Raw genomic sequence first — 54,520 nt, forward strand, 5'->3', positions numbered from 1 at the left:
CGATGGAGCGCCTGTTCCGCAGTCTGAAGTCGGATCGGGTCCCGTCAACGGATTACCTGATGGCGCGGGAGGCCCAACGGGACATCAGTCATTACCTGATGCACCGCTACAACTGGATCAGGCCGCATCAATTCAACGACGGGTTACCACCTGCGGTGGCCGAAGAAAAACTCAACCCACTGTCCGGGATGGGTTGACCACTACATCGTTGGATAGGTGCCGAGCGCCAACCCTTTCTCAGTCCCTCTCACTAGGTATTTGAGTCGCCACAGTTTCGAACCGTGGGGATTCACCTCCAGGAAGAGGCTGGCGCCGGCACTTACCTTGTAGGGACGGTCTTTGGGCTGCAGGGCTGAGAAGCCCGAGTCGTCGAGGGTTGCGCTCATTCTGGGGGAATCGTCCTTGACCGAATTCAGATCCCCCCATATATGCCCCCAAATCGATGGGCTTACAAGGGTTTGGTTGGGAATCGCAGGCAACAAAAAACCGGCCAGAGGGCCGGTTCTTCGTGGGTTTCGGGATTTCTTGGGAAGTCCTAGAAACAATGTGGTGGTGCCTCGGGAGAGACTCGAACTCTCACTCTGTCGCCAGAAACGGATTTTGAATCCGCCGCGTCTACCGATTCCGCCACCGAGGCAATGGCGGCGCAGTATAGGGAGGCGCCTACCGTTGGTCAATCGGGTTCGTGGCGGGGAAAACACATTTCCGGTAAGCTACGCGGCCTTTCGAGAGTCTCCCCATGCGTGTCGCCGATTTTCATTTCGACTTGCCCGAGGCCCTGATCGCCCGTCATCCCCTGCCTGAACGCCGCGCAAGCCGCCTGTTGGCGCTGGATGGCCCGACGGGAACCCTCGCCCACAGACAATTCGCCGATCTCCTGGACTACCTGCGTCCGGGCGACCTGATGGTGTTCAACAATACCCGGGTGATCCCGGCGCGCCTGTTCGGCCAGAAGGAGTCCGGTGGCAAGCTGGAAGTCCTGGTCGAGCGCGTGCTCGACCAGCACCGGGTGCTTGCCCACATACGCGCCAGCAAGGCGCCCAAGCCCGGTACGCGGATCCTCGTCGAAGGCGGTGGCAGCGCGGAGATGCTGCAACGCCACGACGCTCTGTTCGAACTCGCTTTCGCCGAGCCTGTGCTGCCTTTGCTGGAGCGGGTCGGGCACATGCCGTTGCCTCCCTATATCGACCGACCGGACGATGCGGCCGACCGCGAGCGCTACCAGACCGTCTACGCCCAGCGCGCCGGTGCGGTGGCGGCCCCGACCGCCGGCCTGCACTTCGATGAGGCGCTGCTCGAGGCGATCCGCGCGAAGGGGGTGGATACCGCCTTCGTTACCCTGCATGTCGGCGCCGGTACCTTCCAGCCGGTGCGTGTCGAGCGCATCGAGGACCATGTGATGCACCGCGAATGGCTGGAGGTCGGCCAGGACGTGGTGGACGCGGTTTCCGCCTGCCGGGCTCGCGGGGGCCGGGTAGTCGCCGTCGGCACCACCAGCGTGCGCTCGCTGGAAAGCGCGGCACGCGACGGTGAGCTGAAGCCCTTCAGCGGCGACACCGACATCTTCATCTACCCGGGCCGGCCGTTCCATGTGGTCGATGCCCTGGTCACCAACTTCCACCTGCCCGAATCCACCCTGCTGATGCTGGTCTCGGCCTTCGCCGGCTACCCGGAGACCATGGCCGCCTACGCCGCGGCGGTGGCGCAGGGCTATCGCTTCTTCAGTTACGGTGATGCCATGTTCATCACCCGCAATCCCGCGCCCCGCGGACCCGAGGACTGATCCATGAGCTTCATGAACTTCGAGCTGCTGGCGACCGACGGCAAGGCCCGTCGCGGCCGCCTGACCTTCCCCCGCGGCGTGGTCGAGACCCCGGCCTTCATGCCGGTGGGCACCTACGGCACGGTGAAGGGCATGTTGCCGCGCGACATCGAGGACATCGGCGCGCAGATCATCCTCGGCAACACCTTCCATCTCTGGTTGCGCCCGGGCACCGAGGTGATCCAGCGCCACGGCGACCTGCACGACTTCATGCAGTGGAAAGGCCCGATCCTCACCGATTCCGGCGGTTTCCAGGTGTTCAGCCTGGGAGCCATGCGCAAGATCAAGGAGGAGGGCGTGACCTTCGCCTCGCCGGTGGACGGCGCCAAGGTCTTCATGGGGCCGGAGGAGTCCATGGCGGTGCAACGCGCCCTGGGCTCGGACATCGTGATGATCTTCGACGAATGCACGCCGTACCCGGCCGACCATGACGTCGCCAAGCGCTCCATGGAGCTGTCGCTGCGCTGGGCCAAGCGCTCGAAGATCGCCCATGGCGATAGCCCGTCGGCGCTGTTCGGCATCGTCCAGGGCGGTATGCACGAGGACCTGCGCCTGCGCTCGCTGGATGGCTTGCAGGAGATCGGCTTCGACGGCCTGGCCATCGGTGGTTTGTCGGTGGGCGAGCCGAAGGAAGAGATGATCCGCGTGCTCGATTTCCTGCCGCCGCAGATGCCGGCCGACAAGCCGCGCTACCTGATGGGCGTGGGCAAGCCGGAAGACCTGGTGGAAGGCGTGCGCCGCGGCGTGGACATGTTCGACTGTGTGATGCCGACGCGCAATGCGCGCAACGGCCACCTGTTCGTCGACAGCGGGGTGATCAAGATCCGCAACTCGGTACACAAGCACGACGACTCCACGCTCGACCCGACCTGCGACTGTTACACCTGCAAACATTTTTCCCGCGCCTATCTGCACCACTTGGACAAGTGCGGGGAAATGCTCGGTAGCATGCTCAATACCATCCACAACTTGCGGCATTATCAGCGGGTTATGGCTGGTTTGCGCGAGGCAATCCAACAGGGTACATTGGCCGCCTTTGTCGATGCCTTCTATGCCAAGCGCGGCCTTCCCACGCCGCCGCTGGATGCCTGACTTTCCTTTATCCAACTCTATTGCTTTGTGACAGGAGTGCTACATGAGCTTTCTAATTCCCGCTGCCTACGCCGACGCAGCCGCTCCGGCAGCCGCTGGCCCGGCCGGCACCGGTTTCGAGTGGGTCTTCCTGGTCGGTTTCCTGGTCATCTTCTACCTGATGATCTGGCGTCCCCAGGCCAAGCGCGCCAAGGAACACAAGAACCTGCTGGGCAACCTGCAAAAAGGTGACGAAGTCGTCACTTCCGGCGGTATCGCCGGCAAGGTGACCAAGGTCGCCGACGATTTCGTCGTCGTCGAGGTTTCCGACAACGTCGAGCTGAAGTTCCAGAAGGCCGCGATTGCCGCGACCCTGCCGAAAGGCACCCTGAAAGCGATCTGATTTTCACCTAAACACATGACGGGGCGCGCAAGGCGCCCCGCGTCATAACGGGCGGTGTCATGCTCAACAAGTATCCTCTGTGGAAATATCTGCTGATCCTGGCGGTCCTCGCCGTCGGGTTCATCTATTCCGCACCCAACCTCTACCCGGACGACCCGGCGGTGCAGATCAGCGGCGCCAGCACGGCGCTGCAGGTCACCCAGGCCGACGTCGACCGCGCTGCCAAGGCGCTGACCGACGCCGGTATCGCGGTGAAGGCCAACAGCCTGTCGAAGAAGGGCGGCCTGATCCGCCTGGTCAAGCAGGACGACCAGCTTCCCGCCAAGGAAGTGGTGCGCCGGACCCTGGGCGACGACTACGTGGTGGCGCTGAACCTGGCCCAGACCACTCCCGAGTGGCTGCGCAAGCTGGGCGGCAGCCCAATGAAGCTCGGCCTGGACCTGTCCGGCGGCGTGCACTTCCTGCTGGAAGTGGACATGGACAAGGCGGTCGATGCCCGCCTGAAGGTCTATGAAAGCGAAGTGAAGAGCCTGCTGCGCAAGGAGCGCGTGCGCTACCGCAGCCTGCCGATCCAGGATCGCGCGATCCAGCTCGGCTTCACCGACAGCGAATCCCTGGACAAGGCGCGCAGCCTGATCGCCAAGGACTTCCGCGATTTCGAGGTCGTGCCCGAAGAGCGCAACGGCCTGCAGGTCCTGCGTGTCGCCCTGACCCAGGCCAAACTGGCGGAAATCCGCGAGTACTCCATCAAGCAGAACCTCACCACCGTCCGCAACCGGGTCAACGAGCTGGGCGTATCCGAGCCGCTGGTGCAGCGCCAGGGCGCCAATCGCATCGTGGTCGAGCTGCCGGGCGTGCAGGACACCGCGGAAGCCAAGCGAATCCTCGGCAAGACCGCTAACCTCGAATTCCGCCTGGCCGCCGAGCCGGACGCCCTGAAGTCCGCCACCGAGACCTTCGAGTTCCGCGAGCCGCGCCGTCCGCCGGTGCCGCTGGAGCGCGGGGTGATCATCACCGGCGACCAGGTCACCGACGCCAGCGCCAGTTTCGACGAGAACGGCCGCCCGCAAGTGAACATCCGCCTGGATGGCCACGGCGGCGAGCTGATGAACCGCGCCACCCGCAACAACGTCGGCCGCAGCATGGCGGTGGTGTTCATCGAGCAGAAGCCGGTGACCCGCTACACCAAGCAGATGGTCGATGGCGTCGAGAAGGAGGTCGCGGTTCCGGCGTTCAAGGAAGAGAAGCAGATCATCAGTCTGGCGACCATCCAGTCGCCGCTGGGCAACCAGTTCCGCATCACCGGCCTCGATGGCCCGGGCGAGTCCTCCGAACTGGCCCTGCTGCTGCGTGCCGGCGGCCTGGCTGCACCGATGTACTTCGCCGAAGAACGCACCATCGGCCCGAGCCTGGGGGCGGACAACATCGCCAAGGGTGTCGATGCGTCGCTCTGGGGCATGCTCTTCGTATCGCTGTTCATCATCGTCATCTACCGTTTCTTCGGCGTGATCGCCACCGTTGCGCTGGCCTTCAACATGGTCATGCTGGTGGCGCTGATGTCGGTCCTCGGCGCGACCCTGACCCTGCCGGGCATCGCCGGTATCGTGCTGACCATGGGTATGGCGGTGGACGCCAACGTGCTGATCTTCTCGCGGATACGCGAGGAGCTGGCCAACGGCATGTCGGTCCAGCGGGCGATCCACGAAGGCTTCAACCGTGCCTTCACCGCGATTCTCGACGCCAACCTGACCTCGCTGCTGGTCGGCGGCATCCTCTACGCCATGGGCACCGGCCCGGTGAAAGGATTTGCCGTGACCATGTCGCTCGGCATCATCACCTCGATGTTCACGGCCATCATGGTCACCCGCGCAATGGTCAACCTGATCTTCGGCGGGCGTGACTTCAAGAAGCTGTGGATCTAAGGGGACTGAGATGAATATCAAGATCGGTACCATCAACTTCATGGGCATCCGCAACATCGCGTTTGCCGTTACCCTGATCCTGACCGTCATCGCCCTGGGCAGCTGGTTCACCAAGGGCATCAACTTCGGCCTCGACTTCACCGGCGGTACGCTGATCGAGCTGACCTACGAACAACCGGCCGATCTCGGCAAGGTGCGCGGTCAACTGGTCGGCGCCGGCTACGAGGACGCCGTGGTGCAGAGCTTCGGCGACGCCCGCGACGTGCTGGTGCGGATGCCCAGCGAGGACCCGGAACTGGGCAAGAAGGTCGCTACCGCCTTGCAGCAGGCCGATACCGGCAACCCGGCGAACCTGAAGCGGGTCGAGTACGTCGGCCCGCAGGTGGGTGAAGAGCTGCGCGACCAGGGCGGCCTCGGCATGCTCCTGGCGCTGGGCGGCATCCTGCTGTACGTCGGCTTCCGCTTCCAGTGGAAGTTCGCCCTCGGCGCGATCCTCTCGCTGGTGCACGATGCGATCATCGTGATGGGCGTGCTGTCGTTCTTCCAGGTGACCTTCGACCTGACCGTCCTCGCCGCTGTGCTGGCGGTGGTCGGTTACTCGCTGAACGACACCATCGTGATCTTCGACCGGGTGCGCGAGAACTTCCGCGTGCTGCGCAAGGCCAGTCTGATCGAGAACCTGAACATCTCCACCAGCCAGACCCTGTTGCGCACCATCGCCACCTCGGTCTCCACGCTGCTGGCCATCGCCGCGCTGCTGTTCTTCGGCGGCGACAACCTGTTCGGTTTCTCCATCGCCCTGTTCGTCGGTGTAATGGCGGGTACCTACTCGTCGATCTACATCGCCAACGTGGTCTTGATCTGGCTGAACCTGACCAGCGAGGACCTGATCCCGCCGCAGGCCAAGGACACCGTCGACGATCGCCCCTGAGGCGCTCTGGTTCGGCACTCCGGCGCCTGCCGGTCACTCGAGGACTCCCGCTTTTGGCGGGAGTTTTCGTATCTGCGCCAACGAAACGTTTGTCGGGAGCCTGGAACTTGGTGGTTTTTGCCCAGTCCTAGGCAAGGCAAAGGGCGAACATAGCCCGCATTGGATGAAAGCCAGGAGGTACATGTGAACAAGTCGATGCTCGTCGGGGCCGTTCTGGGTGCCGTAGGCGTGACCGCAGGTGGCGCGGTAGCCACCTATAGCCTGGTGGATCGCGGTCCCGACTACGCCGAGGTCGTCGCTGTCCAGCCGGTCAAGGAAACCATCAAGACGCCGCGCCAGGTCTGCAAGGACGTGGCCGTGACCCGCCAGCGTCCGGTCAAGGACCAGCACCAGATCGCCGGTACCGCCATCGGTGCGGTGGTCGGCGGCTTGCTGGGCAACCAGATCGGCGGCGGTACCGGCAAGAAGATCGCCACCGTGGCCGGCGCCGTCGGCGGCGGCTACGCCGGCAACAAGGTGCAGGAAGGCATGCAGGAGCGTGACACCTACACCACAACCGAAACCCGCTGCAGCACCGTGCACGACAGCAGCGAGAAGGTCGTCGGCTATGACGTGAAGTACATGCTCGACGGCAAGGCCGGGCAGATCCGCATGGAGCGCGATCCGGGCAGCCAGATCCCGGTCGACAAGAATGGCCGGCTGATCCTCAGCCAGGGCGAAACGCTGCGCTGAGCCTGACTGTCGCAATGATGCACAAGGGCGCCCGCGGGCGCCCTTGTGCATTTTCATGGAGATGAAAAACCCGGCGCCAGGCCGGGTTCTTCGTCAGCGGCGGATCAGCGCTTCAGCGACGGCGGCAGGTGCGGCTGGATGGTGGTCAGCAGTGCCTTGAAGCATTTGGTGTTGCCGGCGACGATGTGACCCTTCTCGAGGAATTCGTGGCTGCCGGTGAAGTCGCTCACCAGGCCGCCGGCTTCCTGTACCAGCAGGGCGCCTGCCGCCATGTCCCATTCGGACAGGCCGAATTCCCAGAAGGCGTCGTAGCGTCCGGCGGCGACGTAGGCCAGGTCCAGACTGGCGGCGCCGGCGCGGCGGATGCCGGCGGTCTGGCCGACCAGGCTGCGGAACATGTTCAGGTAGTTGTCGAGATTGTCGATCTGGTTGTCGCGGAACGGGAACCCGGTGCCGAGCAGGGCGCCTTCCAGGCTCTTGCGGCCGCTGACGCGCAGGCGGCGACCGTTGAGGGCGGCGCCGCGACCGCGGCTGGCGGTGAATTCTTCCTGGCGTACCGGGTCGAGGACCACGGCGTGCTCCAGGCGGCCCTTGTACTTGCAGGCGATGCTCACGGCGAAGTGCGGTACGCCATGGATGAAGTTGGTGGTGCCGTCCAGCGGATCGATCACCCAGAGGTAATCGGCGCCCTCGCCGCTGCCTTCGATGAAGCCGCCTTCCTCGCCCATGATCGCGTGAGTCGGATAGGCCTTGCGCAGCGCGGCGACGATGGTCTGCTCGGCGGCGCGATCGACTTCGGTCACGTAGTCCTTGGCATCCTTCTCGTTGACCGAGATGACATCCAGGCGTTCGATGGAGCGGAAAATCAGTTCACCGGCGCTGCGAGCGGCGCGCAGGGCGATATTCAGCATAGGCTGCATGGAGAGGTCACCTGGGTCGTTAAAGAAAGCCGGCCATTCTAGCAGAAACCGATGGCGTTTGAAGGGCGACCTGTCGGCCGCATGGTATAAAGCTGACCTCTGCTGTAGGATTTCACACCCTTCAGTAACTTGGCGTTGGAGAGCATCGGCGTTGCTCGACCGTATTCGTGTGGTGTTGGTCAACACCAGTCATCCCGGCAACATCGGCGGGGCGGCCCGTGCCATGAAGAACATGGGCCTGTCGCAACTGGTGCTGGTGCAGCCGGAAAGCTTTCCCCACGGCGACGCGGTGGCGCGGGCTTCCGGCGCCACCGACATCCTCGACGCCGCAAGGGTGGTGGACACCCTGGAAGAGGCCCTGAGCGGCTGCAGCGTGGTGCTCGGCACCAGCGCCCGCGACCGGCGGATTCCCTGGCCGCTGCTGGATCCGCGCGAGTGCGCGACGACCTGCCTGGAGCACCTGGAGGCGAATGGCGAGGTGGCCCTGGTATTCGGGCGCGAATATGCGGGTTTGACCAACGAAGAATTGCAGCGCTGCCAGTTCCATGTGCATATCCCCTCCGATCCCGAGTTCGGCTCGCTGAACCTGGCGGCCGCGGTCCAGGTGCTCACCTACGAGGTGCGCATGGCGTGGCTGGCGGTCCAGGGCAAGCCGACCAAGATGGAAAAGTTCGAGTCCACCTCGATGCTCAACACCGAGCTGGTGACGGCCGACGAGCTGGAACTCTATTACGCGCATCTGGAGAGGACGCTGATCGATATCGGCTTCCTCGATCCGGAGAAGCCGCGCCACCTGATGTCGCGGTTGCGGCGCCTGTATGGGCGCAGCGCGATCAGCAAGCTGGAAATGAATATCCTGCGCGGGATCCTGACCGAAACCCAGAAGGTGGCCCGAGGCCTGTCCTACAAGCGGAGTGACGACTGATGTTCGAACGTGTGCGTGAAGATATCCAAAGCGTATTCCACCGTGATCCGGCGGCTCGCAACGCACTCGAGGTCCTCACCTGTTATCCGGGCCTGCACGCCGTCTGGCTGCATCGGCTGGCCCACGGCTTGTGGACGTCCGGCTGGAAGTGGCTGGCGCGCCTGGTGTCCAATTTCGGCCGCTGGATGACCGGCATCGAGATCCACCCGGGGGCCAGGATCGGCCGGCGCTTCTTCATCGACCACGGCATGGGCATCGTCATCGGCGAAACCGCCGAGATCGGCGACGACGTCACCCTCTACCAGGGCGTCACCCTGGGCGGTACCACCTGGAACAAGGGCAAGCGCCACCCCACCCTCGGCAACAACGTGGTGGTCGGTGCCGGTGCCAAGGTGCTCGGCCCGTTCACCGTCGGCGAGGGCGCCAAGGTCGGCTCCAATGCCGTGGTGACCAAGGAAGTCCCGCCGGGTGCCACCGTGGTCGGCATTCCCGGGCGGATCATCATGCGCGAGGATACCGAGCAGCAGGCCAAGCGCCAGGCGATGGCGGAGAAACTCGGCTTCGATGCCTACGGAGTCAGCCAGGACATGCCGGACCCGGTGGCGCGTGCCATTGGTCAGTTGCTCGATCACCTGCAGGCCGTCGACGGCCGGCTCGAGGGCATGTGCCAGGCGCTCACCGCCCTGGGGAGCGACTACTGCGCGAAGGATCTGCCGGTATTGCGCGAGGAGGATTTCGCCGGGGTCAAGGACGAGGATGGCAATCCGGCCGCGTAATGCGCGGCCGGCGGCTTTCTGCTAGCATGTAGCGCCCTGAATTTGCCTAATCCTGAGTAATTTGATCGGTCTTATAGTTGACCTAATTACTCGGATAAGAGCATAATCCGCGTCAACCCCGAATGATCCCGATGGGAAAAGCCCATGCGTCTGACCACCAAAGGCCGCTACGCCGTAACCGCCATGCTCGACCTGGCGCTGCATGCTCAGCAAGGTCCGGTCTCGCTGGCCGATATCTCCGAACGCCAAGGCATTTCCCTGTCCTATCTCGAACAGCTGTTCGCCAAGTTGCGCCGTGGCAACCTGGTGACCAGCGTGCGCGGCCCGGGCGGCGGCTACCAGCTGTCCCGCCATATGTCGGGCATCCATGTGGCGCAGGTGATCGACGCGGTCAACGAATCCGTCGACGCGACCCGCTGCCAGGGGCAGGGCGATTGCCACTCCGGCGATACCTGTCTGACCCACCACCTGTGGTGCGACCTCAGTTTGCAGATCCATGAGTTCCTCAGCGGCATCAGCCTGGCCGATCTGGTCAGCCGCCAGGAGGTCCAGGAGGTCGCGCTGCGCCAGGACGAACGCCGTTGCTCAGGCAAGACGCCTCGTCTCGACAAGATTGAAGCGTCCGCCATCGACTGAGCAGGGCGCCAGCCTGTAGGAGTTACCTGATGAAATTGCCGATCTACCTCGATTACTCCGCGACCACTCCCGTCGATCCCCGCGTCGCCCAGAAAATGAGCGAATGCCTGCTGATGGACGGCAACTTCGGCAACCCGGCTTCGCGTTCCCACGTGTTCGGCTGGAAAGCCGAGGAGGCCGTGGAGAACGCCCGTCGCCAGGTGGCCGAACTGGTCAACGCCGATCCCCGCGAGATCGTCTGGACCTCCGGCGCCACCGAGTCCGACAACCTGGCGATCAAGGGCGTCGCGCACTTCTACTCGGGCAAGGGCAAGCACATCATCACCTCGAAGATCGAGCACAAGGCGGTCCTCGACACCTGCCGCCAGCTGGAGCGCGAAGGTTTCGAAGTGACCTACCTGGAGCCGGGCGAAGATGGCCTGATCACTCCGGCACTGGTCGAGGCGGCGCTGCGTGACGACACCATCCTGGTCTCGGTCATGCACGTGAACAACGAGATCGGCACCGTCAACGACATCGCCGCCATCGGCGAGCTGACCCGCTCCCGCGGCGTGTTGTTCCACGTCGACGCCGCACAGTCGACCGGCAAGGTCGAGATCGACCTGGACAAGCTCAAGGTCGACCTGATGTCCTTCTCCGCGCACAAGACCTACGGCCCGAAAGGCATTGGCGCGCTCTACGTCCGGCGCAAGCCGCGCGTCCGCATCGAGGGTCAGATGCACGGCGGCGGCCATGAGCGCGGCATGCGTTCCGGCACCCTGGCCACCCACCAGATCGTCGGCATGGGCGAGGCGTTCCGCATCGCCAAGGAAGAAATGGCCCAGGAGAACGCCCGCGTGCTGGCGCTCCGTGACCGCTTCTTCGCGCAGATCGACGGCCTGGAAGAGCTCTACATCAACGGCAGCATGACCTCCCGCGTCCCGCACAACCTCAACGTCAGCTTCAACTACGTCGAGGGCGAGTCGCTGATCATGGCGCTCAAGGACCTCGCGGTCTCCTCCGGTTCGGCCTGTACCTCGGCGTCCCTGGAACCGTCCTACGTATTGCGCGCCCTGGGCCGCAACGACGAACTGGCGCATAGCTCCATCCGCTTCACCTTCGGTCGCTTCACCACCGAGGAAGAGATCGACTATGCCGCGAAGAAGGTGGTCGAGGCCGTTTCCAAGCTGCGCGAACTGTCGCCGCTGTGGGATATGTACAAAGAGGGCGTCGACCTGTCCCAGGTCGAATGGCAGGCGCACTGAGCGCCTCGTGCCCCGGAAAAACGTGAGGATTAGCCATGGCATATAGCGAAAAGGTCATCGACCACTACGAAAACCCGCGCAACGTCGGCAAGCTCGACGCTGCCGATCCCAACGTCGGCACCGGCATGGTCGGCGCGCCGGCCTGCGGCGACGTGATGCGCCTGCAGATCAAGGTCAACGAGCAGGGCGTGATCGAAGACGCCAAGTTCAAGACCTACGGTTGCGGTTCCGCGATCGCCTCCAGCTCCCTCGCCACCGAGTGGATGAAGGGCAAGACCCTGGACGAGGCGGAAACCATCAAGAACACCACCATCGCCGAAGAGCTGGCCCTGCCGCCGGTGAAGATCCACTGCTCCGTTCTCGCCGAAGACGCCATCAAGGCCGCCGTTCGCGACTACAAGCAGAAGAAGGGTTTGCTCTAAGCCGCTCGTGACGAGTAAGGAGTTGCAATGGCCATCAGCATGACCGAAGCCGCCGCCAAACACGTGCAGCGCTCCCTCGAGGGGCGCGGCAAGGGCGAGGGTATCCGTCTTGGCGTGCGCACCACTGGCTGTTCCGGGCTTGCCTATGTCCTCGAATTCGTCGATGAACTGGCGGCCGAGGACCTGGTCTTCGAGAGCCATGGCGTGAAGGTCATCATCGACCCGAAAAGCCTGGTCTATCTCGATGGCACCGAGCTGGACTTCACTCGCGAAGGGCTCAACGAAGGCTTCAAGTTCAACAATCCCAACGTTCGTGGCGAATGCGGCTGCGGCGAAAGCTTCAACGTCTGAGGCCGGCGTGGGTAAACCCTGTCATTTCGCCCAGTTCGACCTGCAACCGGCTTTCCTGGTCGATCTCGACGAGCTCGGCCAGCGCTATCGCGAGTTGGTGCGCAGCGTCCATCCCGACCGTTTCGCCGACGCTCCCGAGCGCGAGCAGCGTCTCGCCCTGGAACGCGCGGCGCAACTGAACGAGGCCTACCAGACCCTGAAGAGCGCTCCGCGCCGGGCCCTGTACCTGTTGACCCTGAGTGGTCACGAGTTGCCCTTGGAGGCTACGGTGCAGGATCCGGAGTTTCTCCTGCAGCAGATGCAGCTGCGCGAGGAACTGGAGGAGTTGCAGGACAGCGCCGACCTGGCCGGCGTGGCGACCTTCAAGCGTCGGCTCAAGGCCGCTCAGGCCGAGCTGGAGCGCGAGTTCGCCGCGTGCTGGGACGATGCGCAGCGCCGCGAAGAGGCCGAACGCCTGGTCCGTCGCATGCAGTTCCTCGACAAGCTCGCGCAGGAAGTGCGCCAGCTGGAAGAGCGACTCGACGATTAATCCCTGCGGCCCCCGGGTCGCACCCCATAGTTAAGACAGAGCATGGCCCTACTGCAGATCGCCGAGCCCGGTCAGAGTCCCAAGCCCCATGAGCGTCGCCTGGCGGTTGGGATCGACCTGGGTACCACCAATTCGCTGGTCGCCGCGGTGCGTAGCGGCGTCGCCGAGCCCTTGCCGGATGCGCAGGGGCGCCTGATCCTGCCTTCCGCGGTGCGTTATCACGCCGAGCGGGCGGAAGTGGGTGAGAGCGCCCGCGCGGCCGCCGCGAAGGATCCCTTCAATACCATCATTTCGGTCAAGCGTCTGATGGGGCGCGGCCTGGAGGACGTCAAGCAACTGGGCGAGCAATTGCCCTACCGCTTCCGCCAGGGCGAGTCGCACATGCCCTTCATCGAGACCGTACAGGGGCTGAAGAGTCCTGTGGAAGTCTCGGCGGACATCCTGCGTGAGCTGCGCCAGCGCGCCGAAACCACCCTCGGTGGCGAGCTGGTGGGTGCGGTGATCACCGTGCCGGCTTATTTCGACGACGCCCAGCGCCAGGCTACCAAGGATGCCGCGCGCCTGGCAGGGCTGAACGTCCTGCGCCTGCTCAACGAGCCGACCGCCGCCGCCGTGGCCTACGGCCTGGACAAGGGCGCGGAAGGCTTGGTGGCCATCTATGACCTGGGTGGTGGAACCTTCGACATTTCCATCCTGCGCCTGACCCGCGGTGTCTTCGAAGTCCTGGCCACCGGCGGCGATACGGCCCTGGGCGGCGACGACTTCGACCATGCCATCGCTGGCTGGGTGATCGAGCAGGCTGGCCTTTCTGCCGATCTGGACCCGGGCAGCCAGCGGCAGTTGCTGCAAATCGCCTGTGCGGCCAAGGAGCGTCTTACCGATGAGGCGTCGGTCCGGGTCGCCTATGGCGACTGGAGCGGCGAGCTGAGCCGGGCGACGCTCGACGAGTTGATCGAGCCGTTCGTCGCTCGCAGCCTGAAGTCCTGCCGCCGAGCGGTGCGCGACTCCGGTGTCGATCTGGAAGAAATCCGCTCTGTGGTGATGGTCGGTGGCTCGACCCGCGTGCCCCGTGTGCGCACGGCGGTTGGCGAGTTGTTCGGCTGCGAGCCGCTGACCGATATCGATCCGGACCAGGTGGTCGCCATCGGCGCGGCCATCCAGGCCGATGCCCTGGCCGGCAACAAGCGCGGCGAGGAATTGCTGCTGCTGGACGTCATTCCGCTGTCGCTCGGCCTGGAAACCATGGGCGGGCTGATGGAGAAGGTGATTCCGCGCAATACCACCATCCCGGTGGCGCGCGCCCAGGAGTTCACCACCTACAAGGACGGCCAGACGGCCATGATGATCCACGTGCTGCAGGGCGAGCGCGAGCTGGTGAAGGATTGTCGTTCGCTGGCGCGCTTCGAGCTGCGCGGCATTCCGCCGATGGTGGCGGGCGCGGCGAAAATCCGGGTGACCTTCCAGGTCGACGCCGACGGCTTGCTCGGCGTGTCCGCACGCGAACTGAGTTCCGGCGTCGAGGCCAGCATCCAGGTCAAGCCGTCCTATGGGCTGACCGACGGCGAGATCGCGCGGATGCTCAAGGACTCCTTCGACTACGCCGGCGACGACAAGGCTGCCCGCGCCCTGCGCGAACAGCAGGTCGAGGCGCAGCGGCTGCTGGAGGCCGTGCAGTCGGCGCTGGACGTCGACGGCGAGCGGCTCCTGGACGAAGAGGAGCGCCTGGCCATCGCGGCGCAGATGGACACCTTGCGTGAACTGGCCGGTGGTAGCGACACCGCGGCCATCGAGAACCAGATCAAGCGCCTGTCCCAGGTGACCGACGCTTTCGCCGCACGGCGGATGGACGCGACCGTCAAGGCCGCGCTCTCCGGCCGCCGGCTCAACGAAATCGAGGAATAAGCGAAGATGCCGCAGATCGTGATTCTGCCCCATGCCGACCACTGCCCCGAGGGGGCGGTATTCGAGGCGAAGCCCGGCGAAACCATACTGGATGCCGCGTTGCGCAATGGCATCGAGATCGAGCATGCCTGTGAGAAATCCTGCGCCTGCACGACCTGCCACGTAATCGTCCGCGAAGGCCTCGACTCCATGGAGCCGTCCGACGAACTCGAAGACGACATGCTGGACAAGGCCTGGGGTCTGGAGCCCGATTCGCGGCTATCCTGCCAGGCAGTGGTGGCCGACGAAGACCTGGTGGTCGAGATTCCCAAGTACACCATCAACCAGGTGTCGGAAGGCCACTGAGCCCGGCGGTAGAGAGGAGCGTGCAATGAGCCTGAAATGGACCGATGTGCTGGAAATCGCCATCCAGCTCGACGAAAGCAAGCCGGAGGTCGATCCGCGATACGTCAACTTCGTCGATCTGCGGCGCTGGGTGGTGGAACTTCCAGAGTTCTCCGACGATCCTCAGCGTAGCGGGGAGAAAGTCCTGGAGGCCATCCAGGCCGCCTGGATCGAGGAACGGGACTAGCCATAGGCCCGCCCTACGCATTTGCCGGGAACCCGCGTATAATTCGCGGGTTTTATTTTAGGTAAGGCCTGAAATCGCCCGCGGGCGCATTCCAGGCTAGGCGCGCCGGGCCCGATGCCAGGCGCAGCCACGCTGATTCCGGCCCTTTCGGGCCGTTTTCGTCAGCGTCCTGAACGAATCACGGCGTCCCGCCCCGCTGGCGGGGCCGCCCATGCTAGACAACCTTGTTTCGGAGTTTTACCAATGGCACTGCAACGCACCCTGTCCATCATCAAGCCGGACGCCGTTTCCAAGAACGTGATCGGCGAAATCCTGACCCGCTTCGAGAAAGCCGGCCTGCGCGTCGTCGCCGCTAAAATGGTTCAGCTGTCCGAGCGTGAAGCCGGCGGCTTCTATGCCGAGCACAAAGAGCGTCCGTTCTTCAAGGACCTGGTTTCCTTCATGACTTCCGGTCCGGTTGTAGTCCAGGTCCTGGAAGGCGAGGACGCCATCGCCAAGAACCGCGAGCTGATGGGCGCCACCGATCCGAAGAAAGCCGACGCCGGTACCATCCGCGCCGACTTCGCCGTCTCCATCGACGAGAACGCCGTCCACGGTTCCGATTCCGAAGCTTCCGCCGCTCGCGAGATCGCCTACTTCTTCGCGGCTACCGAAGTCTGCGAGCGCATTCGCTGATCGAGCGTGGGTGAGGGTGAAGCCATGACAACGACCACCGCCGGCAAGGTGAACCTGCTGGGCCTGACCCAGCCGCAGCTGGAACAGTTCTTCGAGTCCATCGGCGAGAAGCGTTTCCGGGCCGGCCAGGTCATGAAGTGGATTCACCACTTTGGCGTCGACGATTTCGACGCCATGACCAACGTCGGCAAGGCCTTGCGCGAAAAGCTCAAGGCCTCAGCCGAGATACGCGGTCCCGAGATCGTCAGCCAGGACATCTCCGCCGACGGCACCCGCAAGTGGGTGGTCCGGGTGGCGTCCGGCAGTTGCGTCGAGACCGTGTACATCCCCCAGGGCGGACGCGGCACCCTGTGCGTGTCCTCCCAGGCGGGCTGCGCCCTGGATTGCAGTTTCTGCTCCACCGGCAAGCAGGGTTTCAACAGCGACCTCACCGCCGCCGAGGTGATCGGCCAGGTGTGGATCGCCAACAAGTCGTTCGGTACCGTTCCGGCCAAGATCGACCGCGCCATCACCAATGTCGTGATGATGGGCATGGGCGAGCCGCTGCTGAACTTCGACAACGTGGTCGCCGCCATGAACATCATGATGGACGACCTCGGCTACGGTATTTCCAAGCGCAAGGTGACCCTGTCCACCTCCGGCGTGGTGCCGATGATCGACAAGCTCGGCGAGGTGATCGACGTGTCCCTGGCCCTGTCGCTGCACGCACCGAACGACGAGTTGCGCAACAAGCTGGTGCCGATCAACAAGAAGTATCCGCTGGGCATGCTGCTGGATGCCTGCCGCCGGTATATTTCCCGGCTCGGCGAGAAGCGCGTGCTGACCGTCGAGTACACCCTGCTCAAGGATGTCAACGATCAGCCCGAGCATGCTGAGCAGATGATCGCATTGCTGAAAGACACGCCTTGCAAGATCAACCTGATTCCGTTTAATCCATTCCCGCACTCCGGCTACGAGCGCCCGAGCAACAATGCCATCCGGCGTTTCCAGGACATGTTGCACAAGGGCGGCTTCAACGTGACCGTGCGTACCACCCGCGGCGACGACATCGACGCAGCCTGTGGCCAGCTGGTCGGCCAGGTCATGGATCGTACCCGCCGGAGCGAACGTTATATTGCCGTGCGCCAACTGGCCGAGTCCGAGTCGGCGGCGAATCGAAATTGAGTGAGAGGAGGGTTCCGATGACTGTACGCGCCGCGCTGGTGTTCCTGTTGGCAGTTGGGCTGACAGGCTGCGTGACGAGCGGAGATCAGAATCCCCTGAAAACCGACAAGGGCCGTGACGAGGCGCGCGATGCCTATATCCAACTCGGCCTCGGCTATCTCCAGCGGGGGAACACCGAGCAGGCCAAGGTGCCGCTGCGCAAGGCCCTCGAGATCGACCCTTCCAGCGCCGACGCGCATGCCGCGCTGGCGGTGGTGTTCCAGACCGAGATGGAGCCCAAGCTGGCCGACGAGGAGTACCGCAAGGCGCTCGCCAGCGATAGCCGCAATGCCCGGGTACTGAACAACTACGGCGGTTTCCTCTACGAGCAGAAGCGCTACGAGGAGGCCTACCAGCGTCTCCTGGAGGCCAGCCAGGACACCCTCTATCCCGAGCGCTCGCGGGTCTTCGAGAACCTCGGCCTAGTTTCGCTGCAAATGAAGAAACCGGCCCAGGCCAAGGAGTACTTCGAGAAATCCCTGCGTCTGAACCGTAACCAGCCCAGCGTCGCGCTGGAGATGGCCGACCTGCTCTACAAGGAGCGCGAGTACGTGCCGGCTCGCCAGTACTATGATCTCTTTGCCCAGGGCGGCGGGCAGAACGCCCGCAGCCTGTTGCTGGGCATTCGTCTCGCGAAGGTCTTCGAGGACCGCGACACGGCCGCCAGCTATGGCCTGCAGTTGAAACGCCTGTACCCAGGCTCTCCCGAATATCAGGAATTCCAGGCGGAAAAATGATGAAAGCGCCGCAGCCCGAAGTCGTAGCCACCGCTTCCCGTCAGAACCCCGGGGAAACCCTGCGCCAGGCGCGCGAGCAGAAGGGTTTGTCGTTGTCGCAGGTGGCCGGGCAACTGAACCTGACCGAGAATTCGCTGCGTCAGCTGGAAAACGGCGCGTTCGACAAGCTGCCGGGGCACACCTTCTCGCGCGGCTACATCCGCGCCTACGCCAAGCTCATGGGCCTCGACCAGGCCGAGCTGGTCAACAGCTTCGACCATTTCACCGGCACCAATGCCAGCGGCAGCACCGTACAGAGCCTGGGACGGGTCGCCGAGCCGGTGCGCCTGTCGCGCAACGTGCTGCGTATCGTCAGTCTGTTACTGCTCGCCCTGCTGATCGGCTTCGGCTACTTCTGGTGGCAGGAGCATTCCGCGCGCACGCCGGAAACCGCCGGTCTGAGCCTCGAGCATGTCGAAGTGGAAAGCGCCGACGGCACCACCGAGATCCATACCCTGGACGAGCCTGAAGACCAGGCGGTGATCGAAGCGCAGAAGGAAGGCGAGCAAGCGCCCGCCGAGGTTTCTCCGGAAGTCGCCGCCCAGGCCGAGGGTTCGCCGCCGGTGGCGAGCGAGGGCGCGCAGGTTCCCGCCGCTCCGGCACAGGGCACCCCCGCCGCGCCCCAGCAGCCCGTTACCGCCGCGCCTGCCGGCACGGCTCCCGCTCCCGGTACTGCTCCAGCCGTTCCGGCGACGGCCAGTCCGGCTGCCCCGCCAGCGCCGAGCGAACCTGCCGCCGCGCCCGTGGTGGCCGGCGAGGGCCAGGGGGTGGTCAAGGTACAGTTCGTCGCCGATTGCTGGACCCAGGTCACCGACGCCAACGGCAAGGTCCTGGTCAGCGCGCTGAAGCGCAAGGGCGACAGCCTGGAACTGGCCGGCAAGGCCCCGCTGGAGCTGCGCCTCGGTTTCGCTCGCGGCGCCCAGGTCAGCTACAACGGCCAGCCGGTGGACGTGACCCCCTTCGTCCGCGGCGAAACGGCCCGTCTGAAGGTAGGACAATGAGCATTCATAGCGCTTCTCCGATCATTCGCCGCAAGTCTCGGAAAATCTGGGTCGGCAACGTCCCGGTGGGCGGCGATGCGCCGATCGCCGTGCAGAGCATGACCAACACCGAGACCTGCGACGTCGCTGCCACCGTCGCGCAGATCCGCCGCCTGGAAGATGCCGGCGCGGACATCGTGCGGGTTTCCGTCCCCGACATGGACGCCGCCGAGGCGTTCGGCAAGATCAAGCAGCAGGTCAACGTGCCGCTGGTCGCCGACATCCACTTCGACTATCGCATCGCCCTGCGCGTCGCCGAGCTGGGAGTGGACTGCCTGCGCATCAATCCGGGCAACATCGGTCGCGAGGACCGGGTCAAGGCCGTGGTCGACGCCGCGCGCGAGCGCAACATCCCGATCCGTATCGGCGTCAATGCCGGTTCGCTGGAAAAGGACCTGCAGAAGAAATACGGCGAACCGACCCCGGAAGCCCTGCTCGAATCGGCCATGCGCCACGTCGATCATCTCGACAAGCTGGACTTCCAGAACTTCAAGGTCAGCGTCAAGGCCTCCGACGTCTTCATGGCCGTCGCCGCCTATCGCCTGCTGGCCAGGCAGATCGAGCAGCCCCTGCACCTGGGCATCACCGAGGCCGGCGGCCTGCGCTCCGGCACGGTGAAGTCGGCGGTGGGGCTGGGCATGCTCCTGGCCGAGGGAATCGGCGACACCATCCGGATTTCCCTGGCTGCCGATCCGGTCGAGGAGATCAAGGTCGGTTTCGACATCCTCAAGTCCCTGCACCTGCGCTCCCGTGGCATCAACTTCATCGCCTGCCCGAGCTGTTCGCGGCAGAACTTCGACGTGGTGAAGACCATGAACGAGCTGGAAGGGCGCCTGGAGGACCTGCTGGTACCGATGGACGTGGCCGTGATCGGTTGCGTCGTCAACGGTCCGGGCGAAGCCAAGGAGGCCCATGTCGGCCTCACCGGCGGCACTCCGAACCTGGTGTATATCGACGGCAAGCCGTCGCAGAAACTGACCAACGACAACCTGGTGGACGAGCTGGAACGGCTGATCCGCCAGAAGGCGGCCGAGAAGGCCGAAGCCGATGCGAGCCTGATCGCCCGCGGCTGACCCGTTTAAGGACCCTACGTGAGCAAGTCCCTGCAAGCCATTCGTGGCATGAACGACATCCTGCCGGAGCAGACTCCGGCCTGGCGCTATCTGGAACGCACCTTCGCCGGCCTGCTGGACGGCTACGGCTACAGCGAGATCCGCCTGCCCATCCTCGAGTTCACCGAACTCTTCGCCCGCGGCATCGGCGAAGGCACCGACGTGGTCGACAAGGAGATGTACACCTTCCTCGACCGCAACGGCGAATCCCTGACCATGCGTCCGGAAGGTACCGCCGGTTGCGTGCGCGCCGTGCTGGAGCACGGCCTGAGCGGCGGTGGTCAGGTGCAGAAGCTCTGGTACACCGGGCCGATGTTCCGTTACGAGAAACCGCAGAAAGGTCGCTACCGGCAGTTCCACCAGATCGGCGTGGAAGTCTTCAACCTGCCCGGTCCGGACATCGACGCCGAGTTGATCATCCTCACCTGGCGCCTGTGGCAGAAGCTCGGCATGGCCGACGCGGTGACCCTGCAGCTCAACACCCTCGGTTCCAGCGAGGCCCGCGCACGCTATCGCGAGGCCCTGGTGGCCTATCTGCAGGAGCGCTTCGAGCAACTCGACGAAGACAGCCAGCGGCGCATGACCACCAATCCGCTGCGAATCCTCGACAGCAAGGTGGAGAGCACCCAGGCGTTGCTGGTCGGCGCGCCGACCCTGCACGACTATCTCGACGAAGAATCGATCGCCCACTTCGAGGGTCTCAAGGCCCGCCTGGATGCTGTCGGACTGCGCTACGAAATCAACCAGAAGCTGGTGCGCGGCCTGGACTATTACTGCCGCACGGCTTTCGAGTGGGTCACCGACAAGCTTGGCGCCCAGGGCACCGTTTGCGGCGGTGGCCGCTACGACGGGCTGGTCAGCCAGTTCGGCGGCAAGCCGACTCCGGGCGTCGGTTTCGCCATGGGCGTGGAACGCCTGGTGCTGCTGCTGGAAACCTTGGGGGTGATCCCCGCCGAACTGAACCGTCCGGCCGACCTCTACGTCTGCGCCTTCGGCGAACCGGCCGAGCTGGCCGCCCTGACGCTGGCCGAACAGTTGCGCAGCGCCATTCCCGGCATACGCCTGCTGGTCAACGCCGGCGCCGGCAGCTTCAAGAGTCAGTTCAAGAAGGCCGACAAGAGCGGCGCGCGCTTTGCCCTGATCCTCGGGGAGGACGAGGTGGCCAATCGCGTGGTAGGTTTCAAGCCCCTGCGTGACGAGGGCGAGCAACAAAGCATTGCCTGGGATGCTCTGCCCGAGCACCTGGCAGCCTGTCTGGCACAGGCTTGAGAACATAAAGAATAGGAGTGATTGGGGTGACATCGCGTACCGAAGACGAAGACCTGGCGCAGATCAAGGACTGGTGGCAGCGCAACGGCAAGCCCCTGGTCACCGGCGGCATCCTCGCGCTGGCAGTGGTATTCGGCTGGCAGGCCTGGCAGAAGTACCAGACCAACCAGGCGCAGGGCGCCTCGATCGTCTACCAGCAACTGATCGAAACCGCGCTGAATCCGGCCGGCCAGCCGGATCCGGCGAAGGTGGCGGAGCTGGCCGGCAAGCTGAAGAGCGAGTTCGGCGGCACCCATTATGCCCAGTACGGCAGCCTGTTCGTGGCCAAGGTCGCGGTCGACAGCGGCAAGCTGGATGACGCCGTTGCCGAGCTGAAGGCGGTCATGGACAAGCCGGCCGACGCCACCCTCGGCGAACTGGCGCGGCAGCGCCTGGCCCGGGTCCTGGCGGCCCAGGGCAAGGTCGAGGAAGGCCTGAAGCTGCTCGATGGCGACGCCGACAAGGCCTACGTCTCTACCCGCGAGGAGCTCAAGGGCGACCTGCTGGTGCAGCTCAAGCGCACCGACGAGGCACGCGCGGCCTACGAGAAAGCCAAGCAGTCGCTGCCCGAAGACGGTGCCGGCGATGCCCTGCAGATCAAGCTCGACGACCTGTCCAAGGGAGAGGCCTGAGATGGTGCAATGGAAACACGCGGCGCTGCTCGCCCTGGCCCTGGCGGTCGTGGGTTGCAGCAGCAACAGCAAGAAGGAACTCCCACCCGCCGAACTGACCGACTTCAAAGAGGAAGTCGTGTTGAGCAAGCAGTGGAGCCGCTCGGTCGGTGATGGCCAGGGCGACCTGTACAACCTGCTCGAACCGGCCGTCGATGGTTCCACCATCTACGCCGCGTCCGCCGAAGGGCGGGTGATGGCGATCCAGCGCGAGACCGGCGACGTGCTCTGGAAGAAGGACCTGGAACGTCCGGTTTCCGGCGGTGTCGGCGTCGGCTACGGCCTGGTGCTGGTGGGTACCCTGCGCGGTGACGTGATCGCCCTCGACGAAGCCACCGGCAAGAAGAAGTGGACCAAGCGAGTCAACAGCGAAGTGCTGTCGGCGCCGGCCACCAACGGCGACGTGGTGGTGGTGCAGACCCAGGACGACAAGCTGATCGGCCTCGATGCGGCCAGCGGCGACCAGCGCTGGATCTACGAAAGCACCGTGCCGGTGCTGACCCTGCGCGGCACCGGCGCGCCGCTGATCGCCGGCAACATGGCCCTGGCTGGCCTGGCCAGCGGCAAGGTGGTGGCGGTCGACGTACAGCGCGGCCTGCCGATCTGGGAGCAGCGGGTAGCGATTCCCCAGGGGCGTTCCGAACTGGATCGCGTGGTGGACATCGACGGCGGCCTCCTGCTGTCCGGCGACACCCTCTACGTGGTCAGCTACCAGGGCCGTGCCGCGGCGCTGGACGTGAACAGCGGCCGCCTGCTCTGGCAGCGCGAAGCGTCGAGCTACGTCGGCGTCGCCGAAGGCTTCGGCAATATCTACGTCAGCCAGGCCAGCGGTTCGGTGGAAGGCCTGGATTCGCGCGGCGCCTCTTCGCTGTGGAACAACGACGCCCTGGCGCGTCGCCAACTGTCGGCTCCGGCGGTGTTCTCCAGCAACGTGGTGGTCGGCGACCTGGAAGGCTACGTGCACCTGCTGAGCCAGGTGGACGGTCGCTTCGTCGGTCGCGAGCGGGTCGACAGCGATGGCGTGCGGGTTCGTCCGCTGGTGGTCGGGAGCTGGATGTACGTGTTCGGCAACGGTGGCAAGCTCGTCGCCTACACCATCCGCTAGACTGGGTTTCAAGTGTCCGGCCGCTGCCGTCCGACGTCAGCGGCCTTTGTGTTTTCTGAATTCTCGTGGAGAGCCGCATGGTTCCCGTTATTGCCCTGGTGGGTCGCCCGAACGTCGGCAAGTCCACTCTGTTCAACCGCCTGACCAAGTCGCGCGACGCCATCGTGGCGGAGTACGCAGGCCTGACCCGCGATCGCCAGTACGGCGAGGCGCGCTGGCAGGGCCGCACCTATATCGTCATCGATACCGGAGGCATCTCCGGCGATGAGGAAGGCATCGATGCGAAAATGGCCGAGCAATCGTTGCAGGCCATCGAGGAGGCGGATGCCGTCCTGTTCCTGGTCGATTCGCGCGCCGGCATGACCGCCGCCGACCAGATGATCGCCGAGCACCTGCGCAAGCGGAACAAGCGCAGCTTCCTGATCGCCAACAAGGTCGACACCATCGATCCCGATCTCGCTCGTGCCGAGTTCAGCCCGCTGGGCCTGGGCGATGCGCTGCCGATCGCCGCCGCCCACGGTCGCGGCATCAACCATATGCTGCAGGAAGCCCTGGGGATCTTCCCCAAGGACAACGCGGAGGAAGAAGGCGAGGGCGAGCCGGCGAGCGAAGAGGTCGCCGAAGGCGAGGAACCGACCCGGATTCCTGGTCCCAGCGAGAAGGACGGGATCAAGATCGCCATCATCGGCCGGCCCAACGTGGGCAAGTCGACCCTGGTCAACCGCATGCTCGGCGAAGAGCGGGTGATCGTCTACGACCAGGCCGGCACCACCCGCGACAGCATCTACATCCCGTTCGAGCGCAACGAGGAGAAGTACACCCTGATCGACACCGCTGGCGTGCGGCGTCGCGGCAAGATCTTCGAGGCGGTGGAAAAGTTCTCGGTGGTGAAGACCCTCCAGGCGATCCAGGACGCCAACGTGGTGATCTTCGTCATGGACGCCCGCGAAGGGGTGGTCGAGCACGACCTCAACCTGCTCGGCTTCGTCCTCGAGACCGGCCGTGCCCTGGTCATCGCCCTGAACAAGTGGGATGGCATGGAGGCGGCCGAGCGTGACTACGTGAAGACCGAACTGGAGCGGCGCCTGCTGTTCGTCGACTTCGCCGACATCCATTTCATTTCGGCCCTGCATGGCACCGGCGTCGGCCATCTCTACAAGTCGGTCCAGGAATCCTTCCGTTCGGCGGTGACCCGCTGGCCGACCAGCCGCCTGACCAGCATCCTCGAGGACGCCGTGCAGGTGCACCAGCCGCCGATGGTCAACGGTCGCCGGATCAAGCTGCGCTACGCCCACCTGGGCGGCGCCAACCCGCCGCTGATCGTGATCCACGGCAACCAGGTGGACGCGGTGCCGAAGGCCTACACCCGCTACCTGGAGAAGACCTACCGGCGGGTATTGAAGTTGGTCGGTACGCCGATCCGCATCGAGTACAAGGGCGGCGAGAACCCCTACGAGGGCAAGAAGAACTCGCTGACCGCGCGCCAGGTCAACAAGAAGCGCCGGCTGATGTCGCACCACAAGAAAGCCGAGAAAAAGAAGAAGGACAAGCGCCGCTGAGGGTGGCGTTTCCTTCGTCGAAAGGCCCGGCAGGTATCCCTGTCGGGCCTTTTTCATTGGCCGCGGCTGTAGCCCGCGGGACGAACCAGGCCGCCGGCGTTGACCGCCGATGCCCTGTCGTGGCGACGAATGATCGCGAGGCGGTTGTTCGTCCTGCGCCATCGCCTGGCCCATATTCCCCTCTGACCTGAAGCGGCCACGGTTTTTTCTAAGGCGTGCCCCTGCAGCGTCGCTCCCGGATCGGCTATCCTGCCCTGCCACCCGTCTGGCCGGGCTGTCGTCCGGCGAGTCTCTGCAGGAAGTCCCGATGATTCAGAGCAAGCTGCCGAATGTCGGCACCACCATCTTCACCCGCATGTCGCAACTGGCCGCCGAGTGTGGCGCGATCAACCTCTCCCAGGGCTTTCCCGATTTCGACGGTCCGCCGGAGCTGCGCGAGGCGGTAGGCCGGCATATCGCCGCCGGGCACAACCAGTACGCGCCGATGACCGGCTTGCCGGCCCTGCGCGAGCAGGTGGCGAAGAAGATCGAGCAGTTCTATGGACGCCGGGTGAGCGCCGACAGCGAGGTGACCATCACGCCGGGGGCGACCGAGGCGATCTTCAGCGCGATCCAGGCGCTGGTCCATCCGGGCGACGAAGTGGTGGTACTCGACCCGTCCTACGACAGCTACGAACCCTCCGTGCAACTCGCCGGCGGGCGTTGCGTGCATGTGCCGCTGGCGCTGCCGGACTTCTCCATCGACTGGCAGCGCATGGCCGAGGCCATCGGGCCGCGTACCCGGCTGGTCATCATCAATACCCCGCACAACCCTAGCGGCGCGCTGATCAGCCGCGAGGAGCTGGACCGCCTGGCCGCGCTGATTCGCGACCGGGATATCTACCTGATCAGCGACGAGGTCTACGAGCACCTGGTGTTCGACGGTGTCGCCCATACCAGCGTGCTGTCCCACGACGAGTTGTATCCGCGCTCCTTCGTGGTCAGCTCGTTCGGCAAGACCTACCACGTCACCGGCTGGAAGACCGGCTACGTGGTCGCGCCGCCGGCGCTCAGCGCGGAGCTGCGCAAGGTCCACCAGTACGTCAACTTCTGTGGCGTCACGCCGCTGCAATGGGCATTGGCGGACTACATGGCCGGCCATCCCGAACATTTGCGGCAATTGCCCGGTTTCTACCAGGCCAAGCGCGACCTGTTCTGCGACCTGCTGCTGGACTCTCGCTTCCGTTTCACCCGTGCGCCGGGCACCTACTTCCAGTGCGTGGACTATTCGGCCGTCCGTCCGGACCTGGACGACGTGGCCATGGCCGAGTGGCTGACCCGCGAACACGGAGTGGCGGCGATCCCGGTTTCGGTGTTTTATGAAAAGGCGCCGGACGCCATGCGGCTGGTCCGGTTCTGTTACGCCAAACGCGAGGAGACGCTGCGTCAGGCAGCGGAAAAGCTATGCGCGATCTGACGGTTCTGCCGGACCTGGACATCGCCCTGGTCCAATCCTCCCTGGCCTGGCACGACGCCCAGGCCAACCGCGAGCATTTCGCCGCCCTGCTGGAGAGCGCCGCCGGCGCCGACCTGGTGGTCCTCCCGGAGATGTTCACCACGGGTTTCAGCATGGCTTCGGCCGAGCAGGCCGAGCCCGAGCTGGGGCCGACCCATGCCTGGCTGCTGGAGCAGGCCCGGCGCCTTGGTGCGGTGGTCACCGGCAGCCTGATCGTCCAGCTCGCCGACGGCAGCCATCGCAACCGCCTGCTCTGGGCGCGCCCGGACGGCGAGATGCTGCACTACGACAAGCGCCATCTGTTCCGCATGGCCGGCGAACACGAGCACTACAGTCCCGGCGAACGCCAGGAACTGTTCGAACTCAAGGGCTGGCGGGTGCGCCCGTTGATCTGCTACGACCTGCGTTTCCCGGTGTGGAGCCGCGACCCGCACGACACCGACCTGTTGCTCTACACCGCCAACTGGCCCGCGCCTCGTCGACAGCACTGGAACCGCCTGCTGCCGGCGCGGGCGATCGAGAACCTTTGCTACGTGGTGGCGGTGAACCGTATCGGCGAAGACGGCAACGCCTTGCGCTACGCTGGGGATAGCCAGGTCCTGGACTTCCAGGGCGACAGCCTGTTCAACGCGGCGGACGCCGACGGCGTGTTCTGCGTCCGGCTGGACGCGGCGGCACTGGCGGCCTATCGCCAGCGTTTCCCGGCCTACATGGACGCGGATCGCTTCGAAATCCATCCTTGAGTGCCGGAACGTCCGCTTCCGGTCGATGTCCGAGGCCATGACCCGGCGCTGCGCATGATGGCGCAGTGCCGGGAATGGAGTTACCCGTATCCCGCGGCGGCGCGCCGTGGGCATCAGATCAGGAGGAAGACCAATGGGACTGCTCGATTCGATTCTCGGTTCGGCGCTGGGTGGCTCTGAAGGACAGGGAGGTGCTCGCGATCCGAAAGTGGCCCTGTTGATCGGGCTGGTGACCATGCTGATGTCGCGCCAGGGCGGTGCGGCACAGGGCGGTGGCGATGGCGGTGGTCTGCTCGGTTCGCTGGGCAGCATCCTTGGTGGTGCCGGCGGCGGGGCCGCGAGCGGCGGGCTGGGTGGCGTCCTCGGCGATCTGCTCGGTGGCGCCGCGGGCGGTGCCGGGCAGGCGGCGCCGGGCGTGGAGGCCGGCTCCCTGGGCGGACTCGGCGGGTTGTTCCAGATGCTCCAGAACGCAGGCCTGGGCGATGCCCTGAATTCCTGGATCGGCGGTGGGCCGAACCAGTCGGTGTCGGCGGCGGACATTTCCCGGGTCTTCGGCGACGGTCAATTGCAGCAACTGGCGGACTCCGCCGGAGTCAGCCAGGGCGAGGCGGCCGAACACCTGAGCAGCCTGCTGCCGGAACTGGTCAACAAGCTGACGCCGGACGGCCAGGCGCCGCAGGGCGACCTGGACATCGGTTCGCTGCTGGCGCGCTTCAGCTAAGGCTTTCCCGTCGATGCGGAGCGGATAGCCGCGATACGGTTATCCGCTCCACTCAACGGGGCGAGGCCGCCCTCGACGGCAGGTCGGTCAATAGGCGCTGGCGCTGTCCAGGCGGTGGATCGCCTGTTCGTCGAGCTTCAGGTGGGTGGCGGCGATCAGGTCGTCGAGCTGTTCCAGGCTGGTGGCGCTGGCGATCGGCGCGGTCACCGTCGGGCGAGCGATGAGCCAGGCCAGGGCGACCTGGGTCGGGTTGGCGTTGTACTGCTCGGCCACTTCGTCGAGCGCCGCGAGGATGGCCACGCCGCGCTCGTTGAGATAACCCTTCACCTTCTCTCCCCGGGCTCGCCCGGCGGTGTCGGCCTGGTTGCGGTACTTGCCGCTGAGGAAGCCGCTGGCCAGCGAGTAGTAGCTGATCACCCCGATACCGAGTTCTTCCACCGTCGGCTCCAGGTTGGTCTCGTAGTCGGCGCGATCGTACAGGTTGTATTCGGGTTGCAGGCTCTGGTAGCTCGGCAGGTTAAGCCGGGCGCTGACCTGGCGCGCTTCGAGGAGGCGCCGGGCGTCGTAGTTGGAGGCGCCGATGACCCGTACCTTGCCTTTCTTGATCAGTTCGCCATAGGTGGAAAGGGTTTCCTCCAGGTCGGTGTGGGGATCGTCGGTGTGCGACTGGTAGAGGTCCAGGTAGTCGGTCTGCAGGCGTCGTAGCGAGCGCTCCAGGGCCTGCTCGATATAGGCGGCGGATAGGCCTTTGTGGCCATTGCCCATGTCCATCCCGACCTTGCTGGCGATCACCATGCGGTCGCGTTTGCCGGTGCGTTTCAGCCACTTGCCGATGAGGGTTTCCGACTCGCCGCCCTGGTGCCCGGGAACCCAGCGCGAATAGACGTCGGCGGTGTCGATGCAGTTCAGGCCGGCGTCGAGCAGGGCGTCCAGCAGCCTGAAGGAGGTGCTTTCGTCGGCAGTCCAGCCGAAGACGTTGCCGCCAAATACCAGTGCCGGTATCTCCAGGCCGGAGTTGCCGAGTTTGCGTGTGGTCATGCGTCATCCCTCCTGAGTGCGGTCCTGTGTGGGCGCTTTCGTTCGCACGTCTTGCTGTGACTCCCGGCGGGCGCGGAATGTTCAGCCGGCGCGCAGCGTCCTATAGACTCTGCCGGTTGCCGGGATTTTCCAATGCCGGCCCTGGTAAAGCTTCAGTAAATATCCGCAGGGAGCACACGCATGAACAGCGACACCGAGAATCCGTTCCGCCCACCGGAGGCCCGCCTGGACGAGCCTGACGCCACCCATGGCGAGCCGCTGTACAGGCTTTCCGCGATCGGTCTGGGTACCTTCATCGGCACGCCCCTGGCCGGTGCCTTCCTCGCGGCGGTGAATCTCCGTCGCCTGGGACGGGCGCAGGAAGTCGGGAAAACCTGGCTGGTCGGCCTCTGCCTGTTCGTCCTGCTGCCAGTTCTGGGCGCGATACTGCCGGAGAACATCCCCTCGATCGGCTTCACGGTGGCGCAGATATTCGGCATGGTCTACTACGCCAAATCAGCCTTCGGTCCGGCCCTGGACAGCCACAAGGCAGCGGGCGGAGCGTTCATTTCCAACTGGCGGGCGGCGGGGATCGGCCTGCTGTTCATGTTGGTGGTCCTGTCGGTAGCGATCCCGGTGGTGATGCTGGTGGTGTGAGGGGCAGCCCGCGCTTTGCCTTATCATGAGTTCTTTATCCGCGATGGCTGGCCATGACTACACAACGCTACCTGCTCGATGAACTGGAAACCGCCGACATGCTCGAGATCGACGGTCTGCACGCCTGGCGCTTCGAACTCAACGAGAACCTGCTGGACCAGGCGGACCTGGCGGCGGAAGCCGACCAGCCGTTCGCCAGCGAAGACTGGGTGCTGGCGGTGGAAAGCCTGGATGGACGCACCCGTCGCGAGTGGCGTTTTTCCTACAACGCGGTGATGGAAGCCGAGCCCCAGGCCGATGGTGAGTCCTGGCGCCTGACCACAGGGGAGGGGGCGTACCAGCTCCGTTGCCTGGGAGCGGTCAGCGCCAGCGGCGACGATGAGTGAAGCGACTCAGCTGAAAGATGCCCATGAAAAAAGGGAGCCGCCTGGCTCCCTTTTTTCCTTCCGTGCCGGTCAGGCCGCCTTGGCCTCGGCCTGGGTCACCGCGCGGTTCAGCGCGCTGAACAGGGCGCGGAAGCTGGCGGTGGTGATGTTCTCGTCGATGCCGATGCCGTGCAGCGGGCGCTGGCCCTCCAGGCGGATCTCGATATAGGCCGCGGCCTTGGCATTGGCGCCGGCGCCGATGGCGTGCTCATGGTAGTCCATGATTTCCGCCTTGACCGGCAGGGCGGCCACCAAGGCTTCCAGCGGTCCCTTGCCGATCCCGCGCCAGTGCTGCTTCTCGCCGTCGAAGGAGACTTCCAGGTCGACGGCGCTGGTGCCGTTCTCTTCCTGCAGGCGATGGCTGGCGAGGACGTAGGGCGAGGTCGCCTTGAGGTATTCGTTTTCCAGCAGCGAGTAGATCTGTTGTGCGGTCATTTCCAGGCCGAGACGGTCGGTCTCGCCTTGCACTACCTGGCTGAACTCGATCTGCATGCGCCGCGGCAGGCTGATGCCGTACTCCTGTTCGAGCAGGAAGGTGATGCCGCCCTTGCCGGACTGGCTGTTGACCCGGATCACCGCTTCGTAGTCGCGGCCGATGTCGGCTGGATCGATCGGCAGGTATGGCACTTCCCAGATCGCGTCTTCCTTCTGCTGGGCGAAGCCCTTGCGAATGGCATCCTGGTGCGAGCCGGAGAAAGCGGTATGGACCAGGTCGCCGACATATGGATGGCGCGGGTGGACCGGCAACTGGTTGCACTCTTCGACCACCTTGCGCACCGCGTCGATGTCGGAGAAGTCCAGTTGCGGATGCAGGCCCTGGGTGTACATGTTCAAGGCCAGGGTCACCAGGTCGACGTTGCCGGTGCGCTCGCCGTTGCCGAACAGGCAACCTTCGACGCGGTCGGCGCCGGCCATCAGGCCCAGCTCGGTGGCGGCCACGCCGGTGCCACGGTCGTTGTGGGTGTGCAGGCTGATGATCACGCTGTCACGCTTGTCGACGTGGCGGCCGAACCATTCGATCTGGTCGGCGTAGACGTTCGGCGTGGCGCACTCCACGGTGGCCGGCAGGTTGAGGATGATCTTGTTGTCCGGGGTCGGTTGCCAGACGTCGATCACCGCGTTGCAGACCTCCACCGAGAACTCCAGCTCGGTAGAGCTGAAGATTTCCGGCGAGTACTGGAACGACCACTGGGTATCCGGTTGCTCCGCGGCCAGCTTCTTGATCAGTTTCGCGGCGTTGGTGGCGATGTCCACGACGCCCTGCTTGTCCTGATTGAAGACGATGCGGCGGAACGACGGGGCGGTAGCGTTGTAGACGTGGACGATGGCCTTCTTCGCCCCGCGCAGGGATTCGAAGGTGCGAGTGATCAGGTCTTCGCGGGCCTGGGTCAGCACCTGGATGGTGACGTCGTCCGGGATGTGGTTGCCTTCGATCAACTCGCGGACGAAGTTGAAGTCGGTATCGGAAGCCGACGGGAAGGCCACTTCGATCTGCTTCAGGCCGACCTGCACCAGGGTCTTGAAGAACCGCATCTTCTTCGCCGCGTCCATCGGTTCGATCAGCGACTGGTTGCCGTCGCGCAGGTCGGAACTGCACCAGATCGGCACCTCGGTGATGGTCTTCGACGGCCAGGTGCGGTCGGGCAGATTGATGGCCGGGAATGGGCGGTATTTCTGCGAAGGGTCTTTCAACATGCTCATGGGGCTAATCCTTTGGAGTCGGTTCCTGGGCCGGCGGGGCCAGGCGAACGCAGTGACGAGATGAAGAGAAGCGTCGCTCAGCCACGCAGTCGCGGGCTGACCAGGCACAGGCAGGCGTGTTGGCGGAGCAGGATGAGGGTGTGTGGTGTTTTCATGCGTACCACACTAGTGAGACTGCATTTGAATGGCAAGCATTAAAGGAAAATTAGTAGAATTTCCCATTTGTGCGGCTTTTGTGGGTTTTTATTCTTTCTCGGCGATGAAAGCTTGTCCTCGATTGCGCCGCCGGCACGCTCTCCGCAATGGAAAATTCTGCGGCCCCATGCCGCAGAAGAGCCAGCCGCCCTTGTGCGATCATTTCGTTCCCCGTGCCTGGGGCGTATAACGACAGGCGCATTCTTCTTTTCGGCATGACCCGGCGCGAGCGGCCATCCGGCCCGCTACGCGGTGGTCTTCATTCAAGACGGCGGGAGTCGCAGGTGGCGACCACTCTGAAACGACAAGGCATCGGTGCATGGCTGGCTCTGTTCGCCATGCTGATGATCTTCGTCGGGCCGTTGATCTCCCAGTCGATGCCGATGGACCACCCGATGCCGATGGGCGTGGGGATGGGCCACGAAGGCATGTCCCACGAGAACATGGACCATGGCGACATGGCCCATGCCGGCTGTTCCGATGCCCAGCGCTCCGTCGTCCATGCCGGCATGCCGGGGATGGGCGGCGAGGAAGGCAATCGCCTGGCCAGCGACGTGCTCTGGGAGAAGTGCGGTTATTGCAGCCTGTTGTTCCACAGCCCGCCGCTCACCGAAGACGCCTGCCTGGCGCTGTTCTCCGTTCCCTTCGCGACGGCGCCCGCCGTCGCTTTCCTGAACGAGGCGTTCGTCGCCTCGCCGGTGTTTCCCGGCGCCCGTACCCGTGCGCCGCCGTTCCTGATCGCCTGACCTCTTTCAATCCGATAGCCGCCGCTTCCTGGGGGCACCGGCGCGTCTTCGCCGCGCCGGTGACGCGAGCCTGGCCGCGTGCCTGCTCGCCGTGGGGGCGGGGCGGAAGTCACATAGATCATGGAAAAACGTATGTCTACTCAACAACGAGCGGCCGGCAACGCCTGCCCGACCGCCGCTTTCAGCTTCGACCCTGCCCGTCTCGCACAACGCCGCCGCTGGGCGGGAGCCTTCGCCGCACTGTGCGGCCTGGCCCTGTCTCCGTCGGCGCTTCTGGCCGAGGAGCACTCCCAGCACCAGGAACACGCCGTGGAGCTGGCGCCGAGCGTGGTCACCGGAGTCGCCCAGAGTTCGCCGCTGACCATCGTCACCAATCCCAAGGAGCCGCGCCAACCGGTGCCGGCCAGCGATGGGGCCGACTACCTGAAGACCATTCCCGGCTTCGCGGTGATCCGCAACGGCGGCAGCAACGGCGACCCGGTGTTGCGCGGGATGTTCGGTTCGCGCCTGAACATCCTCACCAACGGCGGCATGATGCTCGGTGCCTGTCCGAACCGGATGGACGCGCCGACCTCCTACATCTCGCCGGAAACCTACGACAAGCTCACCGTGATCAAGGGCCCGCAGACGGTGCTCTGGGGGCCGGGCGCGTCGGCCGGGACGATCCTCTTCGAGCGTGAGCCGGAGCGCTTCGGCGAACTCGGCTCGCGGGTCAACGCCAGCCTGCTGGCCGGCTCCAATGGCCGCTTCGACAAGGTGCTGGACGCCGCCGCCGGCAACCGGCTCGGCTACCTGCGCTTCACCGGCAACCACGCGCAGTCCGACGATTACGAGGACGGCGCCGGGAATACCGTGCCGTCGCGCTGGAAGAAGTGGAACGGCGACGTCGCGGTCGGCTGGACCCCCGACGAGGACACCCTGATCGAACTCACCGCCGGCAAGGGCGACGGCGAGGCACGCTACGCCGGGCGCGGCATGGACGGCTCGCAGTTCAAGCGCGAGAGCCTGGGCCTGCGCTTCGTCAAATCGAACGTCAGCGATGTGCTGGAGAAGGTCGAGGCGCAGGTCTACTACAACTACGCCGACCACATCATGGACAACTTCCGCCTGCGCACTCCCGACCCGTCCAGCATGATGCCCATGCCGATGGCGTCCCAGGTGGACCGACGCACCCTCGGCGGTCGCCTGGCGGCCACCTGGCGCTGGGACGACTTCAAGCTGGTCACCGGGGTCGACGCCATGCGCAACGAGCACCGCGCGCGCGGCTCCAAGTACGACATGATGACCGACTACTACACCGACGCCGACCAGTTCCCCTGGAGCAAGGACGCGGTGTTCCACAACTACGGGGCCTTCGGCGAACTGACCTGGTTCGCCGCCGAGCGCGACCGGCTGATCGGCGGGTTGCGCCTGGACCGCGCCTCGGTCAAGGACTACCGGCAGACCCTGAAGTCCGGGCACATGGGCCACGCCATGGCCAACCCGACGGCCAACGACACCCGCGCCGATACCCTGCCCAGCGGCTTCGTGCGCTACGAGCACGACCTCGCCGACTCGCCGACCACCCTCTACGCCGGCCTTGGCCATGCCGAGCGCTTCCCCGACTACTGGGAGCTGTTCTCGCCCAAGCGCGGGCCGAACGGGTCGGTCAACGCCTTCGACAAGATCAAGCCGGAAAAGACCACCCAGCTCGACTTCGGCCTCCAGTACAACGGCGACAAGCTGCAGGCCTGGGCCTCCGGCTACGTCGGGGTGGTCCAGGACTTCATCCTGTTCAGCTATCGCGAGGGCATGATGGGCTCCTCGACCCAGGCGACCAACGTCGACGCGCGGATCATGGGCGGCGAGCTGGGCGCTTCCTACCAGCTCACCGGCAACTGGAAGACCGACGCCAGCCTGGCCTATGCCTGGGGCAAGAACAGCTCGGACGACCGCGCGCTGCCGCAGATCCCGCCGCTGGAAGCGCGCTTCGGCCTGACCTACGAGGAAGGCGACTGGAGTGCCGGCAGCCTGTGGCGGGTGGTCGCGCCGCAGAATCGTATCGCCAGGGACCAGGGCAACGTGGTCGGCAAGGACTTCGACAAGAGCGCCGGCTTCGGCGTCTTCTCGCTCAACGGCGCCTACCGGGTGACTCGCAACGTCAAGCTGAGCGCCGGTGTCGATAACCTGTTCGACAAGGATTACACCGAGCACCTGAACAAGGCCGGCGACGCCGGCTTCGGTTTCTCCGCCAACGAAACGGTTCCAGAGCCGGGCCGGACCTTCTGGACCAAGGTCGACTTCAGCTTCTGAACCTTCAACGAGGCCCCGTCCAGCGGGGCCCGCCTTGCCTACGTGCGCTCCGATGAGGTGATCCATGCAATCGAACGAAAAGAACGGCCGTGACTTCTATGCGCTGGCCTGGCGCTGGCATTTCTACGCCGGCCTGTTCGTCGCGCCCTTCATGATCCTGCTGGCGCTGACCGGAATCGTCTACCTGTTCAAGCCGCAACTGGATGCGCTGCTCTATCCGCAACTGCTGCGGGTCGAGGCCGGTGCGCAGATGCGCAGCGCCGACCAGTTGCTCGCCGGGGTGCGCCAGGCGCACCCGCAGGCCGCCGTCAGCCAGTACCTGCCGCCGAGCGAGGCGGGGCGCAGCGCGCAATTCGTGATTGGCGAAGAGGGCAGGCAATGGAACCTCTTCGTCGATCCCTACAGCGGACGCGAACTCGGCCGCCAGGATGCGCAACTGAATCTCCAGGCGGTGGCCCGGGCACTGCATGGCGAGCTGATGGTCGGGACCGTCGGCGACCGGCTGATCGAGCTGGCCGCCGGCTGGGGCATCGTCCTGGTGGTCTCCGGTCTCTATCTGTGGTGGCCGCGCGGGCGGGCGGCGAGCGCGCTGTTCTGGCCGCGCCTGCACCTGCGCGGACGACCGCTGTGGCGCGATTTACATGTGGTCGCCGGGTTCTGGGGCAGCCTGCTGTTGCTGTTCATGCTGCTCAGCGGGATGACCTGGACCGGCTACTGGGGCAAGCAGTTCGCCGATGTCTGGAACCGCTTCCCGGCGGCGATGTGGAACGATGTGCCGACCTCCGACATGCAGGCCGGTAGCCTCAACAGCGCGTCGCGCCAGCAGGTGCCCTGGCCGCTGGAGAACACTCCGCTGCCGCGCTCGCAGCCGCCGGCGGCCGACGCCCATGCCGAGCATCGCGGGCATTCCGCCCAGGCCGGGCACGCGATGCCGATGGACATGCCGATGCCGGCGGGCATCCCTCTGCAAAGGGTGGTGGATATCGCCCGCGAGCGCGGCGTGGCGGCGGGCTACGGGATCGCCCTGCCGAGCGGGATGGAGGGGGTCTACACGATTTCCGTGTTCCCCGACGATCCGCGCCACGACGCCACCCTGCACATCGACCAGTACAGCGGCAAGGTTCTCGCCGACGTGCGTTGGCAGGACTACAACGCGGTGGCGAGGAGCGTGCAGATGGGCGTCGTGCTGCACGAAGGCAAGCTCTTCGGCCTGGGCAACCAGTTGCTGATGCTCGCGGTCTGCCTGGCGATCCTGCTCAGCTCGGCGAGCGGCCTGTGGATCTGGTGGAAGCGCAAGCCGGCCGGACGCCTTGGCGTGCCGCCGCTGCGCCACGAGCTGCCGCGCTGGAAGACCGGCATCGCCATCATGCTGGCGCTGAGCGTGGCCTTCCCGTTGGTGGGGGCCTCGCTCCTGCTGGTCTGGGCGCTGGACTGGCTGGTGCTGTCGCGGCTGCCGGCGGTTCGCCGGGTCCTGGCTTGAGACCTGCTGCCCGGTGCTCAGTCGAGGTCGAGCTGGCGGGTCTTCCAGAGTGCCGCCAGCAACAGCACGCAGAGCAGCGCCTCGGCGCCGAGCCAGAGGAAGGTGGTTAGCGCCGGCGAGGCGTCGATCAGCACACCGTAGAGACGCGCCGCGCCGCCGCTGGCGATCACCGCCAGGGCGGCGAGCAGGCCGAGCACCAGGTAGCGGGGGCGCAGGGCGGCATAGCCGAGCAGCAGGCCGATGCCGAAGCTGGTGCCGCCGTAGCTGGCGCGCAGGTCGGTGAGGGCGGCGGGGGTGAGCGGTTCGCCGCTGGTGAGCAGGGAGGCGAGCGGGCCGGGGAAGAAGACGAAGCCCAGGCCGAGGACCACGAACAGTGCCGAGCACAGCCAGAGCAGGCGAAGCGGGTGAGTCATGCGGTGTCTCCCTTGGTCATGAAAGGGGCGCATCGACGCGCCCCCTGTTCCTTCTGACCTCAGCCGGCGCCGCGTTGCTCACTTCTCAGGGCTGGAAGGCACCGATGAAGATCGCCGGGTCGACTCGCGCGTCGTTCAGGCTGACGTTCCAGTGCATGTGCGGTCCGGTGGCCCTGCCGGTGGCGCCGACCTTGCCGAGTACGCCGCCGCGCGGCACCTGCTGGCCGAGCTTCACGTCGATCTTCGACAGGTGGCAGAACATGCTGATGAAGCCCTGGCCATGGTCGACGAACACCGTCTTGCCATTGAAGAAGTAGTCGCCGATGAGGATCACCTTGCCGGCCGCCGGCGCCTTGATCGGCGTACCGGCCGGTACCGCGAAGTCTAGACCGGAATGCGGGTTGCGCTCTTCGCCGTTGAAGAAGCGGCGCAGGCCGAAGGGGCTGGAGAGCGGACCGTCGACCGGCTTGTCGAGCATCAGGTTGCTGGGCAGGCCGGGACTGAAGCGGCGGTAGGCGGCGGTCTGCTCGGCGAGTTCGCGCTCGATGCGCTTGAGGTCTTCCGGCAGCGGATTGACCTGGCGCTTGTTCTTCAGGGTGATGCGCTGCTCGCGGTAGTGCTTGCTGCCGACGCTGAAGCGTTCCTCGTGGTTGCCGGTCGCCGCTCGCACTTCCAGCTTCTGCGGGCCGGGCTTGGTGCTCAGCGGGATGCCGACCACGGCGATCCAGCGGCGGCCTTCCTCGCGCACCACCAGCACCGGCTTGCCCTGGTAGAAGGCCCGCGGCGGCGGGCCTTCCTCGCCGAGGTCGACCACCGCCACCCCGCCGGGCACCGGCTTGTTCAGCAGGCGCATGATGAAGCTGTCGGCCTGGGCGGGCAGGGCGCAGAAAGCGGCGAGCAACAGCGTGGAAACGAAGGCTAGGGTGCGGGGCATCGGCTTCTCGACTCGTCGGGCGTCAAAGCCGTCTATGCTGGCGGAAGAGCGCGGCGGGGGAAAGCCCGCAAGGGTTGCAAACGTTTTCACCTGCGGCACTCTGTCGCGCCCGGCGTTTTTACTTTTGCCCCGCGCTCAGGCATAAAGGGCCCATTCTCCGGAGAACCGACGATGCCCCTGTCACGGCGCCCCGTGGCCTGGCTGGCCAGCCTGGCCGTGCTGATGAACCTGTTCGTGGTGCCGCTTTCGCAGGCGCTGACGACGCAGGAGCGCGCCTCGTTGCTGCTCGGCGGCTTCTGCAGCACCTCGTCCGATTCGCTGCTGCGCCTGAAGCTGAGCGCCGCGCTCAAGGACATCGATCTTCCCGACGACCACGAAAGCCTGGCCCCGCACCTCTGCTGCTGCGCCGGCGCCGCCGGCACGCCCGGACTGGTCGCCTCCTGGCCGGCATTGCCGCTGGCGCCGCTGGCCAGCCCGGCCCGTAACGCTTTCTCCGCCACCGACCTGCCTCCCCTGCGTTATTGGCGCCTCGCCAATCCGCGCGCCTCTCCTGTCGCCTGACTCCTCCCCCGCGCCTTCGACAACCTGGACCTTCGGGTCGGGGCAGGTCGCGGCGCAATACCCTAGCTTCCCCCATGGAATCGCCGGTCCGACGGAAAAAGACCGGTCATACGCTACTGGAGAGTCACCATGCGCACATCCTTCTTCGCTGCCGCGGCCCTGCTGGCCGTTTCCGCTTTCGCCCAGGCCCACGAGTACAGCGCCGGCCAACTGCACATCGAGCATCCCTGGGCGCTGGCCCTGCCGCCGACCTCGCCGAACGGCGCGGCCTACTTCGTGGTGCAGAACCACGGCAAGGAAAACGACACCCTGCTTGGCGCTGACACGCCGCGCGCGGCTTCCGCCGAGGTGCACGAGCATGTGCACAAGAACGGCATGATGAGCATGCAGAAAGTCGACAGCGTCGACGTCGCACCAGGCAAGGACCTGCGCTTCGCTCCCGGCGGCTACCACCTGATGCTGATGGGCCTGAAGCAGCCACTGGTGGCCGGCGAGCGCTTCCCGCTGACGCTGCATTTCCGCAAGGCCGGCGACGTGCCGGTGGAAATCGTCGTCGAGTCCAAGGCGCCGGCCGAACAGGGCGGGCACGAGCAGCACGGCCACTGAGCGCCGTGTCGAGCAGGGGCGCCCGGCGCCCCGCCTTTGCGTGCGAGGTTCAGAGCATGAACAGCAACAGATATCCCTTGCCGGCGCAGACCGGCCTGGTGGTGGCTCCCAGCCTGCCGCCGAAGAACTCCACCCTGCGTCCGGACCAGCTCAACAAGCGCCTGAGCAGCGCCTGGCACCATCTCTACGACCTTTGCCCGGAACTGCTGAAGATCGATCCGCCGGATGGCCTGACCATCCTCCGCGGTTTCCTGCAATGGGCGGCCGAGCAGAAGGCCGCCTGGAACTGGGCGATGCACCTGCGCCTGTACTGCTGGCTGTTGCAGTCGCCGTTCGGCGCCAAGGTGACCGACGAGCATCTGGAGGTGCTGATGGACGCCTCCGCCGCGCGTTGGACGGTGGACGACACCAGCGCCAACCGCGGCATCCTCCTGGCCAGCCAGGGCGGTGCGCACATCACCCAGGACTGGAAGGCGCCGCAGGCCGGCGCCGGCACGCGCGTGCCGCTGGAGCGCCTGGACCTGCCGGCGCCGAACTGGACATTCGCCTATTGCGCGGTGCCTGACCCGCGGCTGCGCGAGTTTCCGGGCTGGAAGCCGTTACCGGCGCGCGGCTCGCTGGTCGGTTGAGCGCTCGCCGCCCCGCGTACGGGGCGGCGCCGTTTCAGCGGTTGGCCAGGGCCCGCTGGTTGGAGTCGTAGATGTTGTCGCGTTCCGGAACGTGCCGGCCGGCGAGGCTTTCCAGCCATTCCTCGGTGCTGAGCACGGCGGCGAAGGAGGACTGCAGGACGATGCCGAAGATCCGGTGGATCTCTTCCGCGCTGGCCTGGCCGGCGCGGTTGCGGTAGGGCACCGAGCCGCTGGCGTCGTGCAGGTATTCCACTTGCCAGCCTTCGTGGATCGCCTGGCGGATGGTCGAGTCGTCGCAGTGCTGGGTCATGTAGCCGACCACGGCGAGGGTGTCGATGTCGCGTTCGCGCAGCCAGTCGGCCAGCCCGGTGCCGACGAAGGAACTGGCCAGTTGCTTTTCCACCTTGTGCTGGTAGGGCCGCGAGGCGACCACCTCGTGCAGCTCGGCCTGCCGGCTGCCGCGCGCGAACAACGGCGAGTCCGCCGGTGCCAGGTGCTGCACCACGACGATCGGGATGCCCGCCGCGTAGGCGGCATCCATGGCGGCGCCGATACGTTCCAGCGACGATTGGATGGCGGGAAATTCGATACGCAGGTTGCCGCTGACGTATTCGTTCTGTACGTCGATGACCAGCAAGGCGCGTTTGGGTTGACGTGTGGACATGGCGTTTCCTCCTGAGTGGGTGAGGCGGATTCTGGTCCCGGTGCGGCGTAGCGAGTGAGTGGCCTGAGAGACAACTTTCGCTAGAATCGGGCCAACCCGCTCATACCCACCGAGGTGCGCATGTCCCGCCAGTCCGTGGCCGTGGTGGCCTTCGACCGCATCAGTCCGTTCCACCTGTCGGTGCCCTGCCTGGTGTTCGGCCAGGAGTGCTACGACCCTTGCGCGCAGGCCTTCGACCTGCGTGTCTGCGCCGCCGAGCCGGGCCGGCTGCGAACCACGGTGGGGTTCACCATCGAGGCCGAGGCCGGGCTGGAAGCGCTGGCCGAGGCGCAGACCGTGATCGTGCCGAGTTGGCGCGATCCACACGAGCGTCCGCCACAAGCGCTGCTGGATGCGTTGATCGCGGCCCGTGCACGCGGTGCGCAACTGGTGGGCTTGTGCCTGGGGGCCTTCGTGCTGGCCGAGGCCGGGTTGCTCGACGGTCGCCGCGCCACCACCCACTGGATGTGGGCGGAGGATTTCGCTGGGCGCTTCCCTGCGGTGCGGGTGGAGCCCGACGTGCTGTACATCGAGGACGACGGCCTGCTGACCTCGGCAGGCACCGTCGCCGGCATCGACTGCTGTCTGCACCTGGTCCGCCAGCGGCTCGGTGCGCAGACTACCAATCACCTGGCCCGGCGCCTGGTGGTGGCGCCGCATCGGCAGGGCGGCCAGGCCCAGTTCATCGAGCAGCCGCTGCCGGACAGCGCCCAGGACGGCCGTCTCGGCGAGCTGCTGGTGTGGCTGCGGCAGAACCTCGACCAGGCGCACAGCCTGGACAGCCTGGCACAGCGGGTGCTGATGAGCCGGCGGACCTTCACCCGGCATTTCCGCCAGCTCACCGGCACCACCGTCAGCCAGTGGCTGCAGGCCGAACGCCTGGCCCTGGCCCAGCGCCTGCTGGAAACCACCGAGCATTCGGTGCAGGCGATCGCCGGGCTGGCCGGCTTCGGTTCGGCGGTGTCGTTGCGCCAGCAGTTCTCCGCCGCGTTCGGCCTGCCGCCGCTGGGCTACCGGCGCGCCTTCGCCTCCTAGTCCGCCGGAGGGCGCTTCTGCAACTGCTGGCGCCAGAGCGCGTCCATCGCCTGCAACTGCACCGGGCCGAACAGCGCCTGCGTCGCGCCGGTGTGCCAGGCCCAGAGCTGGTCGCCGAAATCGTAGTGCCACCATTCGCTGGGCAGGTTGCTGAAACCGGCGTCGAGCATCGCGTGATAGAGCAGGCGACGATGATCGCGGACGCGTCGCTGGCGCGCGTCGGGCTCCGCCAGGCGTTCGAAGTAGGCGGTGTAGGAGGCCGGCACGGCTTCGTCGAAGGCGCTGCCCATGTCCAGCCAGCGGCCCTGGGCGTCGCACAGGGTGACGTCCACCGCGCCGCCGGTGAGATGCGGGCTGGGCGCCTCGCGGCTGCTGCTCGGCGGCGAGACGAACTGGCGGGTGAGCCGTTCCAGCTCGGCTTCGCCGGCCCGTGGGTAGTGCGCGGCCAGGGCGCTGGACAGGCTGTCGTAGAGATACTGCTGCACGGCGAACGGCCGCCAGGCGTCCAGCACCACCAGGCGCACGCCGCCGGGGAGGGCGGCGGCGACCCGCAGGAGACGCTCGAAGACCTCGCCGCGAGCGTGGCACTCCGGGATCGCGTGAGGAATGCCGAGTTTGTGGTAGGCCGGCCAGACGCTGAAGTCACGGCTCAGCCCGAGCGCCTCCAGCGGCGTGCCGGCATCGACGATGGGGATGCCGGCCACGGCGTGCCAGTCGGGCTCCGGGAGAACGGGGATGGCTTGGGTGAAGTCGGTCATGGTGTCAATTGAGCAGGCGTGGCAGCCACAGGGTCAGGGACGGGAACAGGATCAGCAGCGAGAGTACCCCCAGGGCCAGCAGGATGAACGGCCAGATACCCTTGAACATTTCCAGGATATCGAGGCGGCTGATGGTCGCCACGATGAACAGGCAGGCGCCCATTGGCGGGGTGATCAGGGCGATGGTGATGTTCAGGGTGAAGATCAGCCCCAGGTGCACCGGATCCACGCCGGCGGCCAGCGCCACCGGAGCGACTATCGGCGTCAGCAGCATCAGTACCGAGACTTCCTCCATGAGCATGCCGCAGACGAAGATCACCGCACTGATGATGAACAGCATCAGGGTCGGCGAGTGGCCGAACGGTTCCAGCAACTGGGCGAACTCGCTGGCGACCTGGGCGTAGTTGAGCAACCAGTTGACCACCGAGGCGGCGGCGATGATCACGTAGATGCTGGCGGTCAGGCGTACCGTCTCGCGTAGCGAGTTCCACAGCCCGACCAGGCTCAGTTGGCGCTGGAGCAGGCCGACCAGCGCCACGTAGAGGGCGATCAGGGCGCCCGACTCGGTGGGCGTGACCAGTCCCAGGACGATTCCGGCGACGATGATCACCGGCGCGATCAGCGCGGTCAGGGCGCCGGACAGCGCCGCCAGGATCTCGCCCCAGGCCGGTGCCGCATGGCGCGCCTGCAGCCCGTTGCGGTAGGCGTACACCGCGTTCAGCAGCATGAAGGCGGCGGCCAGCAGCAGGCCGGGAATCACCCCGGCGAGGAACAGCTCGCCCACCGAGGTGTTGGTCAGCGAGGAGTAGAGGATCATGAAGATGCTCGGCGGGATGATCGGACCGATCAGCGAGCTGCCCGCGGTCAGCCCGGCGGCGAAGCGCCGCGAGTAGCCTTCCTTTTCCATGGCCGGCACCAGCAGGGTGCTGAGTGCCGAAGCGTCGGCCGCGGCGGACCCGTTGACCCCGGCGAAGAACACCCCGGCGACCACGTTGACGTGGCCGAGGCCGCCGCGGAAGTGGCCGACCAGGGCGTTGGCCAGGCGCATCAGGCGCGGGGTCATGCCGGAATGGTTCATCAGGTTGCCGGCCAGCACGAACAGCGGGATCGCCATCAGCGAGAAGATGTCCATGCCGCCGAAGAAGCGCTGCGGCAGGGTGTTGGCGAACAGCGCCGGGTCGACGAAGAGGAACCCCACCAGCGCGGTGAGCAGCAGGCAGAGGAACAGCGGCAGGCCGAGCAGGAGGTTGACCACGAAGGCCGCGATCATGGCGATGGCCATCATGCCTGCGACCCTCCCTCGACGGTGGTGCTGGCCGGCTGCCGCGGCCAGGGGCCCTGGAGCAACAGCATGAGGGGCAGCAGGCCGAAGCCGAGCGGCAGGCTGAGCAACGGCCAGGTGCGGCTGACGCCCAGGCCGAGGCTGCGGAAGCGCCCGGCGTTCAGCGCGTAGCGGGTGCTGACCCAGGCGGCGAAGGCGAAGAAGGCCAGCGCCAGCAGCCACTGGTAGAGCCTGAGGACCTGCGCCAGGCGCGGCGGCAGGCGTTGTTCCAGCAGGTTGACGCGCATGTGCCCGCCTTCCATCCATACCGCGCCGAGCGCCAGCATTACTGCGCCGATGATGAGGTAGCGGGCCAGTTCGTCCATCCAGATCGGCGAGCTGCCGAGCAGGTAGCGGGCGAACACGCCGTAGATGAGCAGGACCAGGTCGAGCAGCAACAGCAGCGTGGCGAGGTTCAGCAACGCGGCGCGCATGCCCTTGAGCAATGACGGCATGGGAGGTACTCCGGAAAGTCGGACAGGCGCGCCCGGCCGACGGCAGCGGCCGTCGGGGGGCAACGCGCGAAGGTCAGGGGGCGGTGGCGAGACCGGCGTCGCGGAAGGCCATCTCGGTCCAGCGCGGCTCGATGTCCTGGGTCTTCAGCCAGGCCAGGTAGGACGGCTGGCCTTTCTCGCGGAAGGCGGCGAGGTCATCGGCGGACGGCTGGATGATCTGCATGCCCTTTTCCTTGAGGAACGCCAGGTCGCGCTCCTGCTGGGCGGCGACCGCCTCGCGGTTCAGCCGGGTGGCTTCGGCGGCGGCGTCGAGCAGGGCCTGGCGCGCCTTCGCCGGGAGGCTGGCGAGCAGATCGCCGTTGGCCACCAGGAACTGGTCGGAGTACTGGATGTTGGCCAGGGTCAGGTACTTCTGCACCTGGTAGAGGCTGCCGAGGATGATGTAGGAGGTCGGGTTCATCTGGCCGTCGGCGACGCCGGTGCGCAGGCCCATGTACAACTCGGTCCAGGGGATCGGCGTGCCGGAGGCGCCGAAGGCTTCGTAGAGCGCCACCTGGCTGGGATCCATGGCGCGGAAGCGCAGGCCCTGGAAGTCCGCCGGGCCGTGGATCGGCTTCTTGCCGTTGGTGAAGTTGAGGAAGCCGCCTTCCTCGACCACCGCCAGCAGCTCGGTGCCGGTGCGCTCGCGGAAGGCCTCGCGGGCGGCCTGCCAGTAGCTGCCGCTGTCGAAGAAGGCGTGGGCCGCGGCGGCGTCCTTGAACATGAAGGGCGTGGCGCTGACGTAGATCTCCGGGAACAGCGGGGCGATCCCGGCGAACGAGGCGATGTTCAGGCCGGGGCCGGTCATCACCTGTTCCATGCGCTGCTCCTCTTCGCCGAGCATGCTGTTGGGGTAGAGCTTGAACTGCAGTTCGCCGCCGCTCTTTTCCTCGGCCAGGCGCTTGAGGTTGCTGGCGAACAGGTGCACCAGGTTCTTCTCGCTGTCGGCGGCGCCGTTATAGCTCAGGTTGAGGGTGGTGGCGGCCTGGGCGAGGCTGCCGCCCAGGCCCAGGGCGGCGGCCAGCAGTCCGGCGGCGAAGCGGCGGGCGAGGCCGCGGCGCGGATTCGTGTGCATGTTGTTTTCCTTATGGCAGTCCGAACGGTCGAGGGATCGGCGGCACTTCTTGTCGGGGCGCGGGGCCGGGTGCTCGCACGAAAGCGAAGCAACGCTAGCCGTTGTCTCGTTGACTATTCAAGACCGGACGTGATGCGAAAAAGACAACGCCTCAGCGCTGCGAGAGCCCGGGCGCGTCGCCACTGAAGAAGCGCATGCCACGGCGCAGGTGTTCCAGGCAGGCGATCGCCGCCACGGTCAGCTCGCGGCCCTTGTGGCTGACGATCCGCGCGCGGGCGTCGCGCAGCGCCGGGTGGGCCAGCGGCAGGCAACGGATATGCCCGGCCTCGATCTCGTGGCTGACCGTCAACTCCGGCATGAAGGCCACGCCGATGCCGGACTTGACGAAATTGGTCAGCACCGCCACCGAGTTGGTGCGCAGCTTCGGCCTTAGCTCGATGCGCTCCAGTTGGGCGGCGATCACCGCCAGTTGGCCCATGCCGGTGCTGTTGTGGATCAACGCCAGCGACTCGTCGCGCAGCGCGCGCATCGGCACCGCGCCGCGGTGTCCGGCGAGGGCATGGTTGGCGGGGATGATCAGGTCGAGGGGCTGGCGGGTGTCGACGTGCACGTCCAGTTCGCCGTCCTCGACCGGGGCGTAGACCAGGGCCAGGTCGACGGCGTCTTCCTTGACCAGCGCCACGCCTTCGTTGGCCCCGGCCATGCGGACCTCCAGCTCGATGCCGGGGTAGCGCAGGATGAAACTCTGCAATGGCTGGGAGATCAGGTCGGCGATGAAGCCCTCTCCGACCGCCAGGCGCACCTTGCCCTGGCGCAGCCCCTGCAGGGCCGACAGACGCGACAGCACGCCCTCTTCGTTGGCCCGTTGCTGGCGGTAGTGCGCCACCAGCAGCTCGCCGGCCTCGGTAGGCGCCACGCCTTGCGGGGTGCGTTGCAGGAGGCGCACGCCGAGATGTTCCTCCAGGCTGGCGAGCTGCCGGCTGATGGCCGAGGGGTCGATGTTCAGGTGCTGGGCGGCGCGGCGAAGAGAACCGTGGTGGATCACCTCGTTGAGGTAGGCCAGGGCGCGCTGGCTGAGGCGGATCATCGCGGCTCAGTCCAGCAGCGACAGGGTCACCGGCGTCCGGTGGTTGTCCTCGACCCGCACCTCCAGTTCGCCTTCCGCCAGGCGCGCCTTCAGGCGCTGTCCCGGCTGGGTCTGGCCGGCATCGCGGATCGCCCGGCCACGCTCGTCGAGGAGGATGCTGTAGCCGCGGCCCAGGGTCGCCAGCGGGCTGACCACGTTGAGCGTCTGCGCCAGTCCTTCGAGGCGCTGACGACGATCCTTCAGTACCTCGCGGGCGGCGCGCGGCAGGCGCGCGGCGAGGCTGTCGAGCTTCTGCCGGAGCAGCGCCAGGGTGCGGCCCGGATGCTGTGCGGCGAGACGCGTCTCCAGGCGGACCAGGCGTTCGTGGCGGACCGCCAGCTGGCGCTCGAAGGCACGGCGCAGGCGCATGTCCAGGTCGTCCAGGCGCTGCGCCTGCTGGCGCAGGCGTTCGCCGGGATGGCGCAGGCGGCGGGCGACGCCTTCCAGGCGCAGGCGTTCGCGCAGCAACTGGTCGCGCATGCGCAGCACCAGGCGCCGGCGCAGGCCGTCGAGACGCTGCTGCAGGTCGCCGGCGTTGGGCGCCAGCAGTTCGGCGGCGGCCGAAGGCGTCGGGGCGCGCACGTCGGCGACGAAGTCGCTGATCGATACGTCGGTCTCGTGGCCGACCGCGCTGACGATCGGCGTGGCGCAGGCCGCCACGGCGCGCGCCACCGCTTCTTCGTTGAAGCACCAGAGGTCTTCCAGGGAACCGCCGCCCCGGGCCAGGATCAGCGCGTCGAAGCCTTGCCGGTCGGCCAGTTGCAGCGCGCGGACGATCTGCGCGACGGCCTCGCGGCCCTGCACTGCGGTGGGCACCAGGGTCAGCTCGACCTGCGGTGCGCGGCGGCGAAACACGCTGATGATGTCGCGGATCACCGCCCCGCTGGGCGAACTGACGATACCGATGCGGCGCGGATGGGCGGGCAGCGGACGCTTGCGTTCGCTGGCGAACAGGCCTTCGCCGGCGAGTTTTTCCTTCAATGCCTCGAAGGCCAGGCGCAGGGCGCCGTCGCCGGCCGGCTCGACGGTATCGGCGATCAACTGGTAGTCGCCGCGTCCCTCGAACAGCGAGATCTTCCCGCGCACCTTTACCGCCAGCCCGTCGCGCAAGGCCTGGCGTACGCGCAGGGCGTTCTGCCGGAACAGCGCGCAGCGGATCTGCGCGTTGCTGTCCTTGAGGGTGAAGTAGACATGGCCGGAGGCCGGCCGGGCGAGGTTGGACAGCTCGCCCTCGACCCAGACCTGCGGGAACACGTCTTCCAGCAGCAGGCGGGCGCGCTGGTTCAGTTGGCTGACGGTCAGCACCTCGCGATCGAGGCCGAGCCGTTGGAAGGGATCGTTACGCATGGGCGGCATGATAAGGCGGCGCACCGGGATGTGCGATCAATCCTTGGCTTCGTTCGGCAGATTCTCCAGGAAATATTCGACGAAGCCTTCCACCAGGGGGCTATCGTCGCGTCGCCAGGCCAGCGCCACCTCGCTGTATGCCTCGGCCTCGGCCAGAGACATGAAGCGCACGGCGGGCGGTGCGATGGCGCGCATCGAGGCGGGCACCAGGGCGACGCCGAAGCCGGCCTCGATCAGTTGCAACTGGCTGGTCTTGCGCGACAGCGCGCGCGCCGGGCGTGGGTAGAAACCGGCGCCGAGGCAGAGTTCGGCGGCGCGATAGCTGAGGCCGCCGCGTTGCAGGTGGGGAATGGAGACGAAGGTTTCTCCGGCCAGGGCGGCCAGGGCCACGGGGGCTTCACGGCGGGCCAGCGGATGGTCGGCGGCGAGAGCCAGGAGCAACGGCTCGCGGTACAGGGCGCGCAGGTGCAGCCGGGGATGCTGGCGCAGCACCGGCAGGCGCAGCAGGCCAAGGTCCAGGCGTCCTTCGGCGAGATCGGCGAGTTGCTGCTCGGAGGATTGCTGGGTCAGTTCCAGGCGGACGCCGCTCTGCGCCGCGAGGTAGCCGCGCAGCGCCGCTTGCAGGCCGTCCACCAGCGGCACCGAGCTGGAGTGCCCCAGGCGCAGCAGGCCATGGCCGCCTTCGCCGACCTCGCGAGCCAGGCGCCGGGCGGCCTCCAGGTCGCCGAGCAGGCGCTGCGCGCGTGGCAGGAAGGCGCGACCGGCCGGCGTCAGCTCGACCTGGCGCGGACCGCGGCGGAGCAGTGGGGTGCCGATGCTGTCCTCCAGTTCGCGCACCTGCCGGCTGAGCGCCGACTGGGCGACGAACAGGCGTTCGGCGGCACGGCTGAAGCCGCCGGACTCGACGATTTCGACGAAGTAATGGAGTTGCCGCAAAGAGATCATCGGAAGATTCCCCATGCCTTTTCGAGATGGCTACAGGGCTCGGATTGTATTGGCTGGCGCGCCGTTGCGCTCGCTAGAGTGCGCAGGTCGTCGTTCCGGGAGTCGCCATGTCCTCGCTCGATCCGTCAGTCCTGTTCGCCGCCCTGCCGTTCAGCCTATGGCAATGGCTGCTGGTCGAACTGGCCATCGTCCTCGCCTATGTGGTGTTCGGCATCGCCGGCTTCGGCACCGCGCTGGTCGCCGGCCCGCTGCTGGCCGGGGTGCTGCCGCTGTCGCAGATCATTCCGCTGCTGGTCCTGCTGGATTTCAGCGCGTCGTTCGGCAACTGGCTGCCGGCGCGGCGGCAGATCGCCGTCACTGAACTCAAGCGTCTGCTGCCCTGCATGCTGCTGGGCTGTGCGCTCGGGGCGTACGGACTTCTGGCGCTACGCGCGGAGCTGCTGATGCTGGCCCTCGGCGTGTTCGTCAGTCTCTATGCGCTCTACGCGCTGTTCCTCCAGCCACGCGGCCAGCCGCGCTGGCGGGCGACCTGGGCGTTGCCCTTCGGTGTCTTCGGCGGGCTGTTCGGCGCGTTGTTCGGCAGCGGCGGCTTCCTCTATGCGCTGTACCTGAACGGACGCCTGGCGAGCAAGGAGCAGATGCGCGCTACCCAGAGCGCGTTGATCGGCTGTAGCACCTTCGTCCGCCTGGGGCTGTTCCTGCTCGCCGGGCTGTATGCCGCGCGCGAGCCCTGGCTGCTCGCCGCCTGCCTGCTGCCGGGCATGGCGCTGGGCCTGTGGATCGGCCGTCGGGTGACCCTGCGTCTGTCGCGTGAAGCCTTCGTCCGCCTGGTCACCTGGCTGGTGCTGTGCAGCGGCCTGGCGCTGGTCGGGCGCTACCTGGCCGCCTGAAGTGGTTGCGCCGGGCACAGGCCGAATTGTGCGGCCAGTTCTTCGAGGCGCTGGCGCTGGAAGTCGCGGAACGCCGCGTTGGGCTGCTGCAACTCGATGAAGTCGCGCAGCGGGTCGCGCACCGCGCTGCGCACGCCGCTGAGTTCTTCGATCACCGCCAGCCCGCAGAACGGCACGTAGGCTTCCGAGTAGCCGCCTTCGTGGACCACCACCAGGCGTCCGTCGGCATGCCGCTCGGCCGCGTCGCGGACCATCGCGGTCATCGCCCGGAAGCTGTCGCTGTGCAGTTGCATGCGTGCCAGCGGGTCCACCGCGTTGGCGTCGAAACCACTGGCGACCACGATCAATTGCGGGCGGAAGCGCTCCAGCGCTGGCAACACGATGCGTTGCATGGCCTGCATGTAGGCGTCGTGACCGCCGCCGGGAAGCAGCGGCACGTTGAGGTTGAAGCCACGACCGCGATCCTCGCCGATGTCTTCGGCGCCGCTGTAGCCAGGCGGGAAGCAGCCGTCCTGATGCAGGGAAATGCTCAACACGTCGTCGCGCCGGTAGTAGATCGCCTGGGTGCCGTTACCGTGGTGCACGTCCCAGTCCAGCACCGCGACCCGCTCGACGCCGTGGCGCGCCTTGGCCGCCTCGATGGCCACGGCGATGTTGGCGAAGAAACAGAAGCCCATCGCCTGGTCCGGCAGGCAGTGATGACCTGGCGGCCGCGACAGCGAGTAGGCGTTGTCCGCCTCGCCGGCGAGCACCGCGTCCAGCGCGGCGATGGTCAGGCCGGCGGAGAGCCGGGCGATCTCGTAGCTGCCCGGGCCGATCGGCGCGTCCTGGCCGAGGCTGCCGCCGCCGGCGTCGCTCAACGCCTTGAAGCGTTCCAGATAGTGCGCCGGATGCACGCGCAGCAGGTCCTCGTCGCTCGCCGGCGGTGCGCTGCGCAGTTGCAGGCGGGCGGTCAGGCCGGACACGTCGAGCAGGCTTTTCAGCCGGCGCTTGGTTTCCGGTGATTCGGCGTGTCCGGCGGCGGCAGGCGGTTGCACCCAGCCGCCGACCGGCAGGGTCAGCGCGTGCGGGCCGGCGGCGTGCCAGAGGCAGAGTTCGTCGAAGAAGAAAGCGGTACGTCGGGTCATGGCGGGTATCCGTGGTTCGGGAAAGGGTTTCAGCGTGGCCGGCAGGCCAGGGCCAGCAGCAGCGAGAGGCCGGCCAGGCCGGCGGCGATCGGCAGCAGCGGGAGGAAACCGCCGCTGCCTTCGATGAGTCGTCCGGCCAGCGCCGGGCCGATGGCCAGCCCGCCGCCGATGACCAGGTTGGAGGCGTTCATCAGGCGGCCGGAGCGGTCCAGGTCGGCGAGGCAGGCGAGGATGAACGGCAGGGCGAAGGTCCAGGTGAACTTGAACAGCAGCGCGGCCAGGGCGAAGCGCGCCAGCGGCGGCTGGCCGATCAGCAGGAGGATCGCCGCGGCCATCGCCAGGTAGCCGCCGAGCAGCATCAGGTCGCGCGGCAGGCGGTTGCCGATGAAGGAGGCGCAGGCCGCCCCGGCGATGCCCATCAGGGTGGCGACGGCGAGTACCTCGCCGCTGGCGCCGGCACCGATCCCTGCGCCTTCGGCGATGGCGCCGATGAAGGTCCAGACACCGCTGAGGCTGATATAGAAGGTGAGCACGGCGAGGATGCCCAGTGCGACCCGCAGTCGCGAGTGAACCGCGCCGGTACTGGCGCGGGCTTCCGCTGGCGGGCTGCCACTGGGGAAGGCCCGCGACAACGGCAGGGCGAGGCCCATCAGGCCGGCCAGCAACAGGTAGCAGGCGGCCAGGCCGAAGCGTTCGAACAGCGCCGGCAGCAGCGCCAGGCCGACGGCGCCGACCACCAGTTGGCCCATCACCCAGAGCCCGTAGACCCGGCTCGGGGTGGCGGTGCTGGCAGCGCTGGACAGGCAGAGGATCATCAGCGAGCCGCCGGCGAGGGCGCTGCAGAAACGCAGGGCGAGCAGCAGCGGGTAGCTGCCGGCCAACGCCGAGGCCAGGTTGGCGGCGATGAACAGCAGGCCGGCGAGCAGCGCCGCGTGGCGCCAATCGACGCGTTTCAGCCAATGGAAGGCCGGCAGCGTCGCCAGGCTCATGGCGCCCAGCTCCACCGAGAACAGGTCGCCGACCCGCGCCGGGCTCAGTTGCCACTGGGCCGCCAGTTGCGCGGCGACGGCGGGGGCGGTCATCAGGATGGTCGGGGTGATCGCGGCGAACACCACGATGGCCGCGAGCAGCGCGAGGTTGCCGGACGCCGGAGAGGCGCTGGCGAGAGTCTTGTCGGAAGCGCTCATGGCTGCGCCTCCTCAGAACACATGGACCAGGCGCAACAGGGCCTGGCTGCCATGGAAAGCATTGTCGGTGGCGACGTTGCGCGAGAGACCGAACATCAGGCTGTTGCGCCGGTCCAGCCAGTGGCCTAGCTCGAAGCCGAGTTGGGTGTAGCGCTGGTGGGTGTCGTCGAGGGTATGGCCCTGCAGCTTCAGTTCGCCGCCATCGGCGTGCACCAGCTTGAGGGCGCCGTAGGTGCTCTGGCTGAAGTCGTAGGAGGCGAAGGCCTGCAGGCGATAGAGCGGTTTCTGTTCCAGGTCGCTGCCGAAGTAGTCGTCGTTCTTCGCGTAGAATTGCGCTTCCAGGTTGGCTTCCAGCACCCAGTCGCGGCCGATGCCCTGGGTGTAGTTGTAGACGAAGGTGGCGCCCCAGCGGTTGGCGCCGGGCGAGACATCGGGGTTCTTCGCGTGGTACTCGCCCAGCGGCAGGGTGATCAGGGTCAGCAGGCCGCTGTAGCGGCGCCGTTCCGGGTCGTTGATGAAGAACAGGGTGCCGCCGACCTGGGGATCGCCGAAACCGGTCTCGCCGGTATGCCCGGCGCTGCCGGGCAGGCGCGCATCGATGTCGACGAAGGGAATGATGAACTGCGGCGTGCAGAGAGTGCCGCAGATGTCGCTGAAGAACACCTGGCGGTAGGCCACCGCGTTGGTCTTGAGTTCGGCCTTGCCGTTGCGATCGGCCGGCCCGTGGAACTCATGGGCGCGGGTCGCCGGCAGGTAGAGCACGCCGAGCGTGGTGCCCGCCGGGGCGCCGAAGAAGTCGCGGGCGTTGAGGTCGGCGGCGCCGGCCTCGGCGCCCAGCAGGAGCTGGATGCCGAGCAGCGCGAGGGCGCTGGCGGTCGGTACGGCCATCGAGGCGGTGCGGTGGGTCATGTGACGGTCTCCCCGGTCGTTGTGTGCCCGGCGTTCGTCGCGCCGGTGGTGGTTGCGCCTTTTCGCAGGCGAAAGGGCGCCCATGCCGCCCTTGGCGGGGCGGTCGAAGCGGTGATGGCAGGGGTGGAGGGCTGTCAGCCAGGCGGGAACTGGTGCAGCAGGTGGGCGATGCTCGCCTTGTCGTTGACGCCGAGCTTGGAATAGATGGTGCGTATGTGATGGCGCACGGTGTTCGGCGCCAGGCCGAGGTCGCGGGCGATCTGCTTGTAGGTCTTGCCTTCGCTGAACAGCAGGGCGACGTCGCCTTCGCGATTGCTCAACTGTTCGATCGCGCTCGGTTGTCGCGCGGTGAGCAGGTAGAGGTCGCCGACCTGCCGCGAGTCGATCACCAGGCGCGCATCGCGATAGCCCTGCGGGCTGGTTTCCTCCGGCAACTGCGGACCGGTCCAGCCCGGCCAGGCGCCGAGCAGCAGGTCGACGAAGCCGCGTTCGGCACAATGCAGCACGCCGTAGCGGTCGCATACCGCCATGGCCAGAGCCTGGCGTTCGAGGGATTCGCGCAGGGCCACCAGGGTACGGATCTGGTTGGCCGAGACGGCCGCGGCCAGGTGCGCCGAGAGTTGCCCGAGGAGCAGCTTCTCCTGGTCCGCGAAGGGCGGGCCGCCAGGCGTGCGATAGAGGGCGACATGGTCGCTGAGGCGGGTGATCGGATCGACGTGGATCACGCAGAGCAACTCACCGATGTCGTGACGTGCGCCAAGCCAGCGCAGCCCGGCGGTGGCCTGCATGTCGACGGCCACGGCGGTGCCCGGGCGGGCGTGTACCAGTCCGACGGTGATGTCGTCGTGACTGATCGATTTCCAGTCCTCGACATAGTGCTCTTCGAGGTTGAACAGGTGTGCGCTGTGCTCCACCGGCACGCCGTCGATCAGCGCCGCGCGGCCCCACCAGGCACGCTGGAACGGCACCAGTTGCTGCAGACGTTCCAGCGCGGTGCGATGGAAACGCTCCAGGGTCTTGTCGCGCGCCAGCCGGTTGATGTCCAGCACGGCGGCGCCGAACGCCGCGAGCAAGGCTGCGGATGACGAATGCGGGTCAGTGCTCCCTTTCATTCTCTCCCCCGTCCCACTTTTATAGTTCTTGGAATCGGCGTCCCGCCGCCTGGGCGGTCGCTGGGTGACGTACGCAGTATCCGGCCATCCGCCGCCGCGCTGCCATCCTGCAAATGCGGGATAGGACAGGCGGAACGGGGCCTGGCGGGCGCCTTGCAAGATATTTGCCCATTCGCCGTTTTCGGCGATCAACTGCGTTGAGCGGAAGCGCGTGGCTGGGTATAATGTCGCGCTTCCATTTTTCCCGTCTGGGAGCGCCCGCCATGCTGCGAATCAGTCAAGAAGCCCTGACTTTCGACGACGTCCTTCTGATCCCCGGTTATTCCGAAGTCCTGCCCAAGGACGTGAGTTTGAAAACTCGCCTGACCCGCGGCATCGAACTGAACATCCCGCTGGTATCCGCCGCGATGGATACCGTGACCGAAGCCCGCCTGGCCATCGCCATGGCCCAGGAAGGCGGCATCGGCATCATCCACAAGAACATGGGCATCGAGCAGCAGGCCGCGGAAGTCCGCAAGGTCAAGAAGCACGAAACGGCCATCGTCCGCGACCCGGTCACCGTGACCCCCTCGACCAAGATCATCGAACTGCTGCAGATGGCCCGCGAGTACGGCTTCTCCGGTTTCCCGGTGGTGGAGCAGGGCGAGCTGGTCGGTATCGTCACCGGTCGCGACCTGCGGGTGAAGCCGAACGCCGGCGATACCGTCGCCGCGATCATGACCCCGAAGGACAAGCTGGTCACCGCCCGCGAAGGCACCCCGCTGGAAGAGATGAAGGCCAAGCTCTACGAGAACCGCATCGAGAAGATGCTGGTAGTCGACGAGAACTTCTACCTGCGTGGCCTGGTGACCTTCCGTGACATCGAGAAGGCCAAGACCTACCCGCTGGCGTCCAAGGACGAGCAGGGCCGCCTGCGCGTCGGTGCCGCCGTCGGCACCGGCGCCGATACCGGCGAGCGCGTCGCCGCGCTGGTCGCCGCCGGGGTCGACGTGGTGGTGGTGGACACCGCCCACGGCCACTCCAAGGGCGTGATCGAGCGCGTGCGCTGGGTCAAGCAGACCTTCCCGGACGTCCAGGTGATCGGCGGCAACATCGCCACCGCCGAGGCCGCCAAGGCCCTCGCCGAGGCTGGCGCCGACGCGGTCAAGGTCGGCATCGGCCCGGGCTCGATCTGCACCACCCGCATCGTCGCCGGTGTCGGCGTGCCGCAGATCTCCGCCATCGCCAACGTCGCCGCCGCTCTCGAAGGCTCCGGCGTACCGCTGATCGC

Annotated in this window: 57 protein-coding genes, 1 tRNA gene and 1 pseudogene (1 of these 59 cut by a window edge); 40 read left to right on the forward strand and 19 right to left on the reverse strand. The window is 66.4% G+C overall.

What is annotated here, in order from left to right:
* Positions 1-197, forward strand: a pseudogene (locus tag HMPREF2914_RS32330) (IS3 family transposase); the annotation flags it as partial.
* A 3-nt stretch (positions 198-200) separates the two neighbouring features.
* Here the strand turns inward: HMPREF2914_RS32330 and HMPREF2914_RS33140 are convergent.
* Positions 201-386, reverse strand: coding sequence for an Arm DNA-binding domain-containing protein (locus HMPREF2914_RS33140; RefSeq protein WP_023980159.1), 186 nt, complete (start codon positions 384-386; stop codon positions 201-203).
* Positions 387-550: 164 nt separating this feature from the next.
* A tRNA-Leu gene (locus HMPREF2914_RS07920) sits at positions 551-637 on the reverse strand.
* Between the two features lie 102 nt (positions 638-739).
* On the opposite strand from HMPREF2914_RS07920, the gene queA reads away from it, so the two are divergent.
* The 6 genes from queA (at position 740) to HMPREF2914_RS07950 (ending at position 6,881) form a co-directional block, all read left to right on the forward strand.
* On the forward strand, positions 740-1,783 hold the full coding sequence (gene queA, locus HMPREF2914_RS07925) for a tRNA preQ1(34) S-adenosylmethionine ribosyltransferase-isomerase QueA (RefSeq protein ID WP_003137849.1): 1,044 nt from the start codon (positions 740-742) through the stop codon (positions 1,781-1,783).
* A gap of 12 nt (positions 1,784-1,795) precedes the next feature.
* Positions 1,796-2,914 (forward strand): tRNA guanosine(34) transglycosylase Tgt, encoded by a 1,119-nt coding sequence (tgt, locus tag HMPREF2914_RS07930; RefSeq protein WP_003100607.1) that lies wholly within the window; start codon positions 1,796-1,798, stop codon positions 2,912-2,914.
* Positions 2,915-2,957: 43 nt separating this feature from the next.
* Entirely contained in the window at positions 2,958-3,296 is a 339-nt protein-coding gene (gene yajC, locus HMPREF2914_RS07935; RefSeq protein WP_003092856.1) for a preprotein translocase subunit YajC, read from the forward strand.
* A 59-nt stretch (positions 3,297-3,355) separates the two neighbouring features.
* Complete coding sequence (gene secD / locus HMPREF2914_RS07940; protein WP_009313449.1) at positions 3,356-5,218, forward strand: protein translocase subunit SecD; 1,863 nt, start codon at positions 3,356-3,358, stop codon at positions 5,216-5,218.
* 10 nt (positions 5,219-5,228) lie between these two features.
* Positions 5,229-6,149, forward strand: coding sequence for a protein translocase subunit SecF (gene secF, locus HMPREF2914_RS07945; protein ID WP_003092852.1), 921 nt, complete (start codon positions 5,229-5,231; stop codon positions 6,147-6,149).
* 183 nt (positions 6,150-6,332) lie between these two features.
* Positions 6,333-6,881, forward strand: coding sequence for a glycine zipper 2TM domain-containing protein (locus HMPREF2914_RS07950; protein WP_003092848.1), 549 nt, complete (start codon positions 6,333-6,335; stop codon positions 6,879-6,881).
* A 104-nt stretch (positions 6,882-6,985) separates the two neighbouring features.
* On the opposite strand, the gene suhB is transcribed toward HMPREF2914_RS07950, so the two are convergent.
* Positions 6,986-7,801, reverse strand: a complete 816-nt coding sequence (gene suhB, locus HMPREF2914_RS07955) for a type III secretion system regulator SuhB (protein WP_003092845.1) — start codon at positions 7,799-7,801, stop codon at positions 6,986-6,988.
* 151 nt (positions 7,802-7,952) lie between these two features.
* On the opposite strand from suhB, the gene trmJ reads away from it, so the two are divergent.
* The 22 genes from trmJ (at position 7,953) to HMPREF2914_RS08065 (ending at position 27,565) form a co-directional block, all read left to right on the forward strand.
* Complete coding sequence (gene trmJ, locus HMPREF2914_RS07960) at positions 7,953-8,726, forward strand: tRNA (cytosine(32)/uridine(32)-2'-O)-methyltransferase TrmJ (protein ID WP_023092540.1); 774 nt, start codon at positions 7,953-7,955, stop codon at positions 8,724-8,726.
* Complete coding sequence (cysE, locus tag HMPREF2914_RS07965; protein ID WP_003092839.1) at positions 8,726-9,502, forward strand: serine O-acetyltransferase; 777 nt, start codon at positions 8,726-8,728, stop codon at positions 9,500-9,502. The genes trmJ and cysE overlap by 1 nt, the downstream gene beginning before the upstream one ends.
* A gap of 144 nt (positions 9,503-9,646) precedes the next feature.
* Complete coding sequence (iscR, locus tag HMPREF2914_RS07970) at positions 9,647-10,138, forward strand: Fe-S cluster assembly transcriptional regulator IscR (protein ID WP_003092836.1); 492 nt, start codon at positions 9,647-9,649, stop codon at positions 10,136-10,138.
* 29 nt (positions 10,139-10,167) lie between these two features.
* Complete coding sequence (locus HMPREF2914_RS07975) at positions 10,168-11,382, forward strand: IscS subfamily cysteine desulfurase (protein WP_003092832.1); 1,215 nt, start codon at positions 10,168-10,170, stop codon at positions 11,380-11,382.
* 35 nt (positions 11,383-11,417) lie between these two features.
* Positions 11,418-11,804: a Fe-S cluster assembly scaffold IscU gene (iscU, locus tag HMPREF2914_RS07980; RefSeq protein ID WP_003092829.1), complete on the forward strand. Its 387-nt coding sequence runs from the start codon at positions 11,418-11,420 to the stop codon at positions 11,802-11,804.
* A gap of 27 nt (positions 11,805-11,831) precedes the next feature.
* Positions 11,832-12,155, forward strand: coding sequence for an iron-sulfur cluster assembly protein IscA (gene iscA / locus HMPREF2914_RS07985; protein WP_003100617.1), 324 nt, complete (start codon positions 11,832-11,834; stop codon positions 12,153-12,155).
* A 7-nt stretch (positions 12,156-12,162) separates the two neighbouring features.
* The gene (hscB, locus tag HMPREF2914_RS07990) at positions 12,163-12,684 is read left to right on the forward strand and encodes a co-chaperone HscB (RefSeq protein WP_003092824.1); all 522 of its coding nucleotides are present in this window, start codon (positions 12,163-12,165) and stop codon (positions 12,682-12,684) included.
* 42 nt (positions 12,685-12,726) lie between these two features.
* Entirely contained in the window at positions 12,727-14,586 is a 1,860-nt protein-coding gene (hscA, locus tag HMPREF2914_RS07995; protein ID WP_003092822.1) for a Fe-S protein assembly chaperone HscA, read from the forward strand.
* A 6-nt stretch (positions 14,587-14,592) separates the two neighbouring features.
* Entirely contained in the window at positions 14,593-14,931 is a 339-nt protein-coding gene (gene fdx / locus HMPREF2914_RS08000) for an ISC system 2Fe-2S type ferredoxin (RefSeq protein ID WP_003092818.1), read from the forward strand.
* A 25-nt stretch (positions 14,932-14,956) separates the two neighbouring features.
* Positions 14,957-15,157, forward strand: a complete 201-nt coding sequence (gene iscX / locus HMPREF2914_RS08005) for a Fe-S cluster assembly protein IscX (RefSeq protein ID WP_003092814.1) — start codon at positions 14,957-14,959, stop codon at positions 15,155-15,157.
* A gap of 243 nt (positions 15,158-15,400) precedes the next feature.
* Positions 15,401-15,832 (forward strand): nucleoside-diphosphate kinase, encoded by a 432-nt coding sequence (ndk, locus tag HMPREF2914_RS08010; protein WP_003092811.1) that lies wholly within the window; start codon positions 15,401-15,403, stop codon positions 15,830-15,832.
* A gap of 24 nt (positions 15,833-15,856) precedes the next feature.
* On the forward strand, positions 15,857-16,996 hold the full coding sequence (gene rlmN, locus HMPREF2914_RS08015; protein ID WP_003092809.1) for a dual-specificity RNA methyltransferase RlmN: 1,140 nt from the start codon (positions 15,857-15,859) through the stop codon (positions 16,994-16,996).
* Positions 16,997-17,013: 17 nt separating this feature from the next.
* Entirely contained in the window at positions 17,014-17,772 is a 759-nt protein-coding gene (gene pilF, locus HMPREF2914_RS08020) for a type 4a pilus biogenesis protein PilF (RefSeq protein WP_003092804.1), read from the forward strand.
* Positions 17,769-18,812, forward strand: a complete 1,044-nt coding sequence (locus HMPREF2914_RS08025; RefSeq protein WP_015502427.1) for a RodZ domain-containing protein — start codon at positions 17,769-17,771, stop codon at positions 18,810-18,812. The genes pilF and HMPREF2914_RS08025 overlap by 4 nt, the downstream gene beginning before the upstream one ends.
* Positions 18,809-19,924: a flavodoxin-dependent (E)-4-hydroxy-3-methylbut-2-enyl-diphosphate synthase gene (gene ispG, locus HMPREF2914_RS08030; protein ID WP_003092800.1), complete on the forward strand. Its 1,116-nt coding sequence runs from the start codon at positions 18,809-18,811 to the stop codon at positions 19,922-19,924. The genes HMPREF2914_RS08025 and ispG overlap by 4 nt, the downstream gene beginning before the upstream one ends.
* A gap of 18 nt (positions 19,925-19,942) precedes the next feature.
* Entirely contained in the window at positions 19,943-21,232 is a 1,290-nt protein-coding gene (gene hisS, locus HMPREF2914_RS08035; protein ID WP_003092797.1) for a histidine--tRNA ligase, read from the forward strand.
* Between the two features lie 26 nt (positions 21,233-21,258).
* On the forward strand, positions 21,259-21,903 hold the full coding sequence (locus HMPREF2914_RS08040) for a YfgM family protein (protein ID WP_003137855.1): 645 nt from the start codon (positions 21,259-21,261) through the stop codon (positions 21,901-21,903).
* A 1-nt stretch (position 21,904) separates the two neighbouring features.
* Positions 21,905-23,047, forward strand: a complete 1,143-nt coding sequence (gene bamB, locus HMPREF2914_RS08045) for an outer membrane protein assembly factor BamB (RefSeq protein ID WP_003092789.1) — start codon at positions 21,905-21,907, stop codon at positions 23,045-23,047.
* Between the two features lie 77 nt (positions 23,048-23,124).
* Entirely contained in the window at positions 23,125-24,606 is a 1,482-nt protein-coding gene (gene der / locus HMPREF2914_RS08050) for a ribosome biogenesis GTPase Der (protein ID WP_003092786.1), read from the forward strand.
* Positions 24,607-24,913: 307 nt separating this feature from the next.
* Positions 24,914-26,062, forward strand: coding sequence for a pyridoxal phosphate-dependent aminotransferase (locus tag HMPREF2914_RS08055; protein WP_004351480.1), 1,149 nt, complete (start codon positions 24,914-24,916; stop codon positions 26,060-26,062).
* A complete protein-coding gene (locus HMPREF2914_RS08060; protein WP_023092541.1) occupies positions 26,050-26,844 on the forward strand; it encodes an amidohydrolase in 795 nt (264 codons plus the stop codon). Before HMPREF2914_RS08055 ends, HMPREF2914_RS08060 begins: the two co-directional genes overlap by 13 nt.
* Positions 26,845-26,977: 133 nt before the next feature.
* Entirely contained in the window at positions 26,978-27,565 is a 588-nt protein-coding gene (locus HMPREF2914_RS08065; protein ID WP_003113804.1) for a YidB family protein, read from the forward strand.
* An 87-nt stretch (positions 27,566-27,652) separates the two neighbouring features.
* Here HMPREF2914_RS08065 and HMPREF2914_RS08070 read toward each other — a convergent pair whose 3' ends face one another.
* On the reverse strand, positions 27,653-28,603 hold the full coding sequence (locus HMPREF2914_RS08070; RefSeq protein ID WP_003107361.1) for an aldo/keto reductase: 951 nt from the start codon (positions 28,601-28,603) through the stop codon (positions 27,653-27,655).
* 180 nt (positions 28,604-28,783) lie between these two features.
* On the opposite strand from HMPREF2914_RS08070, the gene HMPREF2914_RS08075 reads away from it, so the two are divergent.
* Together HMPREF2914_RS08075 and HMPREF2914_RS08080 are read left to right on the forward strand one after the other, a co-directional pair.
* The gene (locus HMPREF2914_RS08075) at positions 28,784-29,239 is read left to right on the forward strand and encodes a hypothetical protein (protein ID WP_003107363.1); all 456 of its coding nucleotides are present in this window, start codon (positions 28,784-28,786) and stop codon (positions 29,237-29,239) included.
* A 53-nt stretch (positions 29,240-29,292) separates the two neighbouring features.
* On the forward strand, positions 29,293-29,625 hold the full coding sequence (locus HMPREF2914_RS08080) for a DUF5629 family protein (RefSeq protein WP_015502428.1): 333 nt from the start codon (positions 29,293-29,295) through the stop codon (positions 29,623-29,625).
* A 69-nt stretch (positions 29,626-29,694) separates the two neighbouring features.
* Here the strand turns inward: HMPREF2914_RS08080 and leuA are convergent, their stop codons facing one another.
* Positions 29,695-31,365: a 2-isopropylmalate synthase gene (leuA, locus tag HMPREF2914_RS08085; RefSeq protein WP_003092766.1), complete on the reverse strand. Its 1,671-nt coding sequence runs from the start codon at positions 31,363-31,365 to the stop codon at positions 29,695-29,697.
* Positions 31,366-31,844: 479 nt separating this feature from the next.
* Between leuA and HMPREF2914_RS08090 the strand changes: the two genes are divergently transcribed.
* The 3 genes from HMPREF2914_RS08090 to HMPREF2914_RS08100 all read left to right on the forward strand — a co-directional run bounded on the left by HMPREF2914_RS08090 (position 31,845) and on the right by HMPREF2914_RS08100 (position 36,078).
* The gene (locus HMPREF2914_RS08090; RefSeq protein ID WP_003092760.1) at positions 31,845-32,306 is read left to right on the forward strand and encodes a DUF2946 domain-containing protein; all 462 of its coding nucleotides are present in this window, start codon (positions 31,845-31,847) and stop codon (positions 32,304-32,306) included.
* A gap of 120 nt (positions 32,307-32,426) precedes the next feature.
* A complete protein-coding gene (locus tag HMPREF2914_RS08095; protein ID WP_073668201.1) occupies positions 32,427-34,598 on the forward strand; it encodes a TonB-dependent copper receptor in 2,172 nt (723 codons plus the stop codon).
* Between the two features lie 64 nt (positions 34,599-34,662).
* Positions 34,663-36,078: a PepSY-associated TM helix domain-containing protein gene (locus HMPREF2914_RS08100; protein ID WP_003129795.1), complete on the forward strand. Its 1,416-nt coding sequence runs from the start codon at positions 34,663-34,665 to the stop codon at positions 36,076-36,078.
* Positions 36,079-36,095: 17 nt separating this feature from the next.
* Here the strand turns inward: HMPREF2914_RS08100 and HMPREF2914_RS08105 are convergent, their stop codons facing one another.
* Both HMPREF2914_RS08105 and HMPREF2914_RS08110 read right to left on the reverse strand, forming a co-directional pair.
* Entirely contained in the window at positions 36,096-36,491 is a 396-nt protein-coding gene (locus HMPREF2914_RS08105; protein ID WP_003092748.1) for a DUF4345 domain-containing protein, read from the reverse strand.
* An 85-nt stretch (positions 36,492-36,576) separates the two neighbouring features.
* Positions 36,577-37,425 (reverse strand): M23 family metallopeptidase, encoded by an 849-nt coding sequence (locus tag HMPREF2914_RS08110; protein WP_003092745.1) that lies wholly within the window; start codon positions 37,423-37,425, stop codon positions 36,577-36,579.
* Positions 37,426-37,596: 171 nt separating this feature from the next.
* Between HMPREF2914_RS08110 and HMPREF2914_RS08115 the strand changes: the two genes are divergently transcribed.
* From HMPREF2914_RS08115 to HMPREF2914_RS08125, 3 genes are all read left to right on the forward strand, one after another.
* Positions 37,597-37,986, forward strand: a complete 390-nt coding sequence (locus tag HMPREF2914_RS08115; protein ID WP_015502430.1) for a DUF2946 family protein — start codon at positions 37,597-37,599, stop codon at positions 37,984-37,986.
* 129 nt (positions 37,987-38,115) lie between these two features.
* The gene (locus HMPREF2914_RS08120) at positions 38,116-38,592 is read left to right on the forward strand and encodes a copper chaperone PCu(A)C (protein WP_003109794.1); all 477 of its coding nucleotides are present in this window, start codon (positions 38,116-38,118) and stop codon (positions 38,590-38,592) included.
* A 56-nt stretch (positions 38,593-38,648) separates the two neighbouring features.
* Positions 38,649-39,221: a putative natural product biosynthesis protein gene (locus HMPREF2914_RS08125; protein ID WP_003122107.1), complete on the forward strand. Its 573-nt coding sequence runs from the start codon at positions 38,649-38,651 to the stop codon at positions 39,219-39,221.
* A gap of 34 nt (positions 39,222-39,255) precedes the next feature.
* On the opposite strand, the gene HMPREF2914_RS08130 is transcribed toward HMPREF2914_RS08125, so the two are convergent.
* A complete protein-coding gene (locus tag HMPREF2914_RS08130) occupies positions 39,256-39,885 on the reverse strand; it encodes a cysteine hydrolase family protein (RefSeq protein ID WP_003119300.1) in 630 nt (209 codons plus the stop codon).
* A 120-nt stretch (positions 39,886-40,005) separates the two neighbouring features.
* Here HMPREF2914_RS08130 and HMPREF2914_RS08135 point away from each other — a divergent pair, with 120 nt between their 5' ends.
* On the forward strand, positions 40,006-40,959 hold the full coding sequence (locus HMPREF2914_RS08135) for a GlxA family transcriptional regulator (protein WP_003137870.1): 954 nt from the start codon (positions 40,006-40,008) through the stop codon (positions 40,957-40,959).
* On the opposite strand, the gene HMPREF2914_RS08140 is transcribed toward HMPREF2914_RS08135, so the two are convergent.
* From HMPREF2914_RS08140 to HMPREF2914_RS08170, 7 genes are all read right to left on the reverse strand, one after another.
* Positions 40,956-41,717: a M15 family metallopeptidase gene (locus tag HMPREF2914_RS08140; RefSeq protein WP_016254291.1), complete on the reverse strand. Its 762-nt coding sequence runs from the start codon at positions 41,715-41,717 to the stop codon at positions 40,956-40,958. The genes HMPREF2914_RS08135 and HMPREF2914_RS08140 overlap by 4 nt on opposite strands.
* 4 nt (positions 41,718-41,721) lie before the next feature.
* On the reverse strand, positions 41,722-43,002 hold the full coding sequence (locus tag HMPREF2914_RS08145) for a TRAP transporter large permease (RefSeq protein ID WP_003092733.1): 1,281 nt from the start codon (positions 43,000-43,002) through the stop codon (positions 41,722-41,724).
* The gene (locus tag HMPREF2914_RS08150; protein WP_023980153.1) at positions 42,999-43,493 is read right to left on the reverse strand and encodes a TRAP transporter small permease; all 495 of its coding nucleotides are present in this window, start codon (positions 43,491-43,493) and stop codon (positions 42,999-43,001) included. Before HMPREF2914_RS08150 ends, HMPREF2914_RS08145 begins: the two co-directional genes overlap by 4 nt.
* A gap of 73 nt (positions 43,494-43,566) precedes the next feature.
* Positions 43,567-44,607 carry a TRAP transporter substrate-binding protein gene (dctP, locus tag HMPREF2914_RS08155; RefSeq protein ID WP_003159409.1) on the reverse strand — a complete coding sequence of 347 codons (1,041 nt, stop codon included), beginning with the start codon at positions 44,605-44,607 and terminating at the stop codon, positions 43,567-43,569.
* Between the two features lie 151 nt (positions 44,608-44,758).
* Entirely contained in the window at positions 44,759-45,694 is a 936-nt protein-coding gene (locus HMPREF2914_RS08160; protein WP_023092543.1) for a LysR family transcriptional regulator, read from the reverse strand.
* Positions 45,695-45,700: 6 nt separating this feature from the next.
* A complete protein-coding gene (xseA, locus tag HMPREF2914_RS08165; RefSeq protein WP_003113813.1) occupies positions 45,701-47,080 on the reverse strand; it encodes an exodeoxyribonuclease VII large subunit in 1,380 nt (459 codons plus the stop codon).
* Between the two features lie 36 nt (positions 47,081-47,116).
* Complete coding sequence (locus HMPREF2914_RS08170) at positions 47,117-48,025, reverse strand: LysR family transcriptional regulator (protein WP_023092544.1); 909 nt, start codon at positions 48,023-48,025, stop codon at positions 47,117-47,119.
* A gap of 107 nt (positions 48,026-48,132) precedes the next feature.
* Here HMPREF2914_RS08170 and HMPREF2914_RS08175 point away from each other — a divergent pair, with 107 nt between their 5' ends.
* A complete protein-coding gene (locus HMPREF2914_RS08175) occupies positions 48,133-48,915 on the forward strand; it encodes a sulfite exporter TauE/SafE family protein (protein WP_003129803.1) in 783 nt (260 codons plus the stop codon).
* Here HMPREF2914_RS08175 and HMPREF2914_RS08180 read toward each other — a convergent pair.
* The 4 genes from HMPREF2914_RS08180 to HMPREF2914_RS08195 all read right to left on the reverse strand — a co-directional run bounded on the left by HMPREF2914_RS08180 (position 48,900) and on the right by HMPREF2914_RS08195 (position 53,250).
* A complete protein-coding gene (locus HMPREF2914_RS08180) occupies positions 48,900-50,042 on the reverse strand; it encodes a class II histone deacetylase (RefSeq protein WP_023092545.1) in 1,143 nt (380 codons plus the stop codon). The two genes, HMPREF2914_RS08175 and HMPREF2914_RS08180, sit on opposite strands and share 16 nt — an antisense overlap.
* A 29-nt stretch (positions 50,043-50,071) precedes the next feature.
* Positions 50,072-51,229, reverse strand: a complete 1,158-nt coding sequence (locus HMPREF2914_RS08185) for an MFS transporter (protein WP_023092546.1) — start codon at positions 51,227-51,229, stop codon at positions 50,072-50,074.
* A gap of 12 nt (positions 51,230-51,241) precedes the next feature.
* Entirely contained in the window at positions 51,242-52,138 is an 897-nt protein-coding gene (locus tag HMPREF2914_RS08190) for a transporter (protein WP_009313478.1), read from the reverse strand.
* Positions 52,139-52,272: 134 nt separating this feature from the next.
* On the reverse strand, positions 52,273-53,250 hold the full coding sequence (locus tag HMPREF2914_RS08195; protein ID WP_003119304.1) for a helix-turn-helix transcriptional regulator: 978 nt from the start codon (positions 53,248-53,250) through the stop codon (positions 52,273-52,275).
* Between the two features lie 263 nt (positions 53,251-53,513).
* On the opposite strand from HMPREF2914_RS08195, the gene guaB reads away from it, so the two are divergent.
* Positions 53,514-54,520 carry the 5' portion of an IMP dehydrogenase gene (gene guaB, locus HMPREF2914_RS08200; protein ID WP_023092547.1) on the forward strand. The gene runs 463 nt beyond the window's last position, so the window shows 1,007 of its 1,470 coding nt (coding positions 1-1,007); its start codon is at positions 53,514-53,516; its stop codon lies beyond the right edge, outside the window.

Source organism: Pseudomonas sp. HMSC067G02 (assembly GCF_001813485.1).
GTDB lineage: Bacteria > Pseudomonadota > Gammaproteobacteria > Pseudomonadales > Pseudomonadaceae > Pseudomonas > Pseudomonas aeruginosa.

What these genes read in the sequence shown, in the direction of transcription:
- HMPREF2914_RS33140 (WP_023980159.1), bottom strand. Translation starts at nt 386, where the DNA reads ATGAGCGCAACCCTCGACGACTCGGGCTTCTCAGCCCTGCAGCCCAAA.
- queA (WP_003137849.1), top strand. Translation starts at nt 740, where the DNA reads ATGCGTGTCGCCGATTTTCATTTCGACTTGCCCGAGGCCCTGATCGCC.
- tgt (WP_003100607.1), top strand. Translation starts at nt 1,796, where the DNA reads ATGAACTTCGAGCTGCTGGCGACCGACGGCAAGGCCCGTCGCGGCCGC.
- yajC (WP_003092856.1), top strand. Translation starts at nt 2,958, where the DNA reads ATGAGCTTTCTAATTCCCGCTGCCTACGCCGACGCAGCCGCTCCGGCA.
- secD (WP_009313449.1), top strand. Translation starts at nt 3,356, where the DNA reads ATGCTCAACAAGTATCCTCTGTGGAAATATCTGCTGATCCTGGCGGTC.
- secF (WP_003092852.1), top strand. Translation starts at nt 5,229, where the DNA reads ATGAATATCAAGATCGGTACCATCAACTTCATGGGCATCCGCAACATC.
- suhB (WP_003092845.1), bottom strand. Translation starts at nt 7,801, where the DNA reads ATGCAGCCTATGCTGAATATCGCCCTGCGCGCCGCTCGCAGCGCCGGT.
- cysE (WP_003092839.1), top strand. Translation starts at nt 8,726, where the DNA reads ATGTTCGAACGTGTGCGTGAAGATATCCAAAGCGTATTCCACCGTGAT.
- iscR (WP_003092836.1), top strand. Translation starts at nt 9,647, where the DNA reads ATGCGTCTGACCACCAAAGGCCGCTACGCCGTAACCGCCATGCTCGAC.
- HMPREF2914_RS07975 (WP_003092832.1), top strand. Translation starts at nt 10,168, where the DNA reads ATGAAATTGCCGATCTACCTCGATTACTCCGCGACCACTCCCGTCGAT.
- iscU (WP_003092829.1), top strand. Translation starts at nt 11,418, where the DNA reads ATGGCATATAGCGAAAAGGTCATCGACCACTACGAAAACCCGCGCAAC.
- iscA (WP_003100617.1), top strand. Translation starts at nt 11,832, where the DNA reads ATGGCCATCAGCATGACCGAAGCCGCCGCCAAACACGTGCAGCGCTCC.
- hscA (WP_003092822.1), top strand. Translation starts at nt 12,727, where the DNA reads ATGGCCCTACTGCAGATCGCCGAGCCCGGTCAGAGTCCCAAGCCCCAT.
- fdx (WP_003092818.1), top strand. Translation starts at nt 14,593, where the DNA reads ATGCCGCAGATCGTGATTCTGCCCCATGCCGACCACTGCCCCGAGGGG.
- iscX (WP_003092814.1), top strand. Translation starts at nt 14,957, where the DNA reads ATGAGCCTGAAATGGACCGATGTGCTGGAAATCGCCATCCAGCTCGAC.
- ndk (WP_003092811.1), top strand. Translation starts at nt 15,401, where the DNA reads ATGGCACTGCAACGCACCCTGTCCATCATCAAGCCGGACGCCGTTTCC.
- rlmN (WP_003092809.1), top strand. Translation starts at nt 15,857, where the DNA reads ATGACAACGACCACCGCCGGCAAGGTGAACCTGCTGGGCCTGACCCAG.
- pilF (WP_003092804.1), top strand. Translation starts at nt 17,014, where the DNA reads ATGACTGTACGCGCCGCGCTGGTGTTCCTGTTGGCAGTTGGGCTGACA.
- HMPREF2914_RS08025 (WP_015502427.1), top strand. Translation starts at nt 17,769, where the DNA reads ATGATGAAAGCGCCGCAGCCCGAAGTCGTAGCCACCGCTTCCCGTCAG.
- ispG (WP_003092800.1), top strand. Translation starts at nt 18,809, where the DNA reads ATGAGCATTCATAGCGCTTCTCCGATCATTCGCCGCAAGTCTCGGAAA.
- bamB (WP_003092789.1), top strand. Translation starts at nt 21,905, where the DNA reads ATGGTGCAATGGAAACACGCGGCGCTGCTCGCCCTGGCCCTGGCGGTC.
- der (WP_003092786.1), top strand. Translation starts at nt 23,125, where the DNA reads ATGGTTCCCGTTATTGCCCTGGTGGGTCGCCCGAACGTCGGCAAGTCC.
- HMPREF2914_RS08055 (WP_004351480.1), top strand. Translation starts at nt 24,914, where the DNA reads ATGATTCAGAGCAAGCTGCCGAATGTCGGCACCACCATCTTCACCCGC.
- HMPREF2914_RS08060 (WP_023092541.1), top strand. Translation starts at nt 26,050, where the DNA reads ATGCGCGATCTGACGGTTCTGCCGGACCTGGACATCGCCCTGGTCCAA.
- HMPREF2914_RS08065 (WP_003113804.1), top strand. Translation starts at nt 26,978, where the DNA reads ATGGGACTGCTCGATTCGATTCTCGGTTCGGCGCTGGGTGGCTCTGAA.
- HMPREF2914_RS08070 (WP_003107361.1), bottom strand. Translation starts at nt 28,603, where the DNA reads ATGACCACACGCAAACTCGGCAACTCCGGCCTGGAGATACCGGCACTG.
- HMPREF2914_RS08075 (WP_003107363.1), top strand. Translation starts at nt 28,784, where the DNA reads ATGAACAGCGACACCGAGAATCCGTTCCGCCCACCGGAGGCCCGCCTG.
- HMPREF2914_RS08080 (WP_015502428.1), top strand. Translation starts at nt 29,293, where the DNA reads ATGACTACACAACGCTACCTGCTCGATGAACTGGAAACCGCCGACATG.
- leuA (WP_003092766.1), bottom strand. Translation starts at nt 31,365, where the DNA reads ATGAGCATGTTGAAAGACCCTTCGCAGAAATACCGCCCATTCCCGGCC.
- HMPREF2914_RS08095 (WP_073668201.1), top strand. Translation starts at nt 32,427, where the DNA reads ATGGAAAAACGTATGTCTACTCAACAACGAGCGGCCGGCAACGCCTGC.
- HMPREF2914_RS08100 (WP_003129795.1), top strand. Translation starts at nt 34,663, where the DNA reads ATGCAATCGAACGAAAAGAACGGCCGTGACTTCTATGCGCTGGCCTGG.
- HMPREF2914_RS08105 (WP_003092748.1), bottom strand. Translation starts at nt 36,491, where the DNA reads ATGACTCACCCGCTTCGCCTGCTCTGGCTGTGCTCGGCACTGTTCGTG.
- HMPREF2914_RS08110 (WP_003092745.1), bottom strand. Translation starts at nt 37,425, where the DNA reads ATGCCCCGCACCCTAGCCTTCGTTTCCACGCTGTTGCTCGCCGCTTTC.
- HMPREF2914_RS08115 (WP_015502430.1), top strand. Translation starts at nt 37,597, where the DNA reads ATGCCCCTGTCACGGCGCCCCGTGGCCTGGCTGGCCAGCCTGGCCGTG.
- HMPREF2914_RS08120 (WP_003109794.1), top strand. Translation starts at nt 38,116, where the DNA reads ATGCGCACATCCTTCTTCGCTGCCGCGGCCCTGCTGGCCGTTTCCGCT.
- HMPREF2914_RS08125 (WP_003122107.1), top strand. Translation starts at nt 38,649, where the DNA reads ATGAACAGCAACAGATATCCCTTGCCGGCGCAGACCGGCCTGGTGGTG.
- HMPREF2914_RS08130 (WP_003119300.1), bottom strand. Translation starts at nt 39,885, where the DNA reads ATGTCCACACGTCAACCCAAACGCGCCTTGCTGGTCATCGACGTACAG.
- HMPREF2914_RS08135 (WP_003137870.1), top strand. Translation starts at nt 40,006, where the DNA reads ATGTCCCGCCAGTCCGTGGCCGTGGTGGCCTTCGACCGCATCAGTCCG.
- HMPREF2914_RS08140 (WP_016254291.1), bottom strand. Translation starts at nt 41,717, where the DNA reads ATGACCGACTTCACCCAAGCCATCCCCGTTCTCCCGGAGCCCGACTGG.
- HMPREF2914_RS08145 (WP_003092733.1), bottom strand. Translation starts at nt 43,002, where the DNA reads ATGATGGCCATCGCCATGATCGCGGCCTTCGTGGTCAACCTCCTGCTC.
- HMPREF2914_RS08150 (WP_023980153.1), bottom strand. Translation starts at nt 43,493, where the DNA reads ATGCCGTCATTGCTCAAGGGCATGCGCGCCGCGTTGCTGAACCTCGCC.
- dctP (WP_003159409.1), bottom strand. Translation starts at nt 44,607, where the DNA reads ATGCACACGAATCCGCGCCGCGGCCTCGCCCGCCGCTTCGCCGCCGGA.
- HMPREF2914_RS08160 (WP_023092543.1), bottom strand. Translation starts at nt 45,694, where the DNA reads ATGATCCGCCTCAGCCAGCGCGCCCTGGCCTACCTCAACGAGGTGATC.
- xseA (WP_003113813.1), bottom strand. Translation starts at nt 47,080, where the DNA reads ATGCGTAACGATCCCTTCCAACGGCTCGGCCTCGATCGCGAGGTGCTG.
- HMPREF2914_RS08170 (WP_023092544.1), bottom strand. Translation starts at nt 48,025, where the DNA reads ATGATCTCTTTGCGGCAACTCCATTACTTCGTCGAAATCGTCGAGTCC.
- HMPREF2914_RS08175 (WP_003129803.1), top strand. Translation starts at nt 48,133, where the DNA reads ATGTCCTCGCTCGATCCGTCAGTCCTGTTCGCCGCCCTGCCGTTCAGC.
- HMPREF2914_RS08180 (WP_023092545.1), bottom strand. Translation starts at nt 50,042, where the DNA reads ATGACCCGACGTACCGCTTTCTTCTTCGACGAACTCTGCCTCTGGCAC.
- HMPREF2914_RS08185 (WP_023092546.1), bottom strand. Translation starts at nt 51,229, where the DNA reads ATGAGCGCTTCCGACAAGACTCTCGCCAGCGCCTCTCCGGCGTCCGGC.
- HMPREF2914_RS08190 (WP_009313478.1), bottom strand. Translation starts at nt 52,138, where the DNA reads ATGACCCACCGCACCGCCTCGATGGCCGTACCGACCGCCAGCGCCCTC.
- HMPREF2914_RS08195 (WP_003119304.1), bottom strand. Translation starts at nt 53,250, where the DNA reads ATGAAAGGGAGCACTGACCCGCATTCGTCATCCGCAGCCTTGCTCGCG.